Source organism: Nocardia heshunensis (assembly GCF_054782115.1).
In genome coordinates this window covers 342,651-398,087 of sequence record NZ_BAAGTC010000004.1, presented here as the reverse complement: position 1 = coordinate 398,087, position 55,437 = coordinate 342,651, and the positions used below count along the sequence as shown (strand labels likewise).

53 protein-coding genes (2 of these 53 running past the window's edge) are annotated in these 55,437 nt (G+C 67.6%); 19 read left to right on the top strand and 34 right to left on the bottom strand.

Annotated elements, in window-relative coordinates:
• A protein-coding gene (locus tag ACYVN4_RS14450; protein WP_460721216.1) for an SCO2522 family protein crosses the window boundary here: on the top strand, nt 1-1,013 show its 3' portion. It extends 34 nt beyond the left edge of the window; only the last 1,013 of its 1,047 coding nucleotides appear in the window; the start codon falls outside the window, past its left edge; it ends in the stop codon at nt 1,011-1,013.
• A 12-nt stretch (nt 1,014-1,025) separates the two neighbouring features.
• A complete protein-coding gene (locus ACYVN4_RS14445) occupies nt 1,026-2,009 on the top strand; it encodes an SCO2521 family protein (RefSeq protein ID WP_460721214.1) in 984 nt (327 codons plus the stop codon).
• Nucleotides 2,010-2,025: 16 nt separating this feature from the next.
• Here ACYVN4_RS14445 and ACYVN4_RS14440 read toward each other — a convergent pair whose 3' ends face one another.
• From ACYVN4_RS14440 to ACYVN4_RS14430, 3 genes are all read right to left on the bottom strand, one after another.
• Nucleotides 2,026-2,886, bottom strand: coding sequence for a hypothetical protein (locus tag ACYVN4_RS14440; RefSeq protein WP_460721212.1), 861 nt, complete (start codon nt 2,884-2,886; stop codon nt 2,026-2,028).
• Nucleotides 2,887-2,888: 2 nt separating this feature from the next.
• Nucleotides 2,889-3,359 carry a GNAT family N-acetyltransferase gene (locus ACYVN4_RS14435; RefSeq protein WP_460721210.1) on the bottom strand — a complete coding sequence of 157 codons (471 nt, stop codon included), beginning with the start codon at nt 3,357-3,359 and terminating at the stop codon, nt 2,889-2,891.
• Between the two features lie 354 nt (nt 3,360-3,713).
• Nucleotides 3,714-3,917, bottom strand: a complete 204-nt coding sequence (locus tag ACYVN4_RS14430; protein WP_379358992.1) for a hypothetical protein — start codon at nt 3,915-3,917, stop codon at nt 3,714-3,716.
• A 280-nt stretch (nt 3,918-4,197) separates the two neighbouring features.
• Between ACYVN4_RS14430 and ACYVN4_RS14425 the strand changes: the two genes are divergently transcribed.
• Nucleotides 4,198-5,085, top strand: a complete 888-nt coding sequence (locus ACYVN4_RS14425) for a helix-turn-helix domain-containing protein (RefSeq protein WP_460721208.1) — start codon at nt 4,198-4,200, stop codon at nt 5,083-5,085.
• A complete protein-coding gene (locus ACYVN4_RS14420) occupies nt 5,082-5,285 on the top strand; it encodes a DUF397 domain-containing protein (RefSeq protein ID WP_460721206.1) in 204 nt (67 codons plus the stop codon). The genes ACYVN4_RS14425 and ACYVN4_RS14420 overlap by 4 nt, the downstream gene beginning before the upstream one ends.
• A gap of 46 nt (nt 5,286-5,331) precedes the next feature.
• Here the strand turns inward: ACYVN4_RS14420 and ACYVN4_RS14415 are convergent, their stop codons facing one another.
• The 4 genes from ACYVN4_RS14415 to ACYVN4_RS14400 form a co-directional block, all read right to left on the bottom strand.
• On the bottom strand, nt 5,332-5,487 hold the full coding sequence (locus ACYVN4_RS14415; protein ID WP_379358986.1) for a hypothetical protein: 156 nt from the start codon (nt 5,485-5,487) through the stop codon (nt 5,332-5,334).
• A gap of 120 nt (nt 5,488-5,607) precedes the next feature.
• On the bottom strand, nt 5,608-6,354 hold the full coding sequence (locus ACYVN4_RS14410) for a succinate dehydrogenase/fumarate reductase iron-sulfur subunit (protein ID WP_460721203.1): 747 nt from the start codon (nt 6,352-6,354) through the stop codon (nt 5,608-5,610).
• Nucleotides 6,355-6,356: 2 nt separating this feature from the next.
• Complete coding sequence (locus ACYVN4_RS14405) at nt 6,357-8,318, bottom strand: fumarate reductase/succinate dehydrogenase flavoprotein subunit (protein WP_460721201.1); 1,962 nt, start codon at nt 8,316-8,318, stop codon at nt 6,357-6,359.
• A 39-nt stretch (nt 8,319-8,357) separates the two neighbouring features.
• Nucleotides 8,358-9,188, bottom strand: coding sequence for a hypothetical protein (locus tag ACYVN4_RS14400; protein WP_460721199.1), 831 nt, complete (start codon nt 9,186-9,188; stop codon nt 8,358-8,360).
• A gap of 368 nt (nt 9,189-9,556) precedes the next feature.
• On the opposite strand from ACYVN4_RS14400, the gene ACYVN4_RS14395 reads away from it, so the two are divergent.
• A complete protein-coding gene (locus ACYVN4_RS14395; RefSeq protein ID WP_460721197.1) occupies nt 9,557-10,837 on the top strand; it encodes a thiolase family protein in 1,281 nt (426 codons plus the stop codon).
• Between the two features lie 21 nt (nt 10,838-10,858).
• Here the strand turns inward: ACYVN4_RS14395 and ACYVN4_RS14390 are convergent, their stop codons facing one another.
• The 4 genes from ACYVN4_RS14390 to ACYVN4_RS14375 form a co-directional block, all read right to left on the bottom strand.
• Complete coding sequence (locus ACYVN4_RS14390) at nt 10,859-11,146, bottom strand: hypothetical protein (RefSeq protein WP_379358976.1); 288 nt, start codon at nt 11,144-11,146, stop codon at nt 10,859-10,861.
• Nucleotides 11,147-11,327: 181 nt separating this feature from the next.
• Complete coding sequence (locus ACYVN4_RS14385) at nt 11,328-12,314, bottom strand: alpha/beta fold hydrolase (protein WP_460721194.1); 987 nt, start codon at nt 12,312-12,314, stop codon at nt 11,328-11,330.
• Between the two features lie 297 nt (nt 12,315-12,611).
• The gene (locus ACYVN4_RS14380) at nt 12,612-14,567 is read right to left on the bottom strand and encodes an acyl-CoA dehydrogenase family protein (protein ID WP_460721192.1); all 1,956 of its coding nucleotides are present in this window, start codon (nt 14,565-14,567) and stop codon (nt 12,612-12,614) included.
• A 127-nt stretch (nt 14,568-14,694) separates the two neighbouring features.
• Nucleotides 14,695-15,879 (bottom strand): AAA family ATPase, encoded by a 1,185-nt coding sequence (locus tag ACYVN4_RS14375; protein WP_460721190.1) that lies wholly within the window; start codon nt 15,877-15,879, stop codon nt 14,695-14,697.
• A 204-nt stretch (nt 15,880-16,083) separates the two neighbouring features.
• Between ACYVN4_RS14375 and ACYVN4_RS14370 the strand changes: the two genes are divergently transcribed.
• The 3 genes from ACYVN4_RS14370 (at nt 16,084) to ACYVN4_RS14360 (ending at nt 17,666) form a co-directional block, all read left to right on the top strand.
• Complete coding sequence (locus ACYVN4_RS14370) at nt 16,084-16,341, top strand: hypothetical protein (protein WP_460721188.1); 258 nt, start codon at nt 16,084-16,086, stop codon at nt 16,339-16,341.
• Nucleotides 16,342-16,581: 240 nt separating this feature from the next.
• Complete coding sequence (locus tag ACYVN4_RS14365) at nt 16,582-17,229, top strand: C40 family peptidase (RefSeq protein WP_460721186.1); 648 nt, start codon at nt 16,582-16,584, stop codon at nt 17,227-17,229.
• A gap of 56 nt (nt 17,230-17,285) precedes the next feature.
• A complete protein-coding gene (locus ACYVN4_RS14360) occupies nt 17,286-17,666 on the top strand; it encodes an RNA-binding S4 domain-containing protein (RefSeq protein ID WP_460722661.1) in 381 nt (126 codons plus the stop codon).
• A 17-nt stretch (nt 17,667-17,683) separates the two neighbouring features.
• On the opposite strand, the gene ACYVN4_RS14355 is transcribed toward ACYVN4_RS14360, so the two are convergent.
• From ACYVN4_RS14355 to ACYVN4_RS14335, 5 genes are all read right to left on the bottom strand, one after another.
• Complete coding sequence (locus tag ACYVN4_RS14355; protein WP_460721184.1) at nt 17,684-18,847, bottom strand: cation:proton antiporter; 1,164 nt, start codon at nt 18,845-18,847, stop codon at nt 17,684-17,686.
• Nucleotides 18,848-18,867: 20 nt separating this feature from the next.
• Nucleotides 18,868-19,257 (bottom strand): hypothetical protein, encoded by a 390-nt coding sequence (locus ACYVN4_RS14350; RefSeq protein WP_460721182.1) that lies wholly within the window; start codon nt 19,255-19,257, stop codon nt 18,868-18,870.
• Nucleotides 19,258-19,271: 14 nt separating this feature from the next.
• Nucleotides 19,272-21,965 carry an acyltransferase domain-containing protein gene (locus tag ACYVN4_RS14345; protein WP_460721180.1) on the bottom strand — a complete coding sequence of 898 codons (2,694 nt, stop codon included), beginning with the start codon at nt 21,963-21,965 and terminating at the stop codon, nt 19,272-19,274.
• Nucleotides 21,966-22,107: 142 nt separating this feature from the next.
• Nucleotides 22,108-22,272 (bottom strand): type II toxin-antitoxin system VapB family antitoxin, encoded by a 165-nt coding sequence (locus tag ACYVN4_RS14340; protein WP_460721177.1) that lies wholly within the window; start codon nt 22,270-22,272, stop codon nt 22,108-22,110.
• A 142-nt stretch (nt 22,273-22,414) separates the two neighbouring features.
• On the bottom strand, nt 22,415-23,389 hold the full coding sequence (locus ACYVN4_RS14335) for an NAD(P)H-dependent flavin oxidoreductase (protein WP_379358956.1): 975 nt from the start codon (nt 23,387-23,389) through the stop codon (nt 22,415-22,417).
• Between the two features lie 281 nt (nt 23,390-23,670).
• Between ACYVN4_RS14335 and fadD5 the strand changes: the two genes are divergently transcribed.
• Nucleotides 23,671-25,236, top strand: a complete 1,566-nt coding sequence (gene fadD5 / locus ACYVN4_RS14330; RefSeq protein ID WP_460721175.1) for a fatty-acid--CoA ligase FadD5 — start codon at nt 23,671-23,673, stop codon at nt 25,234-25,236.
• On the opposite strand, the gene ACYVN4_RS14325 is transcribed toward fadD5, so the two are convergent.
• Nucleotides 25,233-27,686 carry a flippase-like domain-containing protein gene (locus tag ACYVN4_RS14325; RefSeq protein ID WP_460721173.1) on the bottom strand — a complete coding sequence of 818 codons (2,454 nt, stop codon included), beginning with the start codon at nt 27,684-27,686 and terminating at the stop codon, nt 25,233-25,235. The genes fadD5 and ACYVN4_RS14325 overlap by 4 nt on opposite strands.
• A gap of 241 nt (nt 27,687-27,927) precedes the next feature.
• On the opposite strand from ACYVN4_RS14325, the gene ACYVN4_RS14320 reads away from it, so the two are divergent.
• A complete protein-coding gene (locus ACYVN4_RS14320; protein WP_460721171.1) occupies nt 27,928-28,554 on the top strand; it encodes a GDSL-type esterase/lipase family protein in 627 nt (208 codons plus the stop codon).
• Here the strand turns inward: ACYVN4_RS14320 and ACYVN4_RS14315 are convergent.
• Entirely contained in the window at nt 28,500-29,990 is a 1,491-nt protein-coding gene (locus tag ACYVN4_RS14315) for a threonine/serine exporter family protein (protein ID WP_460721169.1), read from the bottom strand. The two genes, ACYVN4_RS14320 and ACYVN4_RS14315, sit on opposite strands and share 55 nt — an antisense overlap.
• 236 nt (nt 29,991-30,226) lie before the next feature.
• Here ACYVN4_RS14315 and ACYVN4_RS14310 point away from each other — a divergent pair, with 236 nt between their 5' ends.
• On the top strand, nt 30,227-31,144 hold the full coding sequence (locus tag ACYVN4_RS14310; protein ID WP_460721166.1) for a LysR family transcriptional regulator: 918 nt from the start codon (nt 30,227-30,229) through the stop codon (nt 31,142-31,144).
• A 3-nt stretch (nt 31,145-31,147) separates the two neighbouring features.
• Here the strand turns inward: ACYVN4_RS14310 and ACYVN4_RS14305 are convergent, their stop codons facing one another.
• Nucleotides 31,148-32,023: an NmrA family NAD(P)-binding protein gene (locus ACYVN4_RS14305; protein WP_460721164.1), complete on the bottom strand. Its 876-nt coding sequence runs from the start codon at nt 32,021-32,023 to the stop codon at nt 31,148-31,150.
• Between the two features lie 85 nt (nt 32,024-32,108).
• On the opposite strand from ACYVN4_RS14305, the gene ACYVN4_RS14300 reads away from it, so the two are divergent.
• Entirely contained in the window at nt 32,109-32,528 is a 420-nt protein-coding gene (locus ACYVN4_RS14300; protein WP_460721162.1) for a winged helix-turn-helix transcriptional regulator, read from the top strand.
• A 3-nt stretch (nt 32,529-32,531) separates the two neighbouring features.
• Here the strand turns inward: ACYVN4_RS14300 and ACYVN4_RS14295 are convergent, their stop codons facing one another.
• The 3 genes from ACYVN4_RS14295 to ACYVN4_RS14285 form a co-directional block, all read right to left on the bottom strand.
• Complete coding sequence (locus ACYVN4_RS14295; RefSeq protein WP_460721160.1) at nt 32,532-34,112, bottom strand: phytoene desaturase family protein; 1,581 nt, start codon at nt 34,110-34,112, stop codon at nt 32,532-32,534.
• 36 nt (nt 34,113-34,148) lie between these two features.
• Nucleotides 34,149-35,684, bottom strand: coding sequence for an FAD-binding protein (locus tag ACYVN4_RS14290; protein WP_460721158.1), 1,536 nt, complete (start codon nt 35,682-35,684; stop codon nt 34,149-34,151).
• 84 nt (nt 35,685-35,768) lie between these two features.
• Nucleotides 35,769-36,671, bottom strand: coding sequence for an NADP-dependent oxidoreductase (locus tag ACYVN4_RS14285; protein WP_460721156.1), 903 nt, complete (start codon nt 36,669-36,671; stop codon nt 35,769-35,771).
• 66 nt (nt 36,672-36,737) lie between these two features.
• Here ACYVN4_RS14285 and ACYVN4_RS14280 point away from each other — a divergent pair, with 66 nt between their 5' ends.
• The gene (locus tag ACYVN4_RS14280) at nt 36,738-37,160 is read left to right on the top strand and encodes a winged helix-turn-helix transcriptional regulator (RefSeq protein ID WP_460721154.1); all 423 of its coding nucleotides are present in this window, start codon (nt 36,738-36,740) and stop codon (nt 37,158-37,160) included.
• 10 nt (nt 37,161-37,170) lie between these two features.
• Here the strand turns inward: ACYVN4_RS14280 and ACYVN4_RS14275 are convergent, their stop codons facing one another.
• From ACYVN4_RS14275 to ACYVN4_RS14260, 4 genes are all read right to left on the bottom strand, one after another.
• Nucleotides 37,171-37,809: a class I SAM-dependent methyltransferase gene (locus tag ACYVN4_RS14275; RefSeq protein WP_460721152.1), complete on the bottom strand. Its 639-nt coding sequence runs from the start codon at nt 37,807-37,809 to the stop codon at nt 37,171-37,173.
• A complete protein-coding gene (locus ACYVN4_RS14270) occupies nt 37,806-39,740 on the bottom strand; it encodes a DUF6301 family protein (protein WP_460721150.1) in 1,935 nt (644 codons plus the stop codon). The genes ACYVN4_RS14275 and ACYVN4_RS14270 overlap by 4 nt, the downstream gene beginning before the upstream one ends.
• A gap of 136 nt (nt 39,741-39,876) precedes the next feature.
• Nucleotides 39,877-41,760 (bottom strand): CocE/NonD family hydrolase, encoded by a 1,884-nt coding sequence (locus ACYVN4_RS14265; RefSeq protein WP_460722659.1) that lies wholly within the window; start codon nt 41,758-41,760, stop codon nt 39,877-39,879.
• Nucleotides 41,761-41,842: 82 nt separating this feature from the next.
• Nucleotides 41,843-42,205, bottom strand: coding sequence for a MerR family transcriptional regulator (locus tag ACYVN4_RS14260; protein WP_460721148.1), 363 nt, complete (start codon nt 42,203-42,205; stop codon nt 41,843-41,845).
• 84 nt (nt 42,206-42,289) lie between these two features.
• Here ACYVN4_RS14260 and ACYVN4_RS14255 point away from each other — a divergent pair, with 84 nt between their 5' ends.
• Nucleotides 42,290-43,075, top strand: a complete 786-nt coding sequence (locus ACYVN4_RS14255; protein ID WP_460721146.1) for an amidohydrolase family protein — start codon at nt 42,290-42,292, stop codon at nt 43,073-43,075.
• Nucleotides 43,076-43,270: 195 nt separating this feature from the next.
• Nucleotides 43,271-44,332 carry an alpha/beta hydrolase gene (locus tag ACYVN4_RS14250; RefSeq protein WP_460721144.1) on the top strand — a complete coding sequence of 354 codons (1,062 nt, stop codon included), beginning with the start codon at nt 43,271-43,273 and terminating at the stop codon, nt 44,330-44,332.
• 5 nt (nt 44,333-44,337) lie between these two features.
• On the opposite strand, the gene ACYVN4_RS14245 is transcribed toward ACYVN4_RS14250, so the two are convergent.
• On the bottom strand, nt 44,338-45,237 hold the full coding sequence (locus tag ACYVN4_RS14245; protein WP_460721142.1) for a LysR family transcriptional regulator: 900 nt from the start codon (nt 45,235-45,237) through the stop codon (nt 44,338-44,340).
• A 117-nt stretch (nt 45,238-45,354) separates the two neighbouring features.
• Between ACYVN4_RS14245 and ACYVN4_RS14240 the strand changes: the two genes are divergently transcribed.
• Entirely contained in the window at nt 45,355-45,756 is a 402-nt protein-coding gene (locus tag ACYVN4_RS14240) for a carboxymuconolactone decarboxylase family protein (protein ID WP_460721140.1), read from the top strand.
• A gap of 11 nt (nt 45,757-45,767) precedes the next feature.
• On the opposite strand, the gene dnaB is transcribed toward ACYVN4_RS14240, so the two are convergent.
• From dnaB to rpsF, 5 genes are all read right to left on the bottom strand, one after another.
• Nucleotides 45,768-48,413 (bottom strand): replicative DNA helicase, encoded by a 2,646-nt coding sequence (gene dnaB, locus ACYVN4_RS14235; protein WP_460721138.1) that lies wholly within the window; start codon nt 48,411-48,413, stop codon nt 45,768-45,770.
• 617 nt (nt 48,414-49,030) lie between these two features.
• A complete protein-coding gene (gene rplI / locus ACYVN4_RS14230; protein ID WP_379358918.1) occupies nt 49,031-49,486 on the bottom strand; it encodes a 50S ribosomal protein L9 in 456 nt (151 codons plus the stop codon).
• 17 nt (nt 49,487-49,503) lie between these two features.
• The gene (gene rpsR, locus ACYVN4_RS14225; RefSeq protein WP_120739213.1) at nt 49,504-49,773 is read right to left on the bottom strand and encodes a 30S ribosomal protein S18; all 270 of its coding nucleotides are present in this window, start codon (nt 49,771-49,773) and stop codon (nt 49,504-49,506) included.
• Between the two features lie 62 nt (nt 49,774-49,835).
• The gene (locus ACYVN4_RS14220) at nt 49,836-50,402 is read right to left on the bottom strand and encodes a single-stranded DNA-binding protein (RefSeq protein ID WP_460721135.1); all 567 of its coding nucleotides are present in this window, start codon (nt 50,400-50,402) and stop codon (nt 49,836-49,838) included.
• A 120-nt stretch (nt 50,403-50,522) separates the two neighbouring features.
• Nucleotides 50,523-50,813, bottom strand: a complete 291-nt coding sequence (gene rpsF / locus ACYVN4_RS14215) for a 30S ribosomal protein S6 (RefSeq protein ID WP_379358914.1) — start codon at nt 50,811-50,813, stop codon at nt 50,523-50,525.
• A 173-nt stretch (nt 50,814-50,986) separates the two neighbouring features.
• Here rpsF and ACYVN4_RS14210 point away from each other — a divergent pair, with 173 nt between their 5' ends.
• Nucleotides 50,987-52,402, top strand: a complete 1,416-nt coding sequence (locus tag ACYVN4_RS14210; protein WP_460721133.1) for a glycosyltransferase family 87 protein — start codon at nt 50,987-50,989, stop codon at nt 52,400-52,402.
• On the opposite strand, the gene ACYVN4_RS14205 is transcribed toward ACYVN4_RS14210, so the two are convergent.
• Entirely contained in the window at nt 52,304-52,864 is a 561-nt protein-coding gene (locus tag ACYVN4_RS14205) for a CGNR zinc finger domain-containing protein (protein WP_460721131.1), read from the bottom strand. The genes ACYVN4_RS14210 and ACYVN4_RS14205 overlap by 99 nt on opposite strands.
• Nucleotides 52,865-52,949: 85 nt before the next feature.
• On the opposite strand from ACYVN4_RS14205, the gene ACYVN4_RS14200 reads away from it, so the two are divergent.
• On the top strand, nt 52,950-53,903 hold the full coding sequence (locus ACYVN4_RS14200; protein WP_460721129.1) for a DMT family transporter: 954 nt from the start codon (nt 52,950-52,952) through the stop codon (nt 53,901-53,903).
• A 17-nt stretch (nt 53,904-53,920) separates the two neighbouring features.
• Nucleotides 53,921-54,874: a DUF389 domain-containing protein gene (locus ACYVN4_RS14195; protein ID WP_460721127.1), complete on the top strand. Its 954-nt coding sequence runs from the start codon at nt 53,921-53,923 to the stop codon at nt 54,872-54,874.
• Nucleotide 54,875: 1 nt separating this feature from the next.
• Here the strand turns inward: ACYVN4_RS14195 and ACYVN4_RS14190 are convergent, their stop codons facing one another.
• Nucleotides 54,876-55,437, bottom strand: partial view of a DUF475 domain-containing protein gene (locus tag ACYVN4_RS14190; RefSeq protein WP_460721125.1) — the 3' portion only. Its footprint extends 557 nt past the window's final position; only the last 562 of its 1,119 coding nucleotides appear in the window; its start codon lies beyond the right edge, outside the window; it ends in the stop codon at nt 54,876-54,878.

Here is a 55,437-nt window from a genome sequence, read left to right as displayed (position 1 = left end):
AGCGCAGCCGGGTGGAGGGGCAGCCGCTGTCGCATCTGTCCATCGAGGTCGGCCACTTCTACATGGACGAGCTCGTCAACGGTGTCGATCGCATCCACGCGCAGTTGCGCAAGGTGGCCCCGATCGTCGAGGCCCAGCGGGCCGCCGCCGTGGCCGAATTCGGCGAGGGCGCCCGGGTGAGCACGTGTTTCCTGGTCGACGACTACTTCTGGGCCAGGACCGGCAGCAACCGGGAGTCCCGCCCCGGGGCCGAACCCGAGGTGATCCTCACCAAGCTGCTCGATGCCGCGCGCGAATGTGACGTCCCCATCGACTATCTGGCGCGCGAGGCCGGATGCGCCGAGGTGCCGATGTTCCGGGACGGGGAGCCGATCGGCGAGCCGATCCGGCTGGCGGAAATGATGTCCGCCCGCATCGTCGCCGAGCCGGAGCGCGACGGCACCGGCCGCCGCCCACCGACGGTGGAGTCCGGCTGGCTGTGCAATGGCCGCCGGTCCTCGGAATACGATGCCGGACAGGCGATGCGGATCGCGCGTTACCGACCGCCGGAGGAGTTCGGCGCGCGCAATCACTCCATCTTCCTGGATGTGCAGCTGTGGAGCCGCCAGCTCGAGGAGGTGGCGGGTGCGCAGGTGGAACGGATCCTGTGGTCGTGCCCGTTCCTCGCCTCGATCTGGCAGTTGTTGCGGCTGGGCATGATTCGCAACGAGGGGGCGGTGGTGGCCGCGCCGGTGCCGTGGAACGACCCGTGGCCCAGCGAATGGTCGCGGCTGCCCGCGGTGGTGCAGTTGAATCCGGCCGCCAAACCCTTTGCGGCATACCGCGCGCTGTCCGTCCTGCCCTACAGCTACCTGGGCATCGAACATGCCGTGCGGGTGATCCTCGACCACCTGCAACTGGACGAGGATGTCCAGGCCAAACTCGTGGAACGCGGTGCGAACGAACGCAATCCGGTGACGGTGCCGTGGCCTGCCACCCGACGGCTCAATCACCTCTTCCTCGGGGATGTCTGAGGTGACACGTCCATGAGTGATCCGCTGGTGCTGCTGGGGGAGGTGCGCACCGCACTGTTGCCGAACTCGGGGGGACTGGCGGCGCGTGAGGCCGCGGCGGTGTTGTCGCTGCTGCCCGGCCGACAGGTTTCCATGCGAGAACGTCCACTGCCACTGGCAATTTCGCCGACCTCGGCGGTCGGTGTCGACTGCAAGCTGGCGACGGCGTCGCAGAAGGAAACCCGTGCGGTCGGGACCGTGGCCGCGCACGCCGTGCTGGTGGGCGGCCGGGTGGTGCAGAGTTCCGCCTGCTCGACCCTGGTGCGCACCACGGACAAGGATCGGCGGCCCTGGTCGCACTATCTGACCCGGGTCGGAACCCTCGAGGTCTGGCACCGCATGACCGACGATGCCTCGGCGGCCGTCGATCTCACCGCGGGCTTTCTGGAGAAGTCCGGTCGCAACACGCTGGATCTGGGTTCGATCAGCGACCGGCTGCTGACCCGGGTCCGCACCGATCGGCGACTCGATCAGCGACCGCCGGTGCGCTCGGGGGCGACGCGCCTGCGCTGGGCCGCCCGGGTGGCGCCGCCGCTGGGCGGGAGTGTGCGCGGGCGGGCCTTCATCTCGCTGCGCCTGGAGGACGAAACCACCAGGTCCGTCCTGATTCTCGTGCCGACCGTCCGGGATCTCGAAGCGGTGCAACGCTTCTGCGAGGATCTGGCCGTGCACGACTGGCTGCTGTCCATGCTCGGCGCCGCCCTCTCCGACGCCGATCGGCCCTCGGCCGACCGGGATACCGCCGAGCAGCTGGCCCCGCTGCTCGAACAACTCGTACACCTGTGGATGCCCGGCGCGCACACCTCGTCGCGGCTGGGCGATCTGTGGGAGCGGCTGGAGAAGGATCCGGGCTTCACCCGGCAGTGGACCGCGCAGGTCGGCCAGCTGCGCGACCGGCTGGCGGTCGCGACCCTGGAAGCCCTGCGCAGCTCCAAGATCAGCAGCATCCAGTGGTGAGTCCCCCGGTGCGTGCTCAGAGCCGGAACCAGCGCCGCACCAGCAGGGCGAAGAACACCGACATGGTGACCGCGCCCAGATAGCTCTCGATCACGAAGATCGCGCGCCCGCCGACCCGCAGGTTCAGCGTGTCGCCGACGCCCAGCGGGTTCAGGTAGTTCATCAGCACCTGGAAGACGGTCACCGCGGGCGGCTGATCCGCGCGCAGCAGCACCGCACCCACGAAGACGAGCAGCTGCACGGCGACGAACCACAGCATGCGGAAGGGCCGATACCCGTAGCCGCAGATCAGGTCCGGGATCAGACCGCCGATTCGCTTCCAGCCCACCGGTTGTGCGAGTCGCCGGGCGCGGGCCTGGGCCAGCCCGCACTGGTCCTCGGCATCGGTGTCCTCGTCGATTCGGTAGAGACTGCCCGCTCGCCGATAGGCCAAGGCCGCGTGCGCGGGCAGCCCGGCCTGCACCAGCGGCGGGCCCAGCCTTTCGTAAACCTCGGCCAGCAGCCGATTCTGGGTGCGGCTCAGGCGCAGTGGGCCGCGGAACTCCACCTCGGCCGCGATCAGGGCCGCCAGCAGGGCGTTCGCCGCCATCGGTTCCGGGGTGGCGGTGGCCGTGTGCGCGAGCAGCGGGGCGTAGATGCCGGTGAAGACGAGACCGTCACTGGCCCTGCGGATTCCGGGCGGATCGTAGGTCTCGACCACGGCCTCGGTATGCAGGGTGAACAGATCCAGCAGTGGCGTCTCGGTCGTGCGGCGGCGCTGGCGGTGCTCCAGCTCGAGGAATTCGCCGACACTGTCGGCGTAGGTGTCGGCGCGTCGTCGGATGCGGGTGCTCATGTCCTCCACGAACTTCGACGGAGGCGGGCTTTTCTCGAGCATGATCAATGATAGATCCTGTGCACCAGCACATCTCGCGGCTCATCGGGTCCGAAGTAGGCCGGTTCGTGGTGCTCCCAGACGAATCCGACTTCCTTGTAGAGCCGGTAGGCGGCGCGGTTGGCGGGATTCACGGTGAGGAAGATCTGTTCGACCGCGGTGTTGCGGCAGTGCGCGAGTGCGGCTTCCAGCAGTGCCCGGCCGTAGCCGCGGCTGCGGCATTCGGCCGCGACGGCAAACCCGAGGAACCACGCGGTGCCTTCAGTGCCGATGGCGGTGAGCACGTAGCCGCAGACCCTCCCGTCTTCTTCAGCAACCGTCCAGTTTGCTCCGTGGAGCTCGAAGAGCTGTCGCAGAACGAAATACGGATAGGAGGTATGGCCGAACACGGCCACCTCCAGGTGACGGATCGCATCCAGATCCGACACGGACGCCGTCCGGCAGGTCGGCGCGTCCGGCTGTTCGAAGGCCAACAACGGTGTTCCCCTCCACCCCGGGCACTGCGCGTTCGGGAGAAAGCGCGGTGAATTCCAGAGTAGGCGTCACACCGGATCTTGGGTGCGGTTCGGCCCGCCCGCCGTCTGTGGAGCGAGAGGGCCGAACCGCGCTGCTGCACGCGATGGGGACTGCGCCACCGCAACCCGGAGGTTAGGCGCGGGGCGTTCGAAAGCGCTGTGCTGCAGCGTTTATCGCGACCGGGGGCCTTCCCCTGACCGCCCCCGGTCGCGAAATCTGGTTGGTACGGGATAGTGCGGAACGGGTGTCGAGGGCCAGCCACAGCAGCCGGAACACCACCCGGTCGCAGCGGGTTGCGATCGCCGCCTGCCCGGTCATGGCAGCGCGCGCTCGTCGAGCACGCATCGGCCTTCTTCGACCAGAGTCGCCCGCGCGCGCCGGCGCACCTTGCAGGTTGCCACCGTGCAATCGAGGTGCAATTGCATTGCCGCGTGGGCCTGTTCGGCGCTCATCACCCCCGGATCCCGGCGGCAGCGCGACAGGACGGCGATGTGCATATTCAGGGACGTCAGTTGCATGTCCAGACCACTCCTACTTCCCGCGGTTCCTGAAGTGCCCGGAGATTCAGGAAAGGAAAGGGGCCTAGCTACACCACTCCGGGCACACATCTAGCACACCACGAGCAGACGCCAGGCGGGCGAATTTCGACAAGGAGAACGCAAAATTGCGCGAATTCCCAGCAGCGAATCCACCTGGGGGAGGACGATTCTCCATAGTGGACGAGGCGGCTGCCCGCACGCCGCCCCGATCCGCCCACCCAACCCCGATCCATGCCCGCGACCGCGAATGGAGCGTGTTGTGTCCGAAGGTCCCGCGTCCTCCACCCTGCCCCGCCGCCAGCTCGGCCGCTACCTGCGCGACTGGCGCATCCAGGCCGGACTCACCATTGCCGAGGCGGCCAAGCTGATGGAGTGGGGCGCGAGCACCTTACAGCGGCTCGAGAAGGGCAATGCCGATCGCATCCGCACCATCGACATCCAGGAGCTGTGCCGGATATACGGCATTCCTGCCGAAATCGCCGACGGGCTCAAGGGTTTGGCGCAGCAGGCGGCCGTCAAGAGCTGGTGGCACTCCTACGGCGACCTCATTCCGGAGAACTTCGACGTCTACGTGGGCCTGGAGGCATCCGCGCAGCAGTTGTCCTGCTACCAATCGGAATTGGTGCCGGGGCTGCTGCAGACCGCCGATTACGCAAGGGCCCTGAACCGGCTCGGCTATCCGGAAGAGACGGTGGCGGAGGTGGATCGGCGGGTTCAGCTGCGCATGCAGCGCCAAGCCATGATCACCCGCCGCACCCGGCCGGCACAGGTCGCCATGGTGTTGCACGAATCGGTATTGCGCCGCCTGGTGGGAGGTGCAAGGGTGATGGCGGCGCAGGTGCGGCACTTGGCGGAACTGAGCACCCGGCCCAATGTCGGCCTGCGTATCCTGCCCTTCGCCGCCGGTGTCCCACTGGGACTTTCGACCGGTCCGTTCGTGATTCTGGAGTTCGGAACCGATGGCAAGGGGCAGCCGGTGGAGCCCCCGGTGGTCTATGTGGAGGGGTTCACCGGCGATCTGTATCTCGAGAGACAGGGCGATGTGCAGCGCTATCGCCGGGCGCAAGACGGCCTGCAGAGCTGCGCGCTGGACATCCAGGACAGTAGAAACCTGCTCAGACAGGTGGCGAAGGAGTATTCGGCATGAGTGTGGAGCTTTCCGGGGCGCGCTGGTTCAAGAGCAGCCGCAGCGGGGCCGGTAAGGAATGCGTCGAAGTGGCGTTCCTGCCGACGGGCCGAGTGGGCGTGCGGGACAGCAAGAATCCCCACGGCCCGGCGCTGGTATTCGGTGCGGCGGAATGGCGCTCGTTCACCGCGGGCATTGAAAACGGGGTATTCGAAGGGTGATTCACTGATCGGAGGGTTCACGGGCCCCGCCCCGTGAACCCTCGCCTCAGAGGATTGCGACGACCCCGATGGCGACGGCGGCCACGAGCACGCCGATCGCCAGTGCGGGTATCAATGCGCCGGTCAGTACGTATACGCCCATCGCCGATACCGCGAAGAGCATCCCAACGATCAGCCGTTCGACCCAGTCATGGGGACCCATTTTCCGGTACCGGGGACGCGCATTCTTCAGTCCTCGGTCCACGAATAGTTGGATACCCATGCTTATCGTGCGCAAACATCCTTCTGTTGTCGAACGGCGGCCGTTTCGTGATCTTCCCAGCTAACGCCGGAAGAGCTTATTGCCCAGCCAGACGATCGGGTCGTACTTCCTGTCCACGACCCGTTCCTTGAGTGGGATCAGGGCATTGTCGGTGATCTTGATGTGTTCCGGGCAAACCTCGGTGCAGCACTTGGTGATATTGCAGAGGCCCAGGCCGGCGTCCTCCTGCGCCAGATCACGACGGTCACCCACATCGAGGGGATGCATTTCGAGTTCGGCAATACGCATCAGGTATCGCGGACCGGAGAAGGCCTGCTTGTTCTCCTCGTGATCGCGCACCACGTGACAGGTGTTCTGGCACAGGAAGCATTCGATGCACTTGCGGAATTCCTGCGACCGTTCCACATCGGTCTGCTGCATCCGGTACTCGCCCGGTTTCAGATCCATCGGCGGCGTGAAGGACGGCACCTCGCGGGCCTTCTTGTAATTGAAGGAAACGTCCGTGACCAGGTCGCGAATGATGGGGAAGGTACGCATGGGCGTCACCGTCACCACTTCTTCCGGGGTGAAGGTCGACATGCGCGTCATGCACAGCAGCCGCGGCCGGCCATTGACCTCCGCCGAGCACGAACCGCACTTGCCCGCCTTGCAGTTCCAGCGCACCGCCAGGTCCGGGGCCTGGGTGGCCTGCAGCCGGTGGATGATGTCGAGCACCACCTCGCCCTCGTTCACCAGCACGGTGAAGTCCTGCAGGCCGCCACCCTCGGTGTCGCCACGCCACACCTTGAACTTCGCGTCGTAACCCATGGTTATTCCGCCTTTCCTGCCTCGTTCGGTGACGCTGCGTTCGGCGACGCTGTGTCTCGCAGCGCCGCGAGATCCGCGTCGGCGTAGTACTTTTCGAGCTCGCCCAGGTCGAACAACCGCAGCAGGTCCTCCCGCATGGGCACCTGCGCCTCGGGCGTCACCGTCACCGACGGGACCGAGAAGCCGACCTGATCCGCGTCGATGGTGCAGACCAGCAACTTGTTGCGCCACAACGGATCCATGCCCGGATGGTCGTCGCGGGTGTGGCCGCCGCGGCTCTCGGTGCGCAGCAGCGCGCCCTGCGCCACGCACTCGCTGATCAGCAGCATGTTGCGCATGTCCAGGGCCAGATGCCAGCCCGGGTTGAACTGCCGGTGCCCCTCCACCACGACGTGGTCGTAGCGGTCGCGCAGTTCCGACAGCTTCTCGATGGCCTGCTTCAGCTCGTGCTCCTTGCGGATGATGCCGACCAGGTCGTTCATCGTCTGCTGCAGGTCCATGTGCAGGGTGTAGGGGTTCTCCCCCGGCCCGCCCTCGGTGGGCGGATCGAACGGTGTCACAGCCGCTTTCGCGGCCGCGGCCAGATCCTCGTCGGAGATCTTGGGCCGCCCGGCCAGCTGCTCGACGTAGCTGGCCGCACCCAGTCCGGCGCGACGGCCGAACACCAGCAGGTCCGACAGCGAGTTACCGCCCAGCCGGTTGGACCCGTGCAGTCCGCCCGCGCACTCACCGGCCGCGAACAGGCCGGGGACCGTGGCCGCCTGGGTGTCCGGATCGACCTCGATGCCGCCCATGACGTAATGGCAGGTCGGCCCGACCTCCATCGGCTCCTTCGTAATGTCCACGTCCGCCAGCTCTTTGAACTGGTGGTGCATGGACGGCAGCCGCTTGACGATCTGATCGGCGGGCAGCCGCGAGGCGATATCGAGGTAGACGCCGCCGTGCTCGGTGCCGCGCCCGGCCTTCACCTCTTCATTGATGGCGCGCGCGACCTCGTCGCGCGGCAGCAGATCCGGTGTGCGCCGGGCGGAGTCGTTGTCCTTCAACCACTGATCCGCCTCCTCGATGGATTCGGCGTACTGCCCCTTGAAGACCGGCGGGATGTAGTCGAACATGAACCGCTTGCCCTCGGAGTTCTTGAGCACTCCGCCGTCACCGCGCACGCCCTCGGTGACCAGGATGCCCTTCACCGACGGGGGCCAGACCATGCCGGTCGGATGGAACTGCAGGAACTCCATATTGATCAGCGACGCCCCGGCGCGCAGCGCCAGTGCGTGGCCGTCGCCGGTGTACTCCCAGGAGTTCGAGGTCACCTTGTAGGACTTGCCGACACCGCCGGTCGCGATGACCACCGCGGGTGTCTCGAACAGGATGAAGCGTCCGGATTCCCGCCAGTACCCGAAGGCCCCGGAGATGGCGTCGCCGTCCTTGAGCAGTTCGGTGATGGTGCATTCGGCGAAGATCTTGATCCGCGCCTCGTAGTCACCGGTGGCCGCGAAGTCCTCCTGTTGCAGCGAGACGATCTTCTGCTGCATGGTGCGGATGATCTCGAGCCCGGTGCGGTCACCGACGTGCGCCAGTCGCGGATAGGTGTGGCCACCGAAGTTGCGCTGGCTGATTCGGCCGTCGGCCGTCCGATCGAACAGCGCCCCATAGGTTTCCAGCTCCCACACCCGGTCGGGAGCCTCCTGCGCGTGCAGTTCGGCCATCCGCCAGTTGTTGAGGAACTTGCCGCCGCGCATGGTGTCCTTGAAATGGGTCTGCCAACTGTCCTTCTCGTTGGCATTGCCCATGGCGGCCGCGCAGCCGCCCTCGGCCATGACGGTGTGCGCCTTGCCGAACAGGGACTTGCAGACCACCGCCACGGACAGACCGTGTTCACGGGCCTCGATGACCGCACGCAGGCCGGCACCACCGGCACCGATCACGACGACGTCGTACTTGTGCCGCTCGACTTCTGGCATGGACCGAACACTCCTGGGAGAGAAGAGGAATAGAGGACGTCAGCCGATGAGGCGAGGATCGTGGATGGTTCCACTCGCGACCAACATGACGTAGAAATCGGTGAGCATCAGCGTGCAGAGGGTGGTCCACGCCAGCTGCATGTGCCGCGTGTTCAGCTTCGACACCACGGTCCAGAAGCGGTAGCGCACGGGATGCTGCGAGAAGTGCTTCAACCGTCCGCCCGCGATGTGGCGGCAGGAGTGGCACGAGAGCGTGTAGGCCCACAGCAGCACCGCGTTGGCGGTGATGATGAAGGTGCCCAGGCCGATGCCGAAGCCGCCCTTGCCGTGGAAGGAGATCACCGCGTCGTAGGTGTTGATCACCGAGATGATGACCGCGACATAGAAGAAGTAGCGGTGCGCGTTCTGGATGATCAGCGGAAGCTTGGTCTCCCCACTGTATTTCGCGTGCGGCTCGGCCACCGCGCAGGCCGGCGGGGACATCCACACCGAGCGGTAGTAGGCCTTGCGGTAGTAGTAGCAGGTCAACCGGAACAGCAGCAGGAACGGCAGCACCAGGAAGCCCAGCGGGATCCACATCGGCAGATGGCCGATCGGGGTGCCGAAATGCGTGGAGCCCTCGACACAGGAGGCGCTCAGGCAGGGCGAATAGAACGGTGTCAGATAGTGGAAGTCCGGTACCCAATACGCCGCGCGCACAAAGGATCTGATGGTCGCGTAGATGACGAAGGTCGCCAGTCCCGCCACCGTCGCGGCCGGCGGTACCCACCACCGGTCGGTGCGGAGCGTGCGCGCCGAAATGGCGGCCCGGCTCCTCGAGAAAACCCCGGTTGTGCTCGATTCAGAAGCCTTGACTGGTGCGGCGCTCACTGCTGGATGCCTCGCTGCTCTACCCCGTGGAACGTCATCGTTACCTCCGGCATCGAATGTGATGGTGAGCACCTTACGACAGGGGCGCTATCACTCGAGCTCGCAACAGCTATTTCGCGAGCCCGTGATTTGCGCCACATTTCCTGGGTGGACCAGCGTTTCGTTTGCTCGGTGAACAAACGGCAATCGCGCGAACTCGGCGGCCTTTCAGAAAGATTCAGATTTCGGACATTGTGCAGCTGGAGCCCGCCGCATTTCCCGGTTACACACCGTCACACGGCAGCAACAACCGTGTGGTGGCCTGTCCCCTGAGCTAGACCGCCCCCGCCGCGGGGCAGCCGGTGCTGAGGGTTCGAAGGGAGCCGGTGATGAGACGAGCCGCGATCGTGATGCCGATGCGCACCCCCGTGGGGCTACCGGGCGGAGCCCTGTCCGAGGTCCCGCCGCACCGCTTGATCGCCACGGTCCTCACCGCCGTCCTGGGCCGTTCCGGCCTGGACCCGCTGCGTGTCGAACAGATCGTCACGGCCGTCCCCGACCCCGAATCCGTGCCCGCCGCACTGCCACTCGCGGGCCTGTCCCCGGTGCTCGGCGACTTCGCCGTCGGCCCCGGCCCCGGCGGCGGGCTGCGCGCCCTCATCGCCGCGACCATGATGGTGAACACCGGCGCGGCCGACGTGGTGCTGGTCGTCGGCGCCGAATATGCCAGTGGCGCAAGGCGTCCCGCGCCGAGGCCGCCCGCCCCGGCAGCCCGCGACGCGGACGACGACACCCTCACCACCGACGAGCACCTGGCGCTCTGGGCGACGGCGGAACCCGGACGCGGCCACCGGGAGTGGCAGGCCGCCGACCGAATCGGCGACCACTACGGCCTCACCCGCGCCGATGTCGACAACTACGCCGCTGCCAGCCACCGCCGCGCGGCCCGCGCCCGGCGACAGGGCATCTTCGGCGCGGAGACCGCGCCCGTGGTGGTGTGCGCCGACCCCCATGACGTGAATTCCCCTGTGCGGCAACTGGTCGACCGCGACGAGGGCCTGCGCGACGATGTCTCACCCCGGGCCTTCGCGGCGCTGGCGCCCTTCCATGCGACCGGCGTGACCACGGTCGGCAACAGCAGTGTCCGCACGCTCGCGGCGTCGGCCTGCCTGGTGGTCGCCGAGGAACGGCTGGTCGATCTGGGGCTGGAACCCATGGCCTACCTGGTCGGCTGGGCCACCGCCGCCGCCGAACCCGGCGCGCCCGTCCCGTCCGCCACCCCGGCGGTGGCACAGGCGCTGTGGCGCAGCGGTTTCGACCTCGCCGACCTGGATCTGCTCGAGGTCGAGGAGACCACCGCCGCGGATGTCCTGGCCCTGGCCCACACTCTCGGCCTCGAGGAACGCGAGCTGCTCAATGTGCACGGCGGCGCGATCGCTCTCGGCGATCCGGGTGGCGCGTCGGCCCTGCGCATGGTGACCACCATGCTGCACGAATTGTCACGTCGCGATGGCGGTCTCGGACTCGCCGTGACACCGACCGGCCCCGGCCGCTCGCTGGCCGCCGTCTTCGAATCGCCGAATCTGGAGCCCGTCAGCCAGGCCCCGCTCGGCGCACGCTTCCGGGGCGCCGGGTCCAAACGGTCCGGTCGCCACCGCAATCGAAGCTAGAAAATCGGGAAGTTCGTTCGCCTACTCGGTGCGCGGGCGGGAGTGGAATCCCAGGCCCTCGTCCTGCGCGCCGAGCCAGTCCTGTTCCTGATGCTTGGCATCGGGGACGTAGATGGTCTCCTGCTTGGCGCCCGGCGCTTCCGGCGGCGGCGTCTGTTCGAACTCGTCGGTGTCGATGACGAGCCTTTCCAGATCGTTCTCCAACCGGCGGATCGTGCCGGCGTCGCCGTAGTGCGACCGCAGTGCGCCTACGCACTGCCGGAGCTGGCCGACCGCGTAGCGGAGTTCCGCAATCTCGCTGCGTGTCATCGAAACCTCCTCGAGCCGTGTGACAGACCACACATCGTGATCTACAACACAGTACGTGATGAATTTCAATCCGTCTCGTTTGCCGATAGTACTCGCAGCTCAGGGGCCTGTCGCCCGAGCGGAAATCCGGGAATTGACGTTTCAGATGGCGCGAAACAGGCCCTCGGAGATGATCTTCCAGCTACCCCGCGATGGCCAGTTCCGGCCCGCAGTCGGGGCCGCAATCCGGCTCCTGGCCGCGGGCCGCCGCGGTCGCCCGGGCCACCAGCGCCACCACCGCCGCGGCCACCTCCTCCGCGCGTTCCAGGATCACGCTGTGCCCGGCGCCATCCAGGCGCACCAACTCGGCGTCGTCCACCTGTGAGGCCAGCACCACCGAATGCGCGAACGGGATCATGATGTCGGCCGAACCGGCCAGCACCAGCACCGGAATCATGCCCAGCCGGTGCAGGGTCGCGGATTCGTCGAAACGCATGAGCGACTCCAGGAAGCTGGCCATCGTCAGCAGCGAGGTGTCGTTGAGCATGGCGGTCGCCACCGCCAGCATGCGCGGGCTCACCTTGCGGGTGCCGAGCGTGGCGTCCCGCATGATGGGCTCGAAGAAGCGGCGGCTCAGGTGTTTCGACGCCTGCATGGCGCGCGGGGCCTTGCGCACCGCCGCCCGCAGCGAGCTGACCGCCGGGGCGCTCAGCAGCCGCCCCAGCCCGACGCGGGTGACCCCGCTGGCGGCGCTGGAGAGCAGCCCGATGCCGACCACGCGGGTGCCGATGGTCTCCGGGTACAGCCGCGCGTAGGCCAGCACCGTCATGGCGCCCATCGAATGGCCCACCAGCACAACGGGTCCGGTCGGCACCACGGCCCGCAGCACCGCGTCGAGATCGCGCGCCAACTGTTCGATGGTGTACGTCGAGGGATCGGCCGACCCCGAATCCCCGTGTCCGCGATGGTCGTAGAAGACCATGTGCGTGTCGTCGCCCCAGGTCTGCAGCAGATGTCCGCGCATGAACGCCCACGATTCCGCGCGCAGGCAATGTCCGTGCGCGAACACGACGGTGACGGGGGCGTCGGTGGCGCCGAACTCGCGCACCGCGAGTGGCACGCCGTCGTCGGCCGAGACGGTGATGTGGCGGCCGTCGAAATCGGCGGCCCGGGGGCTGGCTGTGGACATGACGTCCTCCTGAAGAGTTCGCCTTCTTGCCCGGTTGTCGAAAGAGATAGCCCGCGCGTTAACCCCTCACACCTGGCGTTATGCACAAGTTGTCCAACTGTCGCCGCCGATCTATGCAGCGCTGCGGGAGGATCTGCCCGACTCTCGGCAACTTGCAATATCTATAGCTATCTAGCGAGGAAGCTAGATAGCTATAGATAGCGGACGAATCCGGAGACCCAAGACGGAGACATAGGAATTTGCCGCTATCTAGCCAGGTAGCTAGATAGCGGCAGATTGTCCTGACGGGGACATCGCCTACTGGGTGGCCGCCGTCCTCGTGGACGGCAGGAACGGCCGGAGCAGGTTCTTCTCGGTGGACTCACCGAACTGCCACTCGGCGATCCACGGACCGGTCCCCTCGCTCGGGTCCAGCGCGCCCGCCTCGAGGAAGCGGTAGCGGCCGTCGAGCACGCCACGGGTCAGCTCGGTGTCGGCGTCGTCGGTGTTGGACCAGAGGGCGTCGAAGAGCTTCTCGACCCGCAGCCGGGACTGGCGGCAGAACAGGTCGGCCAGTTCCTCGGCGGCCACGCCGTCGGGATCGCCTGCCACGCGCAGGGACTGGGCGCGCACGCAGGCGGCGGCCATGGCGAACAGTTCCGCGCCGATGTCGACGATGCGGCCCAGGAAGCCCTGCTTGTACTCGAGCTTGGCCTGCCAGCGGGCCATGCCGTACATGAGCGCGCGGGCCTGCTTGCGCGACATGCGTTCGACGTAGCGCATATGCCGTGCGAGCGGACCGAATTCGCCGTAGGTGACCGGGGTGCTGCCCGCGCCGACGGTCAGTTGCGGGAACCACTTGGCGTAGAAGCCGCTGGCGCCGACCGCCGCCTTGGCCTTGGCCTTGAGTTCGGCATTGCGGTCCACCAGCGCGCCCGCGGCCGCCATGTGGGCATCGGCCATCTCGCGGGCGATGAGCAGGCGCATGATCTCGCTGGAGCCCTCGAAGATGCGGTTGATCCGGAGATCGCGCACCATTTGCTCGGCGCCGACGGCTCTTTCGCCGCGGGCCGCCAGTGACGCGGCGGTCTCGTAGCCGCGGCCGCCGCGGATCTGCACCAGTTCGTCGGCGATCTCGCAGGCCATCTCCGAGGCCCACAGCTTGGCCAGGGCGGCCTCGATGCGGATGTCGTTGCGGTTCTCGTCGCACATGGTGGCCGACAGGTCGAGCACCGCCTCCAGTGCGAAAGTCGTTGCGGCGATGAAGGAGATCTTGGTGCCGACGGCCGCGTGCTCACCGACAGGGCGACCCCACTGCACGCGCGTCGCCGACCATTCCCGCGCGATCTTGAGCGACCACTTCGCCGCGGCGGTGCACATGGCCGGGATCGCGAGCCGTCCGGCGTTGAGGGTGGTGAGTGCGATCTTGAGCCCATCGCCCTCGCGCCCCACCAGGTTTCGCTTCGGAACCCGGACGTTGTGCATGCGGGTGACGCCGTTCTCGATGCCGCGCAGACCCATGAACGCATTGCGCCGCTCGACGGTGATGCCGGGGCTGTCGGCCTCCACGATGAAGGCGGAGATGCCGCCGCGATGGCCTTCGCTCTTGGGTACGCGCGCCATCACCACGAGCAGTTCGGCGACCACGCCGTTGGTAGTCCACAGCTTCACGCCGTTGAGGTCGTAGGCCTCGCCGTCGTCGGTCGGGGTGGCGGTGGAGGCCATGCGCGCGGGATCGGAACCCACATCGGGCTCGGTCAGCAGGAAGGCGCTGACCGCGCCTTTCGCGCAGCGCGGCAGGAACTCTCGCTTCTGCTCGGGGGTTCCGGCCAGCTTGAGCGGTTCGGGCACGCCGATGGACTGGTGTGCCGAGAGCAGCACGCCGAGGCTGCCGTGCGCGGAACCGACCAGCATGAGCGCGCGGTTGTAGCCGACCTGGGACAGGCCGACGCCGCCGTACTCCTCGGGAATCTTGAGCCCGAAGCAGCCGAGTTGCGCCAGCCCCTCGACGTATTCGTCCGGAATGCGGCCGTCGGCCTCGATGCGCCCGCCGTCGATGGTCTCGCAGAACGCGCGCAGCCGCGTCAGGTAGGCCTCGGTCTTGGCGGCGTCCTCGGCTCCGGGGCGTGGGAACGGATGGATGAGGTCGAGCCGGAACCGGCCGAGGAACATCTCCTTGGCGAAGGATGGCTTGTTCCAGGTGGTTTCGCGGGATTCCTCGACCAGTGCCCGGGCCTGTTCTTCGGTGGCGTCGACTTTGGCGGCAGTCGCCATGATGTCCTCCTCGACCGTGATGAGAATCACATTCGAGTGTAGGAGCGTTTGTTACCCACCGGTAGGGGGCGGCAATGATCGAAAAGCCTTGTCAGGGAAAGATCTTGATCAATTGGCTAATCTTCGGTTATTGAACGCTGCGGAGGTATCGGCCGAAATGCGGGACGGTGAAACCGATGCTGCCGCGCTCCGCCGAATAGATCAGACCCTTCTTGATCAGCCCGTCGCGGGCCGGGGACAACGAGGCGGGCTTGCGGCCGAGCTCGCTGGCGACCGCCGAGGTGGCGACCGGGCCGTCGTCACCGGACAAATCGGCCATGGCGCGCATATATTCTCGCTCCGCGGGGGTCGCCCGCTCGTAGCGGGAACCAAAGAAACCGACCGCCAGCTCTTCTTCGGCGGCGGGCGCGGCCACCGCCACATCCTCGGCCGTGATCGGACTCTGCGCCGCCGCGTCCCATGTCGCCTTGCCGTACGCCTGCACGAAGTACGGGTAGCCATCCGCCTTGCGGTACAGCGCTTCGAGGGCCTCCTCGCTGTACTTCACGCTCTCCAGATCGGCGGGCGCGGTCAGTGCTCGATCCGCCGCCTCCCGGTCCAGGCGGTCGATGCGGTGATAGGAGAACAGGCGCTCGGAGTAGCTCTTGGACGCCGACAGCACCGCGGGCAGATGCGGCAGCCCCGCCCCGACCACGATCAAAGGCGCGGCGTCCTGGCTCAATTCGTGGCAGGCCCCGCAGATGGCCGAGATATCGGCCGCGCCCAGATCCTGCATCTCGTCGATGAACACTGCGATCCCGATGCCGATGTCGCGCACCAGCGTCGCGGCTTCCATCAGCAGCTCCACCAGATCGATCTCGATATCGCCGGAGTCGGCCCGCCCGGTCACCGCGGGCACATCGATGCCCGGATTCCAGCGATCGCGCATGCCCTTGTCGGCGGTGGAGCGTAGCGCGAAGGCCTTGAGAATCCCCAGGAAGTCGTCCACCTGCTCCGGATTGCGGTGTGCGACAGCGATCGAACGCACCGCCATGTGCAGCGCCGAGGCCAGCGGGCGGCGCAGCTCCTGATCCGGTCGCGCCTCCAGCTTGCCGGTACCCCAGCCGCGGGTGCGGGCGGCCGAGCGAAGCTGATTGAGCAGCACCGTCTTTCCGACCCCGCGTAGACCGGTGAGCATCACGCTGCGTTCCGGGCGGCCGCGCGCGACCCGCTCGAGCACGATGTCGAAGGCGTCGAGCTGCCGGTCGCGGCCCGCGAGTTCGGGCGGTCGCTGCCCGGCGCCGGGCGCGTACGGATTCCTGACGGGGTCCATGCGGCCCAACCGTAGCGCGGGAATCGGGGATTATCCGGGTGTCTACCGGGGGTCCTAGACGTAGCTATCGATCGGCATACCGGGCTGGCCCGGCGGGTCCGCGGTGGAAGTTCGCGCAGTGTGTCCGCGTTGTCCGCCGGGGTCTCTACCCTTATGCCTGATTCGTTGGGATGCAGCGTTCATGGATGCAGCGCAGGAGGGTTCATGTCGGAAGAAGCCATGCCCGTACCCACCGTCGCGGAGGTGGTCGAATCCTGGAACGTGCCCGCCGAGGCGATCGTCGCCGCGCGCATCCGCAACAACATTCTGGTGGCCATCGAGCGCGGGTACGACGATCCGCAACTGGTCGCGGATCTCGCGGTGGGTCCGCTGGTGATGGCGCTGGGGCAACTCGAGGTGGAGCTCGCCGACGCGCGGCGGCGCATCGCGGAGCTGGAGCGACAGCTCGAAGCGAAGGGTTGATCACGGTGGCGCGGCGTTGATAACGGCCGAGTCGATCACCTATACCGTCTCGTGATCCACTGCCCTATACACCGAATTGGCCTTCCAGCGGGGCATTTTCGAAAAGGTGCGACACACCCCTCGCGTCGGGTGGACAACCGGCGGACCTAGTCGTAATCTTCTCGTGACTTAGCGGAGTCTGTTGCTTCATCGGAGAGGCAGCCCGCTTCGTTACAGCAGCAAGATCGGAGATGCGGCGCAGTGGGTAAGCACAGCTTGCAGCGGGAATCTAGACTTCCGAATTCCGTCAAGGGCGCCATCGTCATGGGTGCGATGGCCGCGACGACAACGGGTGCGTTCCCGGCGATCACCGCCAGCGCCGCGACCCTTGACATCCCGGGCATCGGAAACTTCGATGTGCCCGACCAATTCGCACCCCAGGTGCAGCAGTTCAACCAGGCGGCCAAGGACGCCGCGACGGCGCTGGCGCCGGCCCCCCAGGCCGCCGCGCCCGCCGCGCCGCAGTTCCAGCTGCCCTCCCTGTTCCAGCAGAAGTCCAGCAGCGTCGGCGACATCGCCCTGCACGCCGCCGAGACCAAGGTCGGCGCCCAGTACTCCTGGGGCGCGACCGGGCCGTACTCCTTCGACTGCTCCGGCCTCGTGCAGTGGGCCTACAAGCAGGCCGGAATCGAGCTGCCCCGCACCAGCTTCGAGCAGTCCAACGTCGGCGCTCCGGTTGCCTTCGAGGACCTGCAGCCCGGCGACATCGTCATCACCAACGGCGGCGGCCACGTCGGCATCTACGCCGGTGACGGCAAGCTGCTCAACGCCGTGCAGACCGGCACCCCGGTGTCGTACACCAACCTGCACCCCAGCCAGGTTGTCACCGCGCGCCGGATTGCCGCGTAGCGAGTTTCGATCTTCGGGTCGCGTCGCAGTATCGTCGAGACGTGACCCCTGCTCCACTGAGCACTACGGCCCAGGCCCGAGTTGATTCTTGGACCTGGGCCGTGCGCATTTTCAAAACCCGTTCGGCGGCCGCTGCGGCCTGCCGCGCCGGGCATGTGAAGGTCAACGGCGTGCCCGTGAAACCGGCGCACAACCTCAAGCCCGGTGACGAGATCCGCGTTCGTGTCAATGGTTCCGAACGCATCGTCATCGTCGAGCAACTCATCACCAAGCGTGTCGGGGCGGCCGTGGTCGTGCAGGTCATGATCGACAAGAGCCCGCCCCCGCCCGACCCGCAACTGGCCGCGCTGATGCCACACCGCGATCGCGGTGCGGGCCGTCCGACCAAGCGCGAGCGCCGCGAGACCGACAAGCTGCTGGGCCGCGACGGAGACTGATCAGGCCACCGGGTCGATCAGGACTTCGAATCGTGCTGTGGTGGGGCCGGATTCCCCGGCTGTGTGGTGGAGGCTTCCCGCGCACCCCAGGCGGCGGCCGCGATGGTGATCAGCGCGCCCAGCATGAGCGCGGCCGGTTCGCCCGGTTTCAGCACATGCAGTTGGGTGCCGACCGTGACCGCGGCGACCGGAACACCGATCTGCGCGGAAGCGATGGTGCCCAACGGGACCGGCTGACCCAGGAAGCGCATCAGCGCGTGCACGAGGACGGCGCCGCCACCGAGCGCCACGCCCAGCAGTATCAGGTACGGGTGGTCGCCGAACTCGCGCAGATTCAGGCGCGCGCCCAGCCAGACGAAGAACAGCGGCGCGAGGAAGCCGTCGCTGATGGCGAACAGCTGCCGGGCGACCCGGCGTGGTTCGTCGACGGCCGCCACCGCCAGGCCGAGTGCGAAGCCCGCCAACATGATCGAGACGTGGCTGCGGGTGGCCAGCGCGCCGAGCGCGAACAGCAGCGCCAGGCTGACCCGCAGTTCGAGGGCGAACTGTCGGTCCTCGGACACCTTGTGCAGCCGATGCCTAATGCCGGAATCCTCGATCCAGCGCAGGAAGAAGTAGACGGCCACCGCCGCCGCGGCCACCAGCGCCGCGCCGATCGCGGCCCGGCCTGCATTGCCCGGATCGATCACCAGCGGCAGCGCCACCACCGCCGCGGCGTCCGCGATCGCCACCTGAGCGGTCAACTCCAGCACCGATTTTCCGGTCAACCCCTGCGAATCGAGGATGGGCAGCACGATGGCCGCCGAGGAGGAGGCCAGCAACACCGCGTAGAGCAGGCCGTGCCCGGTATCGAACCAGACCGCGATGCCCTGCCCGGCGATCATGGCCAGCACGCCCACCGCCGCGGCGCGCAGCGCACCCCGCCCGAGCGCCGAGCGAATCGATGCGTCGCGCACCGGCACATGGGTGCCCGCCACGAACATGACCACCGCGAAACCGACATCGGCGAGGAAGGTGAAGGTCGGGTCCTCCGGATGCAGCAGGCGCAAGCCCGTGGTGCCGCAGACGATTCCGGCCAGCAGTTCGCCGAGGATGACGGGCAGATGCCAGGACCGCCGCCAGGCCAGCCAGGGTCCGGCCAGGCCGAGCAGGGTGATGAGGGTGAGGGTCTGGAAGTTCACGGTGTCGTCTCGTCAGTGCGTCAGGGCAGGGCGGCGATCTTCACGGGGATCGCGATGTTCTCGTCGGTGTAGTAGATGGCGCACACCCGGTGGTAGCCGTCCGCGATCACCATGGGCACGCCCTTGCGGAAGTCCCCGCGCACCACCAGGATCGGCGAGAGCGCCTTGCCGGTGACGATCTTCTGCAGGTCACGCCGCACGTACGGGTTGGACGTGGGCAGGGCGTCGAGCGCGGAGGCCCGCAGCAGATCCTTGGCCTTCTTGTAGACGATCGGCGCCGCCCGCAACTCCTGCACCACCTTGTCGATGGTGGTCTGGTCGGCGAGCATCTCCAGGTAGTCCGCCGCGGCCGGATAGTCGTGCTCGTCCGGCTCTTTCTTCCACTTGACCGTGATATCTGGGTCCGCCATGGAGTCATCCTGCCCTAGGCGGCGGGCCCGACCTCCCAATCCACGCATATGACGCGCCGATCCACCTGTGCCGCCGCCAATTCCCGCACCGCCTCCGGCTCGCCCGACCCCGGCACCGGGGTCAGCAGCACGGTGAAATCCGTCGGATCGGCCGCCGACAACTCCAGCAGGTTCGCCGCGGCCGTCAGCCGCGTCTCCCCCGATGCGTGCACCACACCCCGGATCGCCGCCCCGCACTCCCGGATGTCCTGCAGTGCCATGGCCAGATCGGTCCGATCCGCGCAGTCGCACCGCATCACCACGATCCGATCCTCCATCCCCGCCAACCCCACCGGCAGCGGCCGCGGCGACCGGGTCAGCACCACCACATCCCGCGCCCCCGCCGCCAGCAGCCACCGCACCGCCGCTTCCCCCTGCGCCCCCAGCCCACCGGCCACCACGTACGCGCCCTCGGCCCGGATCTCGACCGCCGGGAACGCCGGTGCGATCGGAGGCTCCACCCCGAACCCGGCGGTGTTCCACCGCGTGCTGTCACCGGAATCGCTTCTGCGCCATTGCCGTTGCGGCGGAGTGGCCAGATGCGGCCCGAGCGCTGTCCAGTCCACCGACCGACCCTGCAAATACCATTCCGCGATGGTCCGCAGCAGGCTCTCCGCCTCGTCGTCGCGGCTCAGCACGGCGCGCGCGCCGCCCCGGAAGGGCGCCCGCTCGCGCAGCCCGGGTGCCAGCACCGGATAGGGTCCGATCTCGAGCACCGTCGTAATGCCGTCGTCGGCAGCGCTTTCCAAGGCGGCGGCCAGCTCGACACTGCACGAGACATTGTCGGCCCAGTAGTCGGCATCGAGCCGCGCCTCGGTGTCGCCCGGTGCGCGCAGCACCGCGCCGCGCCGAGTGGTCGAGTACAGCGGCCGCGCGGGTGGGTGCGACACCACATCGGCGAGTTCATGGCGCAATTCGCCGATGCTGCGGCGGATCGCGGGCAGGTGGACGGGCCGGGACGCCGCGTCGCTCGGCAGGCGCTGGGCGAAGATGGCGCGGCGATGCGCCCGGCGCACCAGCGCATCGACATAGCGCGGCTCGCCCGACACGGTGATGGTGGTCGGACCGTCCACCGCCGCCAGCGCGACCTCGGCGCGCATCGGCTCGATCAGGCGGGTTACCTCTGCCCGGGTTCCTTCCAGGACGGCGGCGGCCCCACCCGACCCGGCTCGCGCGAGCAGCCGCGCTCGGGTCAGCGTCACCCGCGCCCCGTCCTCGAGCGACAGCGCACCGCTCGACACGGCGGCGGCGACTTCTCCGGCCCCGTGCCCGGTCACCGCATCCGCGCGAATCCCCCACGACTCGAGCAATTCCGCCAGTGCGAGCTGGAAGGCGAACAGCGATGCCTGCTCGAATACCACCTCGGCACAGTCTTTTTCGTCGGTCGCCGAGCTGCTTGTGGACTCGCCACCCGCCTGCGCGGTCTGCGCTTCCCCGGTCGGTGGCAGGTCCGCGTTCAGCTCTCGGCCGCCGTGGTCGAATTCCGGTCGTACCGAGGGTGATCGAGTGCAGACGAGGTGCATGGAGCATCCTGAGCCCGCGCACGCGGTGTGGGTGGTGCGATGGAAGCCGTGCCGGGGCGTCCAGACGCGCGGGCCGCCCGCGGCGGCGACGGCGTCCACCGCGGCGGTCAGGGCCTTCGCGAAGATCGGGTACCGGGCGGCGAGACGTCGGCCCATGCGCGGGTGGAAGCCGGTGCCGGAGAACAGGAACAGCGTGCCGCCGGTGCGCGGGGCGTGGACCGGGCCGAATATCCCGGTCGGCGCGGCCGGGAGGGCCGTGGTCAGCGTCGGGGCCGGCGGCGGGGCGTGGGCGATGCGTCGCGACAGGGTGCGCAGCTGGGCCGAGGCGTCGGCGATGTCCCGGGCCAGGATCACCGCCCGGGTGGATTCGGGGACGAGGCGTGCGGTTGAGGCGGCGAATTCGCGCAGCGATCGGTAGGAGCCGAGCGCCACCGACCAGCGCAGTGTGAGCGCGTGGATGGTGGCCGGATCTGGTCCGCTGATCGGGACGAGGACCGGCGGCTCGTCGCCGCGGTCGCGTTCGTGCGTCGTGCGGGTGGGGTCGTCCAGGGCGATATGCGCGTCGAGACGCTCGGCGTCGGGGAATCCGAGTGCGGGGCTACTGATTTCCGCGTAGCGCCGGGTTCCGGTCCGCAGCGCTTCGGTCGTGCGCTGCAGCACGAGCACCGTGCAGACGCCGGTACCGCCGGTGCGGGGCAACGGGATTCGCAGGTCCGAAATGTCCGGTAGCAGGGTGAGATCCACGCCGCCCGCGAGGACGAAGGGGACGGCTTCGTCGGCGAGCAGGCGCACGCCCATGTCGACCGCCACCAGGGGCGAGGCGCGATGACTTTCCACCGTCAGGCTGGGGCCGCGCAGGTCCAGGGCCCTGGACAGGTGATGAGCACCGTTGGTGCCGCCGATCGCGCCGAAGACGACCGCCGCGTTGGACGCCGGTGCCAGGCAACCCAATCCGGAATCGTCGAGGGCTTCCACGGCGACTTCCAGGGTGGTGCGCTGGCGCGGGGTCAGCCCGGCCGCCGCGAGGCGGTCCAGGCCGAACCACTCGTGGTCGAAGTCCGTCCCTGTCGCCCGGCAGCCGACACCGACGATCGACACCCGCGGAAACGGGGTGGGATCGGTCGATGCTCTGCTGCTGTGCCCCACAGGAATGTCCTCCCGTGTCCGCGCGCTGTCGGCCGCCGAGGTACCACCCGCGATTCTGCCAAGATTTCGGCGTGCCCAGAAGGGCTTTCACGCAGGTGCGTCCCATACCCGCCGGGGTTGGGAGATCAGGGCTTACGAGACCCTAGGCCGTGCGCGCCGGGAAGGGGTGGTCGAAATCCGCGGCGGTGGCGTGTGCGCTGAAGAATCTCAGCGCTAGGTTGACCGCATCCTGTTCGGTGTACACACCCGAGATGGCCATGGCTCGGCGCAGCGCGTCGTCGTCGAGATAGATTCGAGTGATTGCCATTTCAGGCACCTCCGCCATCCGTCGTGTACTGAAAGCATGACGGATGCGGCGGCCACCGATAGCACAAATGACAAGAGCCCTTGGCATGAATACCAAGGGCCCATTGCCGTAATTGTCTGGGACGTACCGACTTTCGCCGGACTTATCCGATCATGCCCGCGAGCCGCTGACCGATCAACGCCTCGGCCTCGGACACCATCCGCGACACCAGCTCACCGCAGGTCGGGATGTCGTCGATGAGACCCTGCACCTGACCGGCCGACCAGATGCCCGCGTCCAGATCGCCCTCTTCGAACACGCGGCGACCGCGCGCACCGGCGACCAGATCCCGCACGTCCTCGAACTTGCCACCGGCCTTTTCGATTTCGACGACCTTGCGGCTGATCTCGTTGTCCGCCACCCGCGCGGTGTTGTGCATGGTGCGGAAAATCAGCTGTGTGGCGCGCTCGGAATTCGCGACGATCTGCTCCTTGACCGTCTGGTGAATCGCCGACTCCTGGGTGCACATGAACCGGGTGCCCATGTTCACGCCGTCCGCGCCCAGCGCCAGCGCCGCGACCAGGCCGCGCGCGTCGGCGATACCGCCGGAGGCGATGACCGGGATGTCGAGGGCCTTGGTGGCGGCCGGAATCAGGATCAGGCCCGGGACATCGTCCTCGCCCGGGTGGCCCGCGCACTCGAAGCCGTCGATGGACACGCCGTCCACGCCGATCTTCTGCGCCTTGAGCGCGTGCCGCACGCTGGTGCACTTGTGCAGCACCTTGATCCCGGCCTCCTTGTAATAAGGCAGGAAGGGCTCCGGGTTGGACCCGGCGGTCTCCACGATCTTCACGCCGGACTCGATGATCGCCTTGACGTAGTCCTGGTACGGCGGCGGGTTGATCGACGGCAGGATGGTGACGTTCACGCCGATCGGCTTGTCGGTCAGCTCCCGCGCGCGCTCGATCTCGCGCAGCAGATCATCCGGGGTGGGCTGGGTGAGCGCGGTGATGATGCCGAGACCGCCGGCCTCGGAGACCGCGGCGGCGAGCTCGGCCCGGCCGACCCACATCATGCCGCCCTGGACGATCGGGTGCTCGACCCCGAAGGTCTCGGTGAACTTGGTCTTCAGTGCCATGGGGGCTGTCCTCTCCCTGCCTCTCGTGACTGCCCCGATACTCGCATAGTTGCATATGGGGCGACAACCCCGATGTGAGCCACAGTTTGCTGTCTTGGTGGCGTTTTTCGGTCGTATCTGTGGATAAGTGGCCGCCGGGTGATGTCTCGGCTACCCCACTATTTGCGTCCTGAACTGCCGATTGAAGTAGTGAGAACTTTTCGATGAAACCTTCTCTGTAACCCTTGTCACGTCAGAAAGTTAGCGGGTATTCTCGCTCGACCAGCGTGAAAGGACACTGCATGACCTTCCAGCCGCTAGACGAGCCGATTCGGTCGCGTCGCAACCACTGGGTGAACCAGATCGCGACCCACGCGGCCATGCGGCCGGACCACGTCGCCTTCCGCTGCAAGGGCGTCGACACCAGCTGGAAGCAGCTGCACGACCGGTCGGAGAAGTTCGCCGACGCGCTGTCCCGTCGAGGGGTCGGGTTCGGCGATCGGGTGCTCATCCTGGCGCTCAACTACACCGAGTACATCGAGGCGGTCATGGGCATCAATGCCCTGGGCGCGATCGCGGTGCCCGTGAACTTCCGGCTCACCCCGCCCGAGGTCGCCTACATCGTGGCCGACTCGGGCGCCAAGGCGATCGTCACCGATTCGGTGCTGCAGCCGCTGGCCGTGGGTGTGGCCGGGCAGGCCGTTGGTCTCGACACCGTCGTCGTGATCAACGGGCAGAGCGCGGACGGGGTGCTCGGCTACGACGACGCGCTCGCCGAAGCCGGCGAACCCCATGCGCCGCTGGATATTCCGGAGGACACCCCCGGCCTGATCATGTACACCTCCGGCACCACCGGCACCCCCAAGGGTGCGGTGCTGACCCACGCGAACATGAATTCGCAGGCGCTGACCTGTATTCGGGCGCTCGGGGTCACCGTCGACTCCGTCGGCTTCTGCACCTCGCCGCTGTTCCACATCGCCGGACTGGGCAGTCTCACCCCGGCGTTCCTGCTCGGCAGCAAGACCGTGCTGCATCCGCTGGGCGCGTTCGATGCCACCGAATTCCTCGACGCCGTCGAGACCGAGCAGGCCACCACCGCTTTCTGCGTGCCCGCGCAGTGGCAGCTGATCTGCGAGGAGCCGACTGTCAAGCAGCGCAAGCTCGCCCTGAAGGGACTGTCGTGGGGTGCGGCCCCGGCGTCGGACAGCGTGCTGCGTGCCATGGCCGACTGCTTCCCGGACGCCTCGAATGTCGCGGTGTTCGGCCAGACCGAGATGTCGCCCATCACCTGCGTGCTCGACGGCGAGGACGCGCTGCGCAAGCTCGGCTCGGTCGGCAAGCCCATCCCGACCATCCAGGCCCGCGTGGTCGACGACGAGATGAACGATGTCGCGCCCGGCGAGATCGGCGAGATCGTCTATCGCGGACCGACTCTCATGCAGGGCTACTGGAACAAGCCGGAGGCGACCGCCGAAGCCTTCCACGGCGGCTGGTTCCACTCCGGTGATCTGGTCCGCCGGGACGAGGAGGGCTTCGTCTACGTGGTGGACCGCAAGAAGGACATGATCATTTCCGGCGGCGAGAACATCTACTGCGCCGAGATCGAGAACGTGCTCTTCGCCCATCCCAAGATCCACGAGGCCGCGGTTGTCGGGCGCAAGCACGAGAAGTGGGGCGAGGTGCCGGTCGCGGTGGTGGCGCTGATGCCGGGCGTCGAGGATCTGAGTCTCGAAGAGCTGGAACCGTTCCTCAACGATTCACTGGCCCGCTACAAGCACCCCAAGCACCTGGTGATCGTCGACGAGCTGCCCCGAAATGCCAGCGGCAAGGTCGTGAAGGTTGAACTGCGCAAAGAATATTCGGCCTAGATCATGTCTTTGCGGGTGAGCCAGCGCATGATCGGCCAGCCGCAGAAGACGGGCAGCCAGCAGGTCAGCACGCGGTAGAGCAGGACGGCGGGGACGGCGATCCCCGCCTCCACTCCGAAGGCGGCCAGCCCACCGATGAGTGCCGCTTCGACAGCGCCCACACCACCGGGCGTCGGCGCGGCCGAGGCCAGGGTGCCGCCGACCATGGTGACGATGGTGACCGTCACGAAAGTCGTGGCGCCGCCGAAGGCTTCGATGCTCGCCCACAGCGCCAGCGCGGAGCCCAGGGTGGTGGTCGCGCAACCGGCGATGATCATGCCGAGGCGGCCGGGGCGGCGGCCCAGATCCTTCAACTGCGCCAGCACCTCCGCCAGCTGCGGCCGCACCTCGTTGAGCAGCCAGCGGCGGATCTTGGGAATGAACATGGTCGCGCCGAGCAGGCCCAGCAGCGCGCCCGCGACGAAATACAGCACGGTGGCACTGGGCACGAAGTGCGAGAGGTTGGTCGAAACACCCGCCGCCGCACCGAAGATCAGCAGCAGCACCAGGTGCGTGACCACCTGCACGGTCTGTTGCAGCGCCACGGCCGCGGTGGCACGCACCGCGCCCAGGCCGCCCTTCTGCAGGAATCGCACGCTCAACGCCAGACCGCCCACGCCCGCCGGAGTGGTGGTGGCGGCGAAGGTATTGGCGATCTGCATGAGCAGCAGATTGCGGAACTTCACGGCCTCGGAAGCGCACGCCCACAACGCCATTGCCGCACCGACATAGGTCAGCGCCGACACCGTCAGGCCCAGTGCTGCCCAGCCCCAGTGCAGGTTGTGCAGTTCGGTGAAGAAGGTCGGCACCTGGCTGATGTACGGGTAGGCCACGTAGACCAGGCCGATGAGCAGCACCAGCTGCACGATCTGATTGCGCGAGAACCGGGTGACCTGCGCCGCGGCGATCTTGTCCTGCCCGGTCTGCTCGGCCACCTCGGCGCGTAGATCCTTCATCAGCGCGCCCGACTCCGGCACCGCCTTGCGCAGATGCGCCGGCATGGCGGTCTTGGTGAGCCGGGTCGAGGCGTCCAGTACCGCCTGCTTGTCGAGCACCTCGAGGGCGGCGCGGACCGCCGGTTCGGGGCCGAACAGGGCGGACGAACTCAACAGCAGCTGCGCCACGTCGGAGTCGAAACGCACCTTGTAGGCGCCGAATTCGGACTGCACGAAGCCTTCGAAGAGCACGGTGTCGTCATCGAGTACGCGGATCTCGTCGGTGCGCAGATCACCGTGCGAGATCTGCGCCTGATGCATGCTGTGCAGCGCCCGCCACGCGCTGGTCAACGTCTTCTCTCCGTCGGTGGCGGCGAGCGGACGCCCCTGGGGGACGGTGTGCGCGTACATCATCCAGCTGCGGTCCAGGGCCGCGACGGTGAGTGGCTTGTTGCTGGCCAGCCCCAGATCCGCGATGGCGAAACCCATCAGCGCGCGATGCTCGACCGCGCGCCGCATGGACGCGAACGAGGCCGGGTACTCGCCGCTGCGAATGGTCAGCCAGCGCTTGAACTGCTGCAGCATGCCGCGGCTGCGCTGATTCGCGCCGTACAGCTCGATGATCAATTCATTGTCCGGGGACGGGGATTCGGTCTCCGCCGACGGTGTGGCCGGATCCGCCGTGGGTTTGGCCGCGGCGCTGAGCTCGGGTTGCGGCACCGTGCTCGCCGAGAGCACCAGCGGCCCGCGCGCGGCCGGGCGCAGCACCTTGAACGCCGTCACCCGGAAACCCCGCCGGGCCAGCACCCGCACCGCCGCATCGAGCGGCACCTCGAGCGCGGGCGTGCCGACCAGCAGCACGATCACCGCGCCCACCAGCCAGCCCACCACCAGACCGAGCGCGGCGCGGGCGGGCACCACCAGCGAGACGAACAGGTGAATGGGTACGAAGGCCAGCAGCAGTGTCCACCACCAGCGCCGCCAGCGGGTGGGCAGCCACGGGCTGGCCACCGTGAGCACCGCCGCCAGCATGGCGATCCAGCGCGGATCGTCGAGGAACTGCGACAGGAAGGTATTGACCTGCTGCGGTTCCGACAGATGCCAGCGCGGCGCGGTGAAACCGGTGCCGGTGATGGAGAACAGGCCCAGCGCGATCAGGCCCGCGGAGACGAAGCCCGCCAGCAGCTTCCACTGCCGACGCAGCACCAGCCGCACCAGGATGGCGAAGGGCAGCGCCAGAATCGCGATGCCGTAGACGATGTAGACCAGGTTGGACTGTTCCGGGGTCAGGAAGCCCACGATGCCGGAGACCGACCGCTCCAGCTGTTCCCACTGCGGCCGGGTGATCAGCGATCCGGCGATGACGATGGCCACCGCCAATGCGGACAGCACAACGCGCAGAATGTCACTGGTCCGGCGGATCCGCGGCTGCAGCAGGCTGCCGGAGACGGGAATCTCCCGCCCGTCGACTCGCATGTCTTATACGCGCTTTCGGATCGTGGGAACGGCTGCGGTCCCATGGTCGGCTCGGTGTGAGTATGCGGCAGGCAGCACTCTGCGAGACCACCCAACACGCCGGTAACCGTAACAGTGTTCGATCCGGTGTCCGTTGCGCGCAGTCCGGTACGAACGGTTCCGCCGAGCCCGCGAACTACCTGTTATTCCTGCTTAATACCAGAGTGTGATGGATTGTGAAGGGGCGTGCGAGGATCGGTGCGTGGTGCTCGATCTGCGTGTCTGCTTCATCGGTGAGTCCTTCGTGGCGGGGGTCGGTGATCAGAAGTGCCTGGGCTGGGCCGGGCGACTGGCCGCCCGAGCCATCGCGGCCGGGCAACCCCTGACCTACTACAACCTCGGGATCCGGCGCGAGAACAGCACCGAGCTACGGGAGCGCTGGGAGGCCGAGTGCGCGTTGCGGCTACCCGCGGGCTCGGACGCCCGAGTGGTGATCTCCACCGGCGTCAACGACACCCAGTTCGAGGACGGCCGCCCCCGGGTCGAGCTCGAGGACTCGGTGCGCAATCTGGCCGCCATCCTGCGCACGGCGCGGGAAAGGGGTTGGCAGACAATGGTGGTCGCGCCGCCGCCCAATGTCGACGACGCCCACAATGCCCGCATCCTGGCGCTGGACACCCGCTACGCCGACCTCTGCGAGGAGGTCAAGGTGCCGTATCTGCGGACGCATCATCCGCTCCGCGAGAACACCGTCTGGATGCGGGAGGTCACCGCGGGCGACGGGTATCACCCGGGTGCGCCCGGCTACGACGAGTTCGCGGCCCTGCTCGCCCCTCACTGGCTGCTCTGGCTCGCCGATCCCGGCTCGGAACTGCCTGTCGTGCGCTGACTTTCCGGGCCGGTGCTCAGCACTTCCGGGCCGGTGCGCAGCGTTGGGGCGGCGTGGCGGCCGGTGTCGGGGCCCAGCCAGTTCTCGACCATATTCTCCAGTTGTGGTTGCCGCGTCGAGGACACCAGTCCGGATCCGACCAGCACGCCCATGGCGATGGCGAGAATGGTGAGCACCGCATTCACGATCACGTGCAGGCCGTTGGGGTCGTTCTTGGTCACCAGCTCCGAAACCCCGGTCAATCCCATGCCGCCGGGCACCAGCATCCAGAACGCGGGCAGGAACACCACCTGGGTGGGCGGGGCGTCCTTGCTGCGCTGCACCAGGTAGGCGACCGGCACCGCGATCATGCCGCCAAGGAACGAACCGAGCAGTCCGCCGCCGTGCAACTGCTGGCCCAGCTGCTGCCCGCAGAACGCCGCGTACAGCACGATCAGCAGCCAGCCCAGCGACTTCTTCGGCGCGCTCGCCCGCCAGCTGTGACCCAGCCCGATCAGCAGCACCCCGAGTACCGGTGTCCACCAGCCCAATCCGCCACCCGAGTGCGCGGGTGTCGTCGTCGGCAGGGTGCCCAGCAGTTGCAGGCCGATCAGGATGCCGAAGGCCAGCAGCAGCAGTTTGTTGAAGCCGTAGATGGTGCGGCTGGCCCCGGCCACCATGCTGCCGGTGGCCAATTCGATGGAGCCGTTGGTCAGCGCCGCGCCCGGCAGCAGGCTCGACACCGACGGGATCAGCAGCTGCGAGGGATTGCCGCCGCCGAGCGCATTGGGAAAACCGAAGGACAGCAACGTGACCAGCGCCCCGGCCACCACCGGCAGCGCGGTCGAGAGCAGCCGGAACCGGTCGGCCGCCATGATCAGCAGCTGCACCACCAGACCCAGCACCAGATAGCCGAGCAGGGCGTTCGAGGTCGGATTGAGCATCAGGCCCAGGCCCACGGTGAGCACCACATTGCCCAGCAGCAGCCGCCACACGGGGGTGGGCTGCGGCGACAGCAATATGCGGGCCAGGGCCGCGGTCGCCTCGACCGGCGGCGGCACCTCCTGCTTGATCTCGTCGATGAGCCGATACAGCGCCGCGATCTGATCCAGGCGCAGCGTGTCGGAGTCGGCCTCCATCAGATCCACCGCCGAGCCGCGCGAATCCTGCACGCGCACGAACACTCCCGTGGGCAGCACGAAGAAGTGCACCTCGTCGACGTCGTAGCGGCGGGCCAGATCGTCGAGGATGTCCTGCACCCGGGTGGTGGTCTCGCCGGAGCGGATGAGTGCGACGCCGAGGTGGCGCAGCAGATCCAGCAGGTCCTGCGAGACGGGCGGCTCGACCGGTTCGGGCGCTTCCTCGGGCGGGGCGGCGGTGTCGGCGCTGACCCGGCGCAGCCAGCGATCCATGGAACCGGCGGCCTTGCGGGTGGCCCCGTAGAGGCTGCGCGTCATCGGACCCCGGCCCGGCTGGGCGCGGCGGTGCTGTGGCAGATGCCGCTCGCTCGTTTCGATCGCCTCCGTACTCGACTCGCGTCTTCCGGTCTACTGATCAGGCAATCTTCTAGCAAATGAATCTAGCGTGAGATGGCCGACAACACGCTCCGGAACCGCCGATAGCATCCGCCTCATATCCCGCCTTCCAAGGCTTGGGGTATGCCTACCGGTTGCCCTGTTCCTAACCTGGTGGCATGGATATCGACACGCGACTGCTGCGTTACTTCCTGGCAGTCGCGGATGCGGAGAACCTGCCGCGGGCGGCGCAGCGACTTCATGTCGCGCAGCCCGCGCTGGCGACCCAGATCAAACAGCTGGAACAGCAGCTGGGCGTGGAGCTGTTCATCCGGTCCCGGGCGGGCTGGACGCTGACCGCTGCCGGAAAGGTATTGGCCGAACAGATTCCGCCGCTGCTGTCGTCCTGGGATCGGATACTGCGCGACACCAAGAGCGATGCCAGCCGCGCCTCCCGGGTGCTGCGGCTGGGCAGCGTCAACTCCGCTGCCGACAGCCATATTCCGGAGATCATCCAGGTGTTCCATCGGCTGCACCCGGACTGGCAGGTCGATATCCACACCGGCGGCTGGACCGACCCCACCGCGGGCCTGGACGAGGGCGACGTGGATGTGGCGCTGCTGCGGCTGCCTTTTCCGGGGCAGGAGGAGTACCACGTGCGGGAGCTGTTCGCCGAGCCGCGCTGGATCGCGCTGCCGCACGATCATCCGCTGGCGACGCGCGACGACCTCGCCTTCCGGGAACTGTGGGACGAACCGTATGTCGCCTCGCCCGCGGAAACCGGGTGGTGGCGCGACTATTGGATGGGCCTGGACGCCCGGCCCGCCGACACCGCCATCATCGGGGCCATCGCCCGCAGCACCGAGGAATGGCTGCGCGCCATCGCCAACGGCTTCGGCGTCAGCTTCACCCCCGCCTCCACCGCCCGCACCGCGTACCCGGGCGTGGTGTTCCGGCCGGTGCACGGTATCGGGCCGACCCGGGTGGCGGTGGTGTGGCCGGACGCCTCCGAGGCGGATCCGGTGGTGCGGTACTTCATTCGCTGCTGCTCGGACATCATGGGCCAGCACGGGGCCGACGGCCGCCGCACCTCCTAGTGCTCACGGGCGGGTGAGCGCGGCGGCGATCTCGGCGCGCACCGGGCGCGGGGCGTCCGGCAGCAGGGCGGGCAGATCGCTGCTCGTGGCGTGCAGGAAACCGGCCTTGAGATTGGCGAACAGGGACACGCTGTGCCCGATCCGGTACGGCTCCAGGTCGCTGCCGGCCAGGCCCGTGCGCAGGTCGGTGAGCGAGACATCGCGGTATTCCACTGGGCGGCCGAGGGATTCGCTCAACAGCTCGGCGATCTCGATGCCGTCCACCGAGTCCACGCCCTCCAATTCGTAGGTGCGACCGGCGTGCGGGCTCGGCACCCCCGCCCGCAGGTCGGCCTCGATCTCGGCGGCCACCCGGATGGCGACCTGCGCCAGATCGTGCCGCGACACCCCGGAGATCCGGCCGGTGCCGAACGGGGCGGCGAAAACGCCGGTGGCGGAGGCGGATTCGATCGCGTCGGCGGCCAGTCCGACGGTGAGTTCGCTGTAGAAACCGTTGCGCAGCACTGTGACCGCGAAAGGCGCTGCGGCCAAACGCTGTTCGGTCCACAGGTGCGGGACGGCGATGGAGGTGTGCGTGGCCGACGCGGACAGGCTGGTGTAGATCACGTGCCGCACCCCGGCGGCCGTGGCGGCGGCCACCAGCGCGCCGTGCCGCGCGGTCACCACGTCGTCCTCGGCGTACCCGGCGGAGATGAACACCAGCACGTCCACGCCGCGCAGGCCCGCGGCGAGGGTGGCGGGATCGTCGAAGTCGAGGCGGCGGACGGTGTCGCCGTCCCCGGAGCTGCTGCCCGCGAGCACCTCCAGGTCCGGGCGGGCCCGCAGCCCGTCCAGCACCAGTCCGCCCAGGGCGCCCGAAACACCGGTTACCAGGATCATTTTCGCTTCTCCTCGCGTTGAGCAAGTCGTGGATTTCGACACGACCGAGCCTGCGGGAAACCCGCTGAGCTGGGAAGAAGGCACTTTGCTGTCAGTCACGAACACCGCTGATACCGACCAGGTCGCGGCGGTGGGCGCAGAGGGGCCGTGTGGCGATGATCGCTGCGGGATCCGGGACACCGTCGAGCGCCTCGGCGACAAGTGGACGATTCTTGTGCTGGTGGAGCTGAGTAAGGGGGTGCGCCGATTCGGTGAGCTGCAGCGCGCGGTACCCGGCATCTCGCAGCGCATGCTGACCCTCACCACCAAACGCCTGTGGCGGGACGGGTTTCTGGAGCGCACCGCCTATCCCACCATCCCGCCGCAGGTGGATTACCGGCTCACCGAGGCGGGTGAGAGCCTGGCGCAGGTCGCGTTCTACCTGGCCGACTGGTCGCGGGCACACATGGACGGGGTCGCCGCGGCTCGGATCCGCTGGGATGCCGAGCACGGCGGCCTGGACTGAAGCTCAGCCCTTGTCGGCCCGGCACTGTTCGAGCACGGCCATGGCGGCATTGTGGCCGCCGATCCCGCTGACCCCGCCGCCGCGCACCGCGCCCGCGCCGCACAGCAGGATATTGGCGTGCCCGGTCGCCACGCCCCAGCGCGCCGCCGGGCTGTCGTCGGCGTCGTCGCGGTAGGGAAAGGCCAAGTCCCCGTGGAAGATATGACCACCGGGCAGGGAGATCTCCCGCTCCAGCTCGAGCGGAGTCCTGGCCTCCACGCACGGATTGCCCTCGCCGTCCAGGGCCAGGCAGTCCTGGATGGGCTCGGCCAGTACCGAATCCAATTGCGCCAGTGTGGCATCCACCAGACGGTCCTTGGTGCGTCGTGGGTCGTCGGCGAAGAGTGATGCGGGCGTGTGTATCCCGAACAGGGTGAGGGTGTGGAATCCGCGTTCCAGCAGTTCCGGCGTGAGGATGGTCGGGTCGGTCAGGGTGTGGCAGTAGATCTCCGAGGGCGGGGCCGAGGGTAGTTCGCCCGCCGCGGCCTCCCGATAGGCGCGGTCGAGTTGCGTGGCCGACTCGGAGATGTGAAAGGTCCCGGCGAACGCCGAGCGTGGATCCACCTGCGGGTCACGCAGTTTCGGCAGCCGGCGCAGCAGCATGTTGATCTTCAGCTGTGCGCCCTCGGGCTTGTCGGCCGGTTCGCCCAGCAGTCCGGCCAGCACGTACGGTGCGGCGTTCACCAGTACGTGGCGAGCGGTCACGGTGTGTTCGCCGTTGCGACCCGAGAACCGGACTTCCGCTGCGCGGCCGTCGGTTTCGATGCCGGTGACCAGGCTGCCGGTGCGGATCTCGGCCCCGGCCGCGCGGGCCGCATTCGCCAGCGCGTCGGTGAGCGCGCCCATCCCGCCGACCGGCACATTCCAGTCCCCCGTGCCGCCGCCGATGACGTGGTACAGGAAGCAGCGGTTCTGCAGTAGCGACGGATCGTGGGCGTGGGTGAAGGTGCCGATCAGCGCGTCGGTGAGCACCACGCCGCGCACCAGATCGTCGGCGAAACGCGCCTCCACCGATTCCCCCAGGGGCCGTTCGAAAATCGCCTCCCAGGCCGCGGAATCGTCGACCGTGCGCTGCAATTCGGCGCGCGTCGGCAACGGCTGCATCATGGTGGGGAAGACGCGCCGGGCCAGCCGCCCGGTCATGCCGTAGAAGTCCTGCCAGGCCGCGTAATCGCGCTCCGAACCGGTGACCTGCGCGAAACTGGCGCGGGTGGCGGACTCGGAGCCGTTGTCCACCAGCAGCCCGGTATCCCCGACCGGCGTGTAGGAGGAGATGCGGCGCTTACGGGTCTCGAAACTCAGATCCAGGTCCCGCACAATGCGTTCGGGCAGCAGGCTCACCAGATACGAGTAGCGCGACAGCCGCGCGTCGAACCCCGGGAACGGCCGCTCGGACACGGCCGCACCGCCGGTGCGGTCCGCGCGTTCCAGCACCAACACCGAGCGCCCGGCCCGAGCCAGGTAGGCGGCGGCCACCAACCCGTTGTGTCCGCCGCCCACCACGATCACGTCGTACCCGGTCCGCCCGGGCATACCCGCAGTCATGCGCCTATCGCATCACACGACGGGTGGCCGACGCCGCTAGCGGGTGCTCATGTCGAGGGCGGCGAGGTGACTGAACAGCACCGACGCGCCGATCGGGTTGCCGCCGCCGGGGTAGACGGTGCCGCTCACCGCGGCCATGGTGTTGCCGGCCGCGTACAGGCCCGGGATCGGATTGCCCTCGGTGTCGAGCACGCGGGCGGCGGTGTCGGTGCGCAGGCCGCCCTTGGTGCCGAGATCCGAGATGCCGAAGGCGGCCGCGTGGAAGGGGCCCTTCACGATCGGGGTCAGCGGCGGTTCGCCATTGGAGAAGGCGCGGTCGTAGGCTTCGTCGCCGCGGCCGAAGTCCGGATCGACGCCCTCGGCGGCGAATCCGTTGAAGCGGGCCACGGTGGCGACCAAGGCGTCGGCGGGGACGCCGATCTCGGCGGCCAACTCCTCGAGGGTGTCGGCGGTCTTCCACAGGCCCGCCTCGACATAGCGTTCCGCCTCGACCATCGGCACATTGCTGGCCTTGATGGGTGGCACGATGCCCTCGGTGTCGTCGTAGATCATCCAGAACGGGAGGGTCGCCGACCCGTCGTTCAGCTGCTCGATGATGTCGCGGCCGAGCCGGTCGTAGGGCGCGGACTCGTTCACGAAGCGGGAACCGGACTGGTTCACGAAGATGCCACCGGTGAACCACAGTGCGAACGCTGCCCGCCCGTCCGGATGCACCAGGCCCGGCGACCACCAGGCCTGATCCATCAGATCGGTATCCGCGCCGACGGCGATGCCTGCCTCGTGCGCCAGGCCCTGATTTCCGTACGGCCCCATGGTGTCCCGGGCCGCGCCGGGCACGCCGTAGCGCTGCCGCAGCACGTCGTTGCCCTCGAAACCGCCGGCCGCCAGCAGCACGCCCTTGCGCGCCCGGATGGCGACGCGCTGCCCGTCGCGTTCCACGATCGCGCCGGTGACCGCACCGTCCTCGGTGACCAGTTCGACCAGCGGCGCATTCCGGTGCAGGGTGACATTCGGATACTTGGCCAGGCCCAGCAGGAACCGGCCGATGAGCGCGCGCCCGCCGATCAGATAGTCCGGCTGTGGTTCGCCGTGGCGGTCGGTGCCCAGCGGCCCGCGCACCGACCCGCTCAGCTCGCCCAGCTTCGCGGCCTTCAACGGCGCGGGGACGATGTGCCGCTTGCCGTCCGTGCGCGCCTTGGGAGCCTTTCCGAAGTAGTCCGGCCACGGGAACATCTGAAATTTGAAAGCCTCGTCGGCTTCGAGGTATTCGATGACCTTCGCGCCGTTGCGGACGTAGGTTTCCTGCAATGCGGCCGGGCTGCGGTCGCCGACCACGGACCGGAAGTAGGTCAGCGCGTCCTCGAGGGTGTCGTCCACGCCCGCGCGCGCCAGCACCGGATTGCACGGGAACCACACGCCGCCACCACCGGAGTACGAGGTGGTGCCGCCGAACTTGTCGGTGGCCTCGACCACCGCCACGGTCAACCCTTCGCGGGCCGCCGTGTACGCCCCGGCCAGGCCGCCGCCCGACCCTGCCACCAGGACATCGACTTCTTCGTTCCAGTCCGTCACCGTTACTCCCTTGTGAACGCGGTCTCCTCGCGACGGTATGCCCCGAGTCCGGTTCGCGCACCCACGGTCCCGATGGCCGGATGCTCAGTCGTCCCAGGCGGTGAGCACGATCTTGCCGCGCACCCGGCCGGATTCACTGAGCCGGTGGGCCTCGGCGGCTTCGGCCAATGACAGGACACGGTCGATTTCGCCTTTCAGGTTTCCCGCGCCGATCAGCTCCGAGACCGCACGCAGATCCGCGCCCGAGGGGACGAACCAGAGGCGGTGATAGCGGGGATCGGTGAGCGGCTCCTCGCCCTGGGCGTCGATCACGCGGCCGTTCGGGGTGAGTACGCGCAGGGACCGTTGCGTGTAGTCGCCGCCGACCAGATCGAAGACGATATCGACATTGTCGACGGCGGTGGTGAAATCGGTTGTCGTGTAGTCGATCAGCTCGTCCGCGCCGAGCTCGCGCAGGAACTCGTGATTGGCGGCGCGGGCGGTGCCGATCACATACGCGCCGCGCGCCTTGGCGATCTGCACCGCCAAATGGCCCACACCACCGGCTGCCGCGTGCACCAGAACCCGCTGCCCGGAACGCACTTCGCGCAACGCCTGCCAGGCGGTGAGCACCGCGGTCGGCAAGGCGGCGGCCTGGACGTGGTCGAGGACCTGCGGCTTGGGTGCGAGGAATTCGGTTGGGGCGACGACATATTCGGCGTACGCACCGGCGCGGCTCAGGACATTGCCGAAAACCTGGTCGCCGGGCCGGAATTCGGTCACGCCGTCGCCGATCTCGGTGACCACGCCCGAGAGGTCGAACCCCAGCGTGAACGGCGGCGGGCCCAGCTTGGTGACCGCACCCGAGCGCAGCTTCCAGTCGGCGGCATTGATCGAGGTGGCCGCCACCCGAACCAGCACCTCGCCGCTGCCCGGCCGCGGTGTCTCGACCTCCACCGTCTCGAGGACATCGGGTCCGCCGAGGGTGCGTTGCATGATCGCTTTCATGCTCTCGATCCTGCGGCCGATAGTATCTTTCGGGAAGAAGGCACTACTTTGAACCCGAGGTACCTCATGGATACCGTCTCCGACTGGGAGCCATCCGGAAATCTGGTCGAAAGCTACCTCCGGCGCTGCCCGGCCCGCGACGTCCTCGCGGTGCTCGCGGACAAGTGGGTGCTGCTGGTGCTGGGCACGCTGCGCAAGGAGGGCGGCCCGATCCGCTTCAACGAACTGCGCCGCCGCCTCGACGGCATCACCCAGAAGGTGCTGACCCGCACGCTGCGCGATCTCGAACGCGACGGGCTGGTGTCGCGCACGGTGTATCCGACGGTCCCGCCCCGGGTGGAGTACACGCTCACCGACCTGGGGGCGGACCTGGGCCACATCACCCACGCCATGGGGCAGTGGGCGCTGCGGCACGCGGACGAAATCGCGGTCTCCCGAACCGAATTCGACGAGCGAGCGGCCCGGGAACCGGAACCGGTCAAACTCTGACGGCCAGCGCTCAGACTCTGACGGCCAGCACGTTGCCGTGCGGGGTGCGCTCATTGGCGCGCGCCTCCCGGCTGAGCGTGGCGACGGCGCGGAAACCGTTGGCCGCCAGCGTCTCCGCGAAGGTGGCGGGCGCCCAACGGTAGGCGAGTGCGACCTTGTGGTCGTACTCGGTGATACCGGTGGGCTCATCGGTGGCCTGGAAGCCGAACAGGGCGTGCCCGCCGGGCCGCACCACCCGTGCGAGCTCGGTCAGCACCTCCGGAATCCGCTGCGGCGGAATGTGAATCACGGAATACCAGGCCACCAGCCCGGCCAGTGCGGCATCGGCGAACGGCAGTCGTTCCATCGGGCCGACCTCGAAGGAAAGCTCGGGGAACTCCGCCCGCGCCAGCCGAATCATCTCCGGCGACAGGTCGATTCCGGATACCTCGAATCCGGCGGCGGCCAGGTGCGCGGTCACTCGGCCGGGCCCGCACCCGATGTCGGCGACCGGGCCGGGACCGCTCTCGGCGACCAGTTGCGCGAAGGCGTCGATCATGCCCCGGTCGAAGGGATTCTCGAGCAGCTGCCGGTGGATGAAATCGGCGTACTGCTCGGCCACCTCGTCATAGGCGGCCCGGGTGACACCCATGTCTTCTGTCTCGATCACCCTTCGACCTTAGGCGCGGCGACGCCCCCGATCGACCCCGTGGACGGCGACCGCACCGGCTGATCCAAACCATCCAGCAATACCCGCAGCTGGCCCTGCGTCGGCAGCAGGGTGCGCAGCGGCAGCACCGCGAGCCGTGCCAGGCGGCGTAGCTCACGCGGCAGAGCTGGCAGGCCGATCTCGATGCGCCACAACGGATACCGATGATCGGGATGCTGCCAGCCGTCACGCAGCATGAACTTCAGCACGCGCGGCGACAGGGCGCGGGCGGTGGCGCTGGCCAATTCCAGGCGCAGCAGCTCACCGTGGCGGTCGATGCGCGCGCGATGCGGTTCCCCGGCGTCCACCGTGAGCTGCCCGGCCTCGCTGAGATCGGTGATGAGCGCGGCCAATTCGTCGAAGAACTGCGCCCATTCGCGTTCGCGCGCCCGGTGCGCGGCCCGCTGCTGCTCGATGATGAGGCGCCGGTCGCGGTCGGTCGCGGGCACCAGGTGCAGTTCCACCGTGTCCGCGTCGGTGACCACCCCCAGCGTGAGTTGCGCGTCCGGCCAGGCCGGTCCGTGCACCTGGCCCAGCACCCCGTAGCGGGGCAGGCCGAATTCGGCGCGGAACCCGTCCACCGCGCGGGCGTGCGCGGCGGTGCGCTGCTCGCGCACCTCGTCGGGCAGGCCCTCGTCGTAGAGGAAGGACTCGATGCTGTCGCTGAGGGTGAGGCAGACGGCCTCCAGCCGATCCCCGTCGAAGCAGAAGCGGGCGCGCGGATCGTCCACGGTCAGCTCGGTGTCGACCCAGACCGTGCGCTCCCCGGCGACGGTGTCGTGCACCGGTTTCCAGCCCACCGCCGCGGTGAAGGCGGTGAGATCGGCGCGCGTCCAGGTCCAGTCGAAGGTGCGGGCCGCGCGGGCGACCTCGATTCCGGCGGGCACGTCCACCCGCAGCGGACCGGCGTCGAAGTCGTAGGTGGCGTGGCGGCGCAGGAATTCGGCGCGCTGGGTGCGGGAGGTGGGATGCGGCGGAATGCCCAGGGGCGCCACGTCCAGGTCCGCGCCGCCCTCCACCCAGGCGTCGGCCACCAGTTCGGTGATCGCGGTGACGCCGACCGTGCGCAGGGTGTCCACGATGCGCAGGGCCAGGCCGCTCATGGCCGCGGGGCCCGCGCGCCGCGAGAGGGTGCGGGTCCAGTTCGCCTCGCGCGGCGGGGTCCAGCCCTGGTCGAGCAGTTGCTGTTCGAGTTGCGGGGTGTAGCGCCAGGTCGGGTCGATGAATTCGCTGCGGGCCAGCTCGCCGGTCAATTGTTCGGCGTCGGCGTCGAATTGGATGAATCGGCCGCCCGCCGCGGTGAGCACCAGCCGCGCCTCCACCGGCAGCGTTTCCAGGAAACCGGCCAGGCTTTCGGCGAAGCGGATCCAGCCGCCGGCGGCGGCGCGGCGGCGGGCGGCCTCGTGGCGGCGTTCCATCCAATACCGCTGGGCGGTCGGATTGACCAGCAGCAGGTCTACGGTGTCGACGCCGATGGTCAAGCCCGCGAACACATTCGCGAAGCGCCAGCCCGCGCCCTCGGACGGCCCGGCGTCGGCGCTCTCGGGCTCACCCCAATGCTCGGTGAACACGCCGGTGACGCGGGCGAGCGCGGCTTCGAGGAGTTCGCGGCTGCCGAAGTCGGCCGGGGCCGGGCAGTCGGAGATGGTGATGCGCACGTGGTCGAGGCCGCGTTCGCTGCCCCAGAACATGGCGGTGTCCCACCACACCGACAGGCCGGTGCGGGAGAAGACGGGGCCGTCGCGGAGGGTGCCGACCGGTTGCGGACTGCTCCAGCCGACCAGTCGGGAGAATTCGGCGACATTTCCGGAGCCCCAGCGCCAGCCGAACCCGGCTGCCGCTCTGACGATCTCGACCGCACCAGCGGTATCGACACGCACCTCGAAACCCACCCCGCGACACTAAACCGGGTCGGCGTGCCGGGACACCTTCCGGCCCCGATTAGTCTGTAGGCGGCCGGTGCTTCCCGAACAGGGGCGGACAATCCTCGGGAGGCCCCGGCCACGGTCATCCTGCGACGCGAAAGTGTCAATGCGCCATCGGGAATCGTGAACTTCCCGCGTCGCCCGCCGGAATGATGGGCAACACCACCGCCGACGGATGCTCCGGATCGTGATAGATCGTCTGCGTCGCCACCTGCGTAGTCGTACTCGCGCCGAAGGGGTCACCGGTATTCGGATTGGGCGCGAACTGCGGGAAATCGCTGCTCGAGACCTCGACGCGAATCTTCGACCCGGCCGGGACCAGATAGCTCGTCGGCCAGATGTCGATCGAATACTTGTAGGGCTGCCCGGGCACGATCGGTGTCGGATGCTCCAGTGAATCCCGGAACGCGGCGCGAATGATGCCGTTGTTCAGATTCACGGTGGAGCCGTCCGGGGCCACCGCGACCAGTTTCGCGGTGAAATCCGTGTCGGTCGCCGTCGAGGCCGCCCACAGCGTCAGCCGGATCGGGCCGGTGAGTTCGGTATCCGAGGGCAGCGCCGCCGTCGTGTAGGTCAGCACATCCGAACGCTGCTCCACCACGAACTGATCCACCGGCCCCTGCGGACCCGTCGACGCGCCGCAGCAGGAATGCCCGCCCGCGCTGGGCACCGGGTTCAACGGGTCGTAGTCGTAGCGATCCGGCTGCTGCGGGTCCTTCGGAGCATCGGCGGTGAGCTGACCGACGCGGCCCTGCGCGGCATTACCGCCATTGCCGGACAGGTAGTAGGTGGTCCACTGGGTATTCGGCAACGGCCACGCCGACGCCGACTTCCACTTGTTCGCGCCCATCAGGAAGTAGTCGACCACCGGCTTGCCGGAAACCTTGTTGTCCTTGCCCTTCAGGAAATGGTCGTACCAGGCCAGCATGAGGTCGTTGATCGGACTGTTCCCGGCCTCGCCCGAGGCGGCCAGCATCGGCGTCTCGACATTGCTGCCCGGCCGCCCCCACCCGACGTGATCCCACGGACCCAACACCAGCCGCTGCCCGGCCCGCGCCTCCGGGGTGCCGCCGTTCGCCACCATGCCCGCGAAATTCTCGGTGCCACCGGCCAGGAACGCGTCGTACCAGCCCTCGAAATCCAGTACGGGGACTTTTACATTCGCGTACCGATCGCGAATGCTCCACTGCTTCCAGTAGTCATCGCGAGTCGGATGCTTTATCCAGTCGTAGAACCACGGCGCGACCGCCGGATCCCCCGGGTGCAGCGGCGGAAACTGCTGGTACGGGCGGAAACCCAGCCAGCGCGTGAAATCCGCGCCATCCGCCGCCAACTGCTTGGCGGTCCCGGTGTCGCCCCGATTGAGCGCCGCGCTCGCCCCAATGGTCTCCATCGCCCACGGCTCCACGAACGCCAGCCGGAACGCGCCACCCTCGTAATTCCAGCCGTCGTAATAATCCGAAGCGGTATTGGCCGGAACGATCGTGGTCAGATGCGGCGGTGCGCCCACGGCCGCAAGCCATTGCGTCGCACCGACATACGACGACCCGTACATCCCGACCTTGCCATTGGATCCATCCAGCCCGGCCGCCCACTCCACCGAGTCATAGCCGTCGTTCATGTCATTGGTGAACTCGCTGAACGTGCCGCCGGACTGCCCCTGCCCCCGAATGTCCTGCACCACAACCAGATAACACTGTGATGCGAACCAATCCGGCGTCTGATACCGGAACGGCTGAATCTGCGCCGCCGCCTTCCCGTACTGCGTGCGCATGAGAATCACCGGCACCGCATCCGCCGTCTTCGGTTTGTACACATCGGCTTTCAATACCGTGCCATCGCGCATGGTGGCAGCCACATTCTCCTGCTTGTCCACCGCACACGACCCCCGCCCGCCCGACGGCGGCCAACTCCCCGCCTGCGGACTCTGCCCCTTCCCGCCGCTCCCGCAACCCGCTGCGATCAGGGCCGCCGAGGCCACCACCACCCCAACCCGAACCATCCGACCGTGTCCGCTCCCACTACGGCTCATTGATCGACGGTAACCCCGCCGCGGGGCGTAATGATCGCTAATCGGGCAAAGCGGGTCGATCCCACCGTGCCAGTTCGGCGGTCAACAACGATCGCGTGCGTGCCAACGACATCAGCTCCCGATCCAGGTCGGCGACCTCATCGGCCAAACGACGACGCGCATGCGGACAGCCACCCAACTGCCCGTCCGCGGCGAAACACGGCAGCAGGGAGGCGATCGCGGCCAGATCCAATCCCACCGCCAGCAATGCCCGAATCCGGCGCACGCGTTCGACACTCGACTCCGGGAAGTCCCGGTAGCCGTTGCCGCGGCGACCGGCCTCGAGCAAGCCGCTGCGGTCGTAGTGGCGCAGCGCGCGGGCACTCGCGCCGGTGCGTTGCGACAGCTCGCTGATCAGCATCGATGCCCTTCGTCTTGACCTTGACTCCAATGTCAACGTTTAGCGTCGGGCCGCCGCCGCTCATTCCCGGAACGAAGGAACGCCATGGTCACCGATGTACACGCGCACGTCACCGTCGACACCGCCGCGCAATTGGCGCGCGCCGCGGCAGCGGGGGTGGACAGGACGGTCTTGCTGTCCACTCGCGTCCACCCCGAACAGGCGCACACCCTCGCGGAGGTGCGAGCCGAATTCGCCAGGCTCACAGCGGTTGTCGGGGGCGCGGCCGCCGCCGAGGACGAGGTGCGGGCGGCCATGGGCGAGGTGGTGCGTGCGCTGGACGCGCATCCCGGGGCGGCGATCGGGTTCGCGAGCATGCCATCGGCGCTGCCGGTCGAACGCCTCGGCGCGTGGTTCGAGCCCTTCCTGGCGCGGCCCGATATCGTCGGGATCGGTGAGATCACTCCCCCGCCCGGGCAGGCGGCGCGCATCGAACCGGTGCTGGCGGTCAGCGCGGAGTACGGCGGGCTGCCGGTGCTGGTGCACGGGTTCGCGCCCAATACCCTCGAGGATCTGCGCACCTATGCCGAACTGGCCGCCCGCTATTCTTCGGTTCCCTTGATCGTGGGCGCGCTCGGCGGGTTTCATGCGCTGGATCTGGTGGAACTGGCTGCGGCGCGGCGCAACCTGTACCTGGATCTGTCCAGTGCGTTGCAGGTCTTCGCGGTCTCCGCGGCCGCACGGGAAGTTCCTGATCAATGCCTGTTCGGCTCGAACACGCCGTATGGGGATGTGGTGGCCGCGCGGCACACCGTCGAGGCCGCCATTGCGGATCCGGCGGTGCGAACCCTGGTTCTGGGAGACAACTTTCAACGAATTCTTGCGGGCTGACCTGGGGTGGAGCGCCAATCGTGAAGATCATCGCTAATTTTCGGCAACGAAATCGAGGAACCGGACGATAGGTACATCAGCGAGCGTGACGACGGGAACTGCCCCCGTCGTCGCGCCCGCTTTTCGCCCGGTTCGGGGACCGGTTCCGGATAGCCCTGCGGTCTCACGGCCACACGAGCGAAAGGATCGGAATCGATGGAATCGATTCGCGGAAAATCGAATTCGACAGGCCGCGGTGCAGGACTCTCACGCCGCACCGTGCTGGCGTCCGCCATGGCCCTGGCCGCACCGCTGCTGATCTCCGTAACCGGAGGCGGCGCAACGGCATCCGCCGCGTTCGACCCGGCCGCCTTCGACTTCTGGGTCGACTCGGCGACCATGGGCCCCATCAAGACCCGCGTGCTGCGCGCCGCGGACGGCAATACCAACCGTGTGGTCTACGCCCTGGACGGCATGCGCGCCCGGGAAGACCTCAGCGGCTGGGAGATCGAAACCAATGTCGCCGAGGCCATGGCCGCGGCCAACATCAACGTGGTGATGCCGGTCGGCGGCCAGTCCAGCTTCTACGCCGACTGGAATGCCCCCAGCTCCTTCTTCGGCATCCCACCCGGCACCGGCTCCGCCAACACCGGCTCCGGCGCCACCGACGCCCTCTCCGGCGGCCCCGGCAAGAGCTACCGCTACACCTGGGAAACCTTCCTCACCAACGACCTGCGCTGGGCGCTGCGCGACCGCCTGGGCTTCAACCCCAACCGCAACGGCGTCTTCGGCCTCTCCACGGGCGGGTCGGCGGCCCTCACCCTGGCCGCCTACCACCCCGACCAGTTCTCCTTCGCCGGAGCGTTCTCCGGCTACCTCAACAACTCGGCCCCGGGCATGCGAGAAGCCATCCGGCTGGCCATGATCGACGCCGGCGGCTACAACGTCGATTCCATGGCCCCGCCCTGGGGTCCGCAGTGGTTGCACATGGACCCCTTCGTCTTCGCACCCCAACTGGTCGCCAATCGCACCCGCCTCTACATCGCCGCGGCCAGCGGTCGTCCCACCGCCATGGACGGACCCAATATGGGCACCGTCAACGGCATGGCCTTGGAAGCGTTGGCGCTGGTCAACACTCGGGCCTTCCAGGTCCGCATGAGCACCCTGGGCGCCGACAACGTCGACTACTCCTTCCCGGTATACGGCATTCACGCCTGGAACACCTGGCAGGACGAGGCCTATCGCATGCTCCCCGCCCTCTCCGCCAACATCGGCTGACGCCTTCAGGAGTGCGACGAGACCTCTTGGCTGTGCTGCGCGAGTACGTCGTGGAACCGGGCTACCAGGGGGCTCGGATCGCCCGTGCGCCACGCGACATAGAGGGACGTGGAGGTGTCGGCGAGCGGTCTCGGCGCTACCCCGACGCGGCGTAGCGCACGGTGGGAGTCGGCCAGGACGGCGGCACCGAAGCCAGCGGCCACCAAGGCCAGAAGCGTTTGGGCACTACGGCCTTCGGCGCCGATGCGCGGAACCACATCGGCTCGATGGCAGAGCGCGATGATCTCGTCGTAGGAACGGGAGGAGACTTCGCGCGGCCAGATGACCAACGGGATCTGGCCCAGTGCGGACAGCGGCGCCGGTCCGGCCGCATGGGCGAGCGGATGGGCGGCGGGCAGGAACATGGTCATCGGTTCCGTCCACCACACCCGGGTCGCCAACCGGGAGTCACGCGCGGGCAGACGCTGCACGGCGATGTCGTAGCGGCCGTCGAGGACGCCCGCGGACATCTCCGCATCACTGAAACTCTCCTCGAGCCGCAGGTCCACCCCGGACAGTTCCCGGCGCAACCTGCCCAGCACCGCCCCGAGCGGCCCATTGATGCCGGATCCGGCGAAGGCAATGGTCAGCCGCCCGGTCATCCCCTGCGCGGCCAGCCGCACATCCTCCAGCGCGGCATCCGCTTCGGCCAGCACGGCGGCACCCCGGCGCGCCAGGGCAGCTCCCGCCGCGGTCGGCGTCAGCCCCCGCCCCTCCCGCTCGAAAAGCGCTACCCCGAGCCGTCTTTCGAGATCGCGCAGCTGTCTGCTCAAGGTCGGCTGGGTCACGTGCAGGCGTCGCGCCGCACCGCTGACCGAGCCCTCCTCGGCGATCGCGACCACATAGCCGAGCAGTCGAAGCTCCATCGATCCATACCTCCCAAGCATGGGAAGCATAGCTACCGATGCCTGTAGGGCTGATCAGCCCCGTCGGTACGCGACAGTTGAACAGTCACACCGACCGACCAGCTCCAAGGAGAAATCATGAACCGCGAACAGCGCTACACCCACGGCCTCGACGTCCTCAACCGCGTCGACGGCGAAGCCGGCCAACGCATCGTCGCCTCCCTCGCCGACACCTCCCCCGAACTCGGCCACCAGGTAGTCGCCTGGGCCTTCGGCGACATGTACGACCGCCCCGAACTCGCCCCCCGCGACCGCCAACTGGTCACCCTCGGCATCCTCTCCGCCCTGGGCGGCTGCGAAATCGAACTAGACGTCCACATCAACGCCGCCCTCAACGTCGGCCTAACCCCCACCGAAATCTCAGAAGCCTTGCTCCACACCGCCGTCTACGCCGGCATGCCCCGCTCCATCAACGCCACCCTCGTCGCCAAAAAGGTCTTCACCGAACGCAACCTCCTCCCCCTGACCAACGTCTCCTGACCCGAATGCGATCAGCCGCGGGCCATATCGACGAAGCGGCTCAAGTGCAGCTGGTGCGCGACGGTGATCGTTGCGGTCGGGCCGTTTCGGTGTTTGCCGAGAATGAGATCCGCTTCGCCGCCGCGCGGATCATCTCGTTCGAAAGCGTCGGGTCGGTGCAGCAGGATGACCATGTCCGCGTCCTGCTCGAGGCTGCCCGATTCGCGAAGATCGCTAACCATGGGGCGTTTGTCTGTTCGCTGTTCGGGACCACGGTTGAGCTGCGAAATCGCGATGACGGGAACCTCGAGTTCCTTGGCCATCAGCTTGAGACTTCGCGAGAATTCCGAGACTTCCTGCTGGCGGGATTCGACCTTCTTGCCCGAGCTCATCAGCTGGAGGTAGTCGACCACGATGAGGCGTAGGTCGTGGCGTTGCTTGAGGCGTCGGGCCTTTGCTCGGATTTCCATCATGGTGAGGTTCGGGGAATCGTCCACGAAGAGCGGGGCTTCCGAGATCTCGCTCATGCGGCGGGCGAGTTTGGTCCAGTCGTCGTCGCTCATGCGGCCTGAACGCATATCGCCCAGTTTGATTTTCGCCTCGGCGGAGAGGAGACGCATGACGATTTCGGTGCGGCTCATTTCCAAGGAGAAGATGACGCTGGCCATGCCGTGCTTGATGGAGCAGCTGCGCATGAAGTCCATACCCAATGTGGAGTTGTGGGTGGGGATCATGGCACGGCCGGCGAGATACAGGTGGTCGGAGTTGTCCACCTCTACGCAGCGGACCGGGACACTGGGGATAGGGCGGACGTCGACAATGAAGCGGGAACCGGAGCGTGATGTGTTGGTCGCGCCACGACGCTTCTTGTGCAGCAGTTCTTTACGGCTGAGGCCGAATACCTCGTCTTCGGTGGCGAAGGTGAGGGTATAGGCGGTCGATGTCTCCTCGGTCCGGCCAGGGACTCGTTTGGTCGAAAGCTGAACGCGGTAGCCGAGGCTCACGATCAGCTCTTCGGCATCGTGAGCCAACTGCCGGCTGGTGACCGCGAACTGGACGGAGCCGCCATTGGTGACGGTGCCGTCCGTGTCGAGCAGGCCCGCTAGCAGTGCACGTCGCTGTGTCTCCGAGCTACGCAGGTACTCGGCGGGAATCTGCTTGTCGCCGAGCACACCAAGGGTGCGCAGCCGAGCTTGAACGCTACCGATGGCGTGACGGCAGGTCTGGCACAGGCGCAGTCCGATGGAGGGGCCGCCGCACTGCGGGCAGGTCGGTGCGGGCACCGGATCGGAGATGAAACGAGCCTTGCCGCCGCAGGATCGACCGCAGGTACGAACTTCGCTGGTGAAGGGGATGAACTCCGCGCCGCAGACCACACAATCGCGGGGCTCGACCGGATCATCGTCCGGCAGCCGCAGGCTGTAGCGCAGCGGCGCGGAATCCGACTGCGTCGCAACGATTCCCTCGTTCTCGATGCGATGGATGATCTCCGGATCGGCGGAGGTGATCTGCGCGCACGCCGAGGTGCCGTCACCCAGCCACGCACCCAATGTGTAAGGGGGCACGAGCAATTCGCGCTCGGGCAATTGCAAGGCTGCGGTGTTCACCACAGAATGATTGAGCCGCCGGTCCGCAGTTTTGCAGCGTACGGTTGCCGCGATATCGGCGGTTGTACGGACTTCGGCGAAGGTCTTCTGATTTCGGTACCTGTTGTATCCGATGGCAGCTTGCTGCGCGGACCGGCGTGAGGCCCGCGTCTCGGTGAGCCACTGATGTTGCTCGTCCGCGACGATCACAGTGCCGTCGGAGAATTCGACCTCATAGCAAGGCCGCTCGGCCATGACATCGGTTGCTGCGACCACACGGGTCGGATGTCCCTGGGCGTCCAACAGTTCGTCGCCGACCTGGACTTCGCCCATGGTGGTCCAGCCGGTCGGGGTGGGCATCGGGGTGTCGAGAGCGAGCGCTTTACCCACACCAGGTCGAGCCGCGACGATGATCATCTGGCCGGGGTGGAGGCCGTTGGTGATTTCGTCTAGTTCGGTGAAACCTGTTGGGACGCCTAGGGAGATGCCGCCTCGGCTGGCGATGGAGTCGAGTTCGTCCATCGTGGGCTGGAGGATGTCGGTGAGGGGGGCGAAGTCTTCCGAGGAGCGGCGTTCGGTGACGTCGTAGAGCTCGGCTTGGGCTCGGTCGACGACCTCGGCTACGTCTTGGCCATCGGCGCCGGCGTAGCCGTATTGGACGATGCGGGTGCCGGCCTCGACCAAACGGCGCAGGATCGCCTTCTCCGCAACGATTTCGGCGTAGTAGCCGGCGTTGGCCGCGGTGGGGACCGTTTGGGTCAGGGTGACGAGATAGGGGGCGCCGCCGATGCGCTTGAGTTCGCCCCGGCGGTCCAGGGTGGCGGCCACCGTGACGGGGTCGGCGGGTTCGCCACGGCCGTAGAGGTCGAGGATGGCCTCGTAGACGGCGTCGTGCGCGGGGCGGTAGAAGTCGCCGGGGCGGATGACCTCCACGACGTCGGCGATGGCGTCCTTGGACAGCAGCATGCCGCCGAGGACGGATTGTTCGGCGGCCATGTCGTGGGGTGGCTGGCGGCCGAAATCCTCGCCGGGGGCGTCGGGATAGCCGGAGGAGCCATGATCATCGTGGCCGCGATCGTCGACGACTGCCATGGGGGCGACCGTCCTCTCTGTTCGCGCCCGGAACGACGTGCAAGACCCGTTGTACGCCTGCGCACCGACATGTTCGGGCCGCCACGCGGAGCCGACACGCGAGTCGTGCAGGCGCGGTGGCAAACCCGTGGTGGTGGGCGCTGGGTATACGGAGTCGTGGCGACCCGGGCTGTGGTCACGACATCGAATGCGAACCTAGGCGACCGGACGGCGACCCGCCAAACCGAGCTGTGCACACACCTGTGGATAACGTGGGTATTGTTCACCAACTGTTGTGCACCCCCTGTGGAGAACTTGGGGACAACAGTCGGCGGGAGCAATCAAGACGCTGGTAGTGGTCGAATTCTCACTGTGCGTAACTGTGGATCAATTCGGTGCGGCGTGTCGCTGGACGGTAACGTCCGGGCGTGTTGGGTGAACGGACGGTCACGGACTTGTGACCCACCACACAACGAGAATGGTTGGTTTGCTTAGCAATCCACAACCCGGGCGAACACTGCGGGTCACGCAGGTCGACACCTCGCGGCGACACTCTCACGGGCACAACAGCTACCAACTGGCAAGCAAAAGAAAATCGGAGGCCACCCCACGGATGAGGTGGCCTCCGACGAACCGAATTACTCGGCGGCAGTGACCTGCAGGTCGACCTTGGCGACCACATCCGGGTGCAGATGCACCACGACACCGTGCTTACCGGTGCTCTTGATGTGCGCCTTCGGCAGCTCGATGCTGCGCTTGTCGACCACCGGGCCGCCGGCGACCTTGATGGCCGAGGCGACATCGGCGGCGGTGACCGAACCGAAGAGCTTGCCGGTGCCCGCGGTCTTGACCGACAGGGACACGCCGGACAGACCCTCGAGGGCCTGCTTCAGCTCGTTGGCGTGGTCCAGGTCGCGCACCTTACGGGCGTCCTGCGCCCGGCGAATGCCGGCGACCTGCTTCTCCGCGCCCCGGGTGGCCACGATGGCCAGGCCGCGCGGGAGCAGGAAGTTACGGCCGTAGCCGTCCTTGACTTCCACGGTGTCGCCGGGCGCACCGAGGTTGTCGACATCAGCGGTGAGGATGAGCTTCATGGCTGTGTCTTCCCTTCTCAGCGAGCGGTGGACACGTAAGGCAGCAGAGCGACCTCACGCGAGTTCTTCACGGCGACAGCGATATCGCGCTGGTGCTGGACGCAGTTGCCCGTCACCCGGCGCGCGCGGATCTTGCCACGATCGGACACGTACTTGCGCAGCAGCGCGGTGTCCTTGTAGTCGATCTTGGCGCCGGCCGTGTTGTTCTTCTTGCCGGCCTTGTCTTCCTTGCAGAAGGTGCAGGCCTTCTTCTTGAGCACCTTTTCGCGTGCCGGTGCTTTGGGCATGGTCTTTCAACTCCGTAATTTCGGGAACCCGAGCCGAGTCGGATTCCGGGCAAAGCCGTTGGTTAGAACGGCGGTTCGTCGTCCATGGGCCCGCCCCCGAAGGAGCCGGCCGCGGGGGCACTGCCCCACGGGTCGTCGCCGGCGCTCTGGCCGCCACGACCCCCACCACTGCCACCACCGGAAAAGCCGCCGCCGCCAGCGTTCTGCTGACCGCCGCCACCCTGTCCGCCACCGCCGCCGAAGCCGCCGCCACCACCGCCACGGGTGGTTTTGTTGACCTTCGCGGTCGCGTACCGCAGGGAGGGACCGACCTCGTCGACCTCGAGCTCGACGACCGTGCGCTTCTCACCCTCGCGGGTTTCGTAGGAGCGCTGCTTGAGTCGTCCGCTCACGATCACTCGCGAGCCTCGGGTCAGACTCTCAGCGACATTCTCCGCAGCTTCACGCCAGATGTTGCAGCGCAGAAAAAGCGCCTCGCCGTCTTTCCATTCATTGGTATTACGGTCGAACACACGGGGAGTCGACGCGACCGTGAAGTTCGCGACGGCCGCTCCCGCGGGCGTGAATCGAAGCTCGGGGTCAGCCGTCAGATTTCCGATGACGGTGATGACCGTGTCGCCTTGGGCCATGGTTCCTCCTGCTTTCCGGTGCAGTCCGCAACTCGCTCCGCGCCTTCGAAGGCACGGTTTGCCAGTCAGCCTAGAGATAGGGACCGACGGTTTACGAGCGACGTTGCGGGAGGACTGGACTTACTTCTTGTCGAGTCGCAGCACCTTGGTGCGCAACACCGACTCGTTCAGACCCAGCTGGCGATCGAGTTCGCTCACGGTCGCGGGCTCGGCGGTCAGGGTGACGACCGCGTAGATGCCCTCGGCCTGCTTGGCGATCTCGTAGGCGAGACGGCGCTTGCCCCAGATGTCGACGTTGTCGACCTTGCCGCCTTCGGACCCGACAACACCAAGCATGTTGTTCAGGTTCGGGCCGACAGTGCGCTCGTCCTGGCTCGGATCGAGAATAACCATCACTTCATAATGACGCACGGACCTCATCACCTCCTGTGGACTGTAAACGGCCCACGGACTGTCCGTGGGCAGGAGGGTTCGTTGCGTCAGCAACCCGACAAGGCTACATGAGCGGGTCCTGAGCTGCTAAATCGGGCCACTCCAAGGATTGGACAAGCGGACCCACAGACGGTCGGCTTAGGGTGGGGCGCATGTCGAACCGACCCGTCGTCAGCGAAACGGTCTCTCGCCGTCGCGATTCGGGTCGTTCGATGATCGCCATTACTTCGACGCTGGTGTGCGGCGTCACCTTGTTGCTCGGCTATCTGAACAAGGCGCGGTGCGCGGGCGGCGCGTTCGAGGAGTCCGGTCGCAGCGTCGCCTTCGACATGATCAAGGACTCGAATGTCTGCTATTCGGATATTCAGTACCTGTGGCTGGGCCGCGGCATCAACGAGCACATTTTCCCGTACTTGACCGGCGGCATCAGTCCCGACGGGCAGCTGACCGGCGGTGCGGTCGAGTATCCGGTGCTGAGCGGTCTGCTGATGTGGATCGGCGGGATCGGCTCGCATACCGACGCGGACTTCCTGCTGCATTCGGCGCTGCTGCTGGCCCCGTTCGCGCTGCTGACCGCCTATCTGCTGGCGCGCATGGCCGGTCCGGCGGCGCTGCTGTGGGCGGCCGGTCCGCCGCTGGTGCTCTATGCCTTCCACAATTGGGAACTGCCGGTCGTCGCCACCGCGGTCGCGGCGTTCTATGTGATGACGGTGCTGACCAAATACTCGCTGCGCGATCGCGCGATTGCGGCGGCGGTATTCCTGGCGATCGGCTTCTGTTTCAAGCTGTATCCCGGAATCTTCGTGCTGCCCTTGCTGATTTATGTGCTGGTCGGTGAAAATCCGTTGCGCGAGAAGCGATTCGATGTGCGTGGCGCGCTGATGGTGGCGGCCACGGCGATCGGCACGGTGGTGGCCATCAATCTGCCGTTCGCTCTTGCCGGATACGACGGCTGGCGGGCGTCGATCACCTTCCAGCAGTTGCGCCAGGCCGATATCACCACGAATTCCATCTGGTACTGGGGTTTACGCCCGCTGTACGCCAATACCCGCGCCGGGGAGATCTCCTTCCAGGACATGGTGTCGGTGGCCTCGCCGGTGCTGGTGGTGGCATCGTTCGTGCTGGCCTGCTGGCTGGGTTGGCGGCGCTGGCAGTTGGCCGGGGTGTATCCGTGGATCGGGGTCAGCGGCGCCATGCTGTGTGGATTCCTGTTGTTCCACAAGGTGCATTCGCCGCAGTACACGCTGTGGCTGATTCCGTTCCTGGTGCTGCTGGAGGTGCCGTGGAGCCTGGTCCTCACCTATCTGATGGCCGACGCCTGCATCGGGATCGGCGTCTTCCGCTATTTCTATGCCCTGGGCGCGGGGCATGACGCGGCCCTGGAACAGAACCTGGTGCAGGTCGGCGTGTGGGGCCGGGCCGCGCTGCTGGCGGTGTTCTTCTTCCTGTTCGTCGGCGCGCGGGCGCGGTCAGTGGGCCGGCTCGGTGCCGCGGGCGCGGAAAGCCTTGCTCTTGGCCCGGTTTCCGCAGACCGCCATATCGCACCACCGGCGCGAACCGCCGCGTGAGGTGTCCAGGTAGAGGCGGGTGCAGGCGTCTCGCCCGCACTCCTTGAGTCGTTCCCGATCCGGGCCGCCGAGTAGTTCGAGGGCGGAGCGGGCGATCGCCGCGAGCGCTGAATCGATTGTCCCGCTGCGTCGTACACCGCCGTCGGGCCGCAGGCTCGGTTCCGGCGGCAGCTCGCGGGCGTGCCGGTTGACCAGCCGGCGGTCGGCGTCGGCAAGGGGTGTTCCCTCCAGGGTGGCGAGCATGAGCCGCCAACCGGCTTCGCGCAACGCGAGGGCGCGGTCGAGTGCGCCCTCGCAGTCCGGCGCGGTGTCGAGGATTCCGGCGGCGACGGCCCATTCTCCCAGGTCGGCATCGGTATGCAGCCGTTCGATGAAGGTGGTGCGCCGTTCGTGTGCGGTGCCGATGAAGTTCAGCGCGAGGTTGCCGCTGACGAACAGGTGGGGGTCGGCGAAGCTGGACATGTCTTCATAGTAACCCCCTTGACAGGTTATGGGCAGAGGTGCGACGGTAGTAACCACTTAAAGCGGTTATCGGCACGGAGGAATCATGGACAACCGGCTTCTCGAAGTGGCAGGACCCCCGGCCCTCATCCTCATGTGGAGCAGCGCCTTCATCGCCGGCATCATCGGCGTCGGCGCGGCCCCGCCGATGCTGGTGCTGTTCGCCCGCTTCGGCATCGCGGCCCTGCTGCTGGTCACGTATGCGCTGCTCGCACGGACGGTCTGGCCCCGCGGCCGCATCCTGGCCCACACCCTGGTGGCCGGATTCCTCATGCAGATGGTGCAGTTCGGCGGCTTCTACTCGGCCATGCACGAGCACGTCAGCGCCGCGGTCATCTCGCTGGTGCAGGGGCTGAGCCCGATCGTGATCGCGCTGTTCGCCGGTGGCATGGGCGAATCCGTGAGCCCCCGACAGTGGCTGGGCTTCGGGGTGGGCGGCTTCGGCGTCGGCCTCGCGGTGCTCGATCAGTCCCACTTCTCGCTGGCCGGGCTGCTGCTGTGCGTGGTCGGCCTGCTCGGTCTGAGCCTGGGCACCGTCTACCAGAAGCGCTTCACCCCGGGTGTCGATCCGCGGGCGGGCACCGCGTTGCACCTGGTGATCGCCGCACCCTTCGCGGGCATCCTGGCCGTGCTGACCCACAGCTTCCACATCGCGGATCCGGCCCGCTTCGGCGGCGCCCTGGTCTGGATGGTGCTGATCAATTCCATCGGCGCGTTCCTGCTGCTCAACACCATGATGCTGCGCTGGGACACCAGCCGGGTCAGCCGCTTCTTCTTCGCCATCCCGGCCGTCACCGCGGTCATGGCGTGGCTGTTCATCGATCAGCCGTTGCGCCCCTTGACCCTGGCGGGCCTGGGCGTCGGCCTGATCGGCATGGTGCTGGCCTCGCGGCGCGCCGCGGCGAAGAGCGACACGGCCGTCGCGCCGACGACCGAAACAGCGATCGCACCGGCCGCGCCGCACCGCTTCGCGTTGCGCCGCCACGCTGTCGGCGTCTGACCCGGCAGACTGTCGGCATGCTGCACCTGCGGATTCTCTCGCCGGCCGCCATGACCGACGATGTGCTCGAACTGCTCGAGTCCGATGACGCCGTCACCGGACTCGTTGCCGTTCGCGGTGCGGCCCTGCGCCCGCCGGGCGATCTGATCACCGCGCAGCTTCCCCGCGAGGCCGCCAACCCGCTGGTGACGACCCTGCGCGAGATGCGGGTGCACCAGCTCGGCAGCATCGAGCTCGAACAGGTCGGAACCTGGTTGTCGCGCAGCGGCTTCGACGCCGAGGTCCGCACCCCGGGCAGCAGCAGTGACGCGGTGGTGTGGGCGGAGGTCGCCCAGCGCGCCTACGACGAGTCCGAGCTGAACTGGACGTATCTGAGCTTCCTGACCCTGGCCACGGTCATCGCGAGCATCGCGATCATCACCGACTCGCAGATCCTCACGGTCGGCGCGATGGTGCTGGGCCCGGAGTTCGGCCCCATCGCGGCGCTCGGGGTGGCACTGGTGCGGCGGCGATTCGTGCTGCTGCAGTTGGCACTTCGCACCCTGGTCGCCGGTTTCGTGGTGGCCATCGGGCTCACCGTCATCCTCGCGCTCATGGCCCGCGGCCTCGGCTGGATCACCCTGGACCAGGTCACCGGGCCGCGGCCGAGCACGCATTTCATCTACACGCCGGACAAGTGGTCGTTCATCGTGGCGGTGATCGCGGGCGGCGCCGGCGTGCTGTCGATCACGTCGTCGAAGTCGATCGGCCTGGCGGGGGTCTTCATCTCGGTGACCACCGTCCCCGCCGCCGGCAATATCGCACTGGGCGTGGCGTTCTGGGACGGTTCGACCGTGTGGGGCAGCGTGGCCCAGCTGCTGGTGAACGTCGCCGGGATGGCGATCGCGGGCTGGGCCACCCTGCAGATTCAGCAGACGCTGTGGTCGCGGGTGTCGCCGCGGCGGTTGTCCCGGCCGCGGCGCCTGCTCTGAATCAGCTGACGACGCTGGAGGTTTCCCGGTCCACGTCGTCCTCGTTGCTCTCCTCGGCCGCCTCGCGCCGATTGCGGATCACGCTGGAGATGAATGCCGCGCCGATGAACGCCACGCCGACCAGGCCGCTGATCACCTCGTTGACATGCACCCCGATGGTGATGAGCAGGATGACCGCCAGCGCACCGATGGCCCAGAACGCGCCGTGCTCGAGGTAGACGTACTCCGAGAGCGTGCCCTTGCGGACCAGGAACACGGTGATGGACCGGACGAACATGGCGCCGATCAGGCCCAGGCCCAACGCGATCAGGATCGGGTCGGAGGTGATGGCGAACGCGCCGATGACACCGTCGAAGGAGAACGACGCGTCGAGCACTTCCAGGTACAGGAACAGGAAGAACGCCGCCTTGCCGGTCGCCTTCACGATCCCGGATGGTCCGGCCGCGGCTTGCTCTTCGGCGTGTTCCTCGGCATGGAACATGGATCCGAGCCCGTCGACCAGGATGTAGGTCATCACGCCGAGGATGCCGGCCAGCAGCACCGTGCCGCGATCATCGTCGGCG

Excerpts from the sequence above, each read along its gene's own strand:
- ACYVN4_RS14415 (WP_379358986.1), bottom strand. The coding sequence starts at position 5,487 with ATGGGTCCCCATGACTGGGTCGAACGGCTGATCGTTGGGATGCTCTTC.
- ACYVN4_RS14405 (WP_460721201.1), bottom strand. The coding sequence starts at position 8,318 with ATGCCAGAAGTCGAGCGGCACAAGTACGACGTCGTCGTGATCGGTGCC.
- ACYVN4_RS14325 (WP_460721173.1), bottom strand. The coding sequence starts at position 27,686 with ATGCGAGTCGACGGGCGGGAGATTCCCGTCTCCGGCAGCCTGCTGCAG.
- ACYVN4_RS14305 (WP_460721164.1), bottom strand. The coding sequence starts at position 32,023 with ATGATCCTGGTAACCGGTGTTTCGGGCGCCCTGGGCGGACTGGTGCTG.
- ACYVN4_RS14220 (WP_460721135.1), bottom strand. The coding sequence starts at position 50,402 with ATGGCCCAAGGCGACACGGTCATCACCGTCATCGGAAATCTGACGGCT.
- ACYVN4_RS14205 (WP_460721131.1), bottom strand. The coding sequence starts at position 52,864 with ATGTCCAGCTTCGCCGACCCCCACCTGTTCGTCAGCGGCAACCTCGCG.
- ACYVN4_RS14315 (WP_460721169.1), bottom strand. The coding sequence starts at position 29,990 with ATGACGCGCAGCCTCTACGGGGCCACCCGCAAGGCCGCCGGTTCCATG.
- ACYVN4_RS14245 (WP_460721142.1), bottom strand. The coding sequence starts at position 45,237 with ATGGAGCTTCGACTGCTCGGCTATGTGGTCGCGATCGCCGAGGAGGGC.
- rplI (WP_379358918.1), bottom strand. The coding sequence starts at position 49,486 with ATGAAGCTCATCCTCACCGCTGATGTCGACAACCTCGGTGCGCCCGGC.
- rpsR (WP_120739213.1), bottom strand. The coding sequence starts at position 49,773 with ATGCCCAAAGCACCGGCACGCGAAAAGGTGCTCAAGAAGAAGGCCTGC.
- ACYVN4_RS14385 (WP_460721194.1), bottom strand. The coding sequence starts at position 12,314 with ATGTCCACAGCCAGCCCCCGGGCCGCCGATTTCGACGGCCGCCACATC.
- ACYVN4_RS14260 (WP_460721148.1), bottom strand. The coding sequence starts at position 42,205 with ATGCTGATCAGCGAGCTGTCGCAACGCACCGGCGCGAGTGCCCGCGCG.
- ACYVN4_RS14285 (WP_460721156.1), bottom strand. The coding sequence starts at position 36,671 with ATGAAAGCGATCATGCAACGCACCCTCGGCGGACCCGATGTCCTCGAG.
- ACYVN4_RS14200 (WP_460721129.1), top strand. The coding sequence starts at position 52,950 with ATGGACAACCGGCTTCTCGAAGTGGCAGGACCCCCGGCCCTCATCCTC.
- ACYVN4_RS14430 (WP_379358992.1), bottom strand. The coding sequence starts at position 3,917 with ATGCAACTGACGTCCCTGAATATGCACATCGCCGTCCTGTCGCGCTGC.
- ACYVN4_RS14410 (WP_460721203.1), bottom strand. The coding sequence starts at position 6,354 with ATGGGTTACGACGCGAAGTTCAAGGTGTGGCGTGGCGACACCGAGGGT.
- ACYVN4_RS14445 (WP_460721214.1), top strand. The coding sequence starts at position 1,026 with ATGAGTGATCCGCTGGTGCTGCTGGGGGAGGTGCGCACCGCACTGTTG.
- ACYVN4_RS14375 (WP_460721190.1), bottom strand. The coding sequence starts at position 15,879 with ATGGACCCCGTCAGGAATCCGTACGCGCCCGGCGCCGGGCAGCGACCG.
- ACYVN4_RS14280 (WP_460721154.1), top strand. The coding sequence starts at position 36,738 with ATGGATACCGTCTCCGACTGGGAGCCATCCGGAAATCTGGTCGAAAGC.
- ACYVN4_RS14440 (WP_460721212.1), bottom strand. The coding sequence starts at position 2,886 with ATGCTCGAGAAAAGCCCGCCTCCGTCGAAGTTCGTGGAGGACATGAGC.
- ACYVN4_RS14255 (WP_460721146.1), top strand. The coding sequence starts at position 42,290 with ATGGTCACCGATGTACACGCGCACGTCACCGTCGACACCGCCGCGCAA.
- dnaB (WP_460721138.1), bottom strand. The coding sequence starts at position 48,413 with ATGGCAGTCGTCGACGATCGCGGCCACGATGATCATGGCTCCTCCGGC.
- ACYVN4_RS14390 (WP_379358976.1), bottom strand. The coding sequence starts at position 11,146 with ATGACACGCAGCGAGATTGCGGAACTCCGCTACGCGGTCGGCCAGCTC.
- fadD5 (WP_460721175.1), top strand. The coding sequence starts at position 23,671 with ATGACCTTCCAGCCGCTAGACGAGCCGATTCGGTCGCGTCGCAACCAC.
- ACYVN4_RS14350 (WP_460721182.1), bottom strand. The coding sequence starts at position 19,257 with ATGGCGGACCCAGATATCACGGTCAAGTGGAAGAAAGAGCCGGACGAG.
- ACYVN4_RS14240 (WP_460721140.1), top strand. The coding sequence starts at position 45,355 with ATGAACCGCGAACAGCGCTACACCCACGGCCTCGACGTCCTCAACCGC.
- ACYVN4_RS14395 (WP_460721197.1), top strand. The coding sequence starts at position 9,557 with ATGAGACGAGCCGCGATCGTGATGCCGATGCGCACCCCCGTGGGGCTA.
- ACYVN4_RS14340 (WP_460721177.1), bottom strand. The coding sequence starts at position 22,272 with ATGGCAATCACTCGAATCTATCTCGACGACGACGCGCTGCGCCGAGCC.
- ACYVN4_RS14370 (WP_460721188.1), top strand. The coding sequence starts at position 16,084 with ATGTCGGAAGAAGCCATGCCCGTACCCACCGTCGCGGAGGTGGTCGAA.
- ACYVN4_RS14195 (WP_460721127.1), top strand. The coding sequence starts at position 53,921 with ATGCTGCACCTGCGGATTCTCTCGCCGGCCGCCATGACCGACGATGTG.
- ACYVN4_RS14210 (WP_460721133.1), top strand. The coding sequence starts at position 50,987 with ATGTCGAACCGACCCGTCGTCAGCGAAACGGTCTCTCGCCGTCGCGAT.
- ACYVN4_RS14250 (WP_460721144.1), top strand. The coding sequence starts at position 43,271 with ATGGAATCGATTCGCGGAAAATCGAATTCGACAGGCCGCGGTGCAGGA.
- ACYVN4_RS14420 (WP_460721206.1), top strand. The coding sequence starts at position 5,082 with ATGAGTGTGGAGCTTTCCGGGGCGCGCTGGTTCAAGAGCAGCCGCAGC.
- ACYVN4_RS14335 (WP_379358956.1), bottom strand. The coding sequence starts at position 23,389 with ATGGCACTGAAGACCAAGTTCACCGAGACCTTCGGGGTCGAGCACCCG.
- ACYVN4_RS14380 (WP_460721192.1), bottom strand. The coding sequence starts at position 14,567 with ATGGCGACTGCCGCCAAAGTCGACGCCACCGAAGAACAGGCCCGGGCA.
- ACYVN4_RS14295 (WP_460721160.1), bottom strand. The coding sequence starts at position 34,112 with ATGACTGCGGGTATGCCCGGGCGGACCGGGTACGACGTGATCGTGGTG.
- ACYVN4_RS14310 (WP_460721166.1), top strand. The coding sequence starts at position 30,227 with ATGGATATCGACACGCGACTGCTGCGTTACTTCCTGGCAGTCGCGGAT.